Annotated in this window: 44 protein-coding genes and 1 pseudogene; 23 read left to right on the top strand and 22 right to left on the bottom strand. The window is 57.3% G+C overall.

What is annotated here, in order from left to right; all coding sequences use genetic code 11:
* The coding region (locus SO156_RS35880) for a LysR family transcriptional regulator (RefSeq protein ID WP_498538080.1) at positions 1–605 on the bottom strand (605 nt) is incomplete at its 3' end.
* A gap of 931 nt (positions 606–1536) precedes the next feature.
* Here SO156_RS35880 and SO156_RS35875 point away from each other — a divergent pair.
* The 15 genes and pseudogenes from SO156_RS35875 (at position 1537) to SO156_RS35805 (ending at position 17571) form a co-directional block, all read left to right on the top strand.
* Positions 1537–2709, top strand: a complete 1173-nt coding sequence (locus tag SO156_RS35875; protein WP_498538079.1) for a cobalamin-independent methionine synthase II family protein — start codon at positions 1537–1539, stop codon at positions 2707–2709.
* Positions 2710–2739: 30 nt separating this feature from the next.
* Positions 2740–3576: a phosphodiesterase gene (locus SO156_RS35870; RefSeq protein WP_498538078.1), complete on the top strand. Its 837-nt coding sequence runs from the start codon at positions 2740–2742 to the stop codon at positions 3574–3576.
* 114 nt (positions 3577–3690) lie between these two features.
* Entirely contained in the window at positions 3691–4926 is a 1236-nt protein-coding gene (locus SO156_RS35865; RefSeq protein WP_498538077.1) for an ABC transporter substrate-binding protein, read from the top strand.
* A 115-nt stretch (positions 4927–5041) separates the two neighbouring features.
* Positions 5042–6277 carry an urea ABC transporter substrate-binding protein gene (locus SO156_RS35860; protein WP_498538076.1) on the top strand — a complete coding sequence of 412 codons (1236 nt, stop codon included), beginning with the start codon at positions 5042–5044 and terminating at the stop codon, positions 6275–6277.
* Positions 6278–6363: 86 nt separating this feature from the next.
* Positions 6364–7227, top strand: a complete 864-nt coding sequence (locus SO156_RS35855; RefSeq protein WP_498538075.1) for an ABC transporter permease subunit — start codon at positions 6364–6366, stop codon at positions 7225–7227.
* A gap of 4 nt (positions 7228–7231) precedes the next feature.
* Entirely contained in the window at positions 7232–8248 is a 1017-nt protein-coding gene (locus SO156_RS35850; RefSeq protein ID WP_498538074.1) for a branched-chain amino acid ABC transporter permease, read from the top strand.
* Positions 8245–8991 carry an ATP-binding cassette domain-containing protein gene (locus tag SO156_RS35845; RefSeq protein ID WP_498538073.1) on the top strand — a complete coding sequence of 249 codons (747 nt, stop codon included), beginning with the start codon at positions 8245–8247 and terminating at the stop codon, positions 8989–8991. Before SO156_RS35850 ends, SO156_RS35845 begins: the two co-directional genes overlap by 4 nt.
* Positions 8978–9667 (top strand): ABC transporter ATP-binding protein, encoded by a 690-nt coding sequence (locus SO156_RS35840; RefSeq protein WP_498538072.1) that lies wholly within the window; start codon positions 8978–8980, stop codon positions 9665–9667. The genes SO156_RS35845 and SO156_RS35840 overlap by 14 nt, the downstream gene beginning before the upstream one ends.
* An 87-nt stretch (positions 9668–9754) precedes the next feature.
* On the top strand, positions 9755–10405 hold the full coding sequence (locus SO156_RS35835; protein WP_498538071.1) for an LbetaH domain-containing protein: 651 nt from the start codon (positions 9755–9757) through the stop codon (positions 10403–10405).
* 1445 nt (positions 10406–11850) lie between these two features.
* A pseudogene (locus SO156_RS35830) lies at positions 11851–12032 on the top strand (hypothetical protein); the annotation flags it as partial.
* A gap of 56 nt (positions 12033–12088) precedes the next feature.
* Positions 12089–12649 (top strand): GNAT family N-acetyltransferase, encoded by a 561-nt coding sequence (locus SO156_RS35825; protein WP_498538070.1) that lies wholly within the window; start codon positions 12089–12091, stop codon positions 12647–12649.
* An 841-nt stretch (positions 12650–13490) separates the two neighbouring features.
* Positions 13491–13772, top strand: coding sequence for a hypothetical protein (locus SO156_RS35820; protein ID WP_498538069.1), 282 nt, complete (start codon positions 13491–13493; stop codon positions 13770–13772).
* Positions 13750–14130, top strand: a complete 381-nt coding sequence (locus SO156_RS35815; protein ID WP_498538068.1) for a hypothetical protein — start codon at positions 13750–13752, stop codon at positions 14128–14130. Before SO156_RS35820 ends, SO156_RS35815 begins: the two co-directional genes overlap by 23 nt.
* A 5-nt stretch (positions 14131–14135) precedes the next feature.
* Positions 14136–15056, top strand: a complete 921-nt coding sequence (locus SO156_RS35810; protein WP_498538067.1) for a GH25 family lysozyme — start codon at positions 14136–14138, stop codon at positions 15054–15056.
* A 139-nt stretch (positions 15057–15195) separates the two neighbouring features.
* Positions 15196–17571 (top strand): T6SS phospholipase effector Tle1-like catalytic domain-containing protein, encoded by a 2376-nt coding sequence (locus SO156_RS35805; RefSeq protein WP_498538066.1) that lies wholly within the window; start codon positions 15196–15198, stop codon positions 17569–17571.
* Between the two features lie 1431 nt (positions 17572–19002).
* Here SO156_RS35805 and SO156_RS35800 read toward each other — a convergent pair.
* Together SO156_RS35800 and SO156_RS35795 are read right to left on the bottom strand one after the other, a co-directional pair.
* Positions 19003–19935 carry an NEL-type E3 ubiquitin ligase domain-containing protein gene (locus SO156_RS35800; RefSeq protein WP_498538065.1) on the bottom strand — a complete coding sequence of 311 codons (933 nt, stop codon included), beginning with the start codon at positions 19933–19935 and terminating at the stop codon, positions 19003–19005.
* A gap of 191 nt (positions 19936–20126) precedes the next feature.
* A complete protein-coding gene (locus SO156_RS35795; protein WP_498538064.1) occupies positions 20127–20294 on the bottom strand; it encodes a hypothetical protein in 168 nt (55 codons plus the stop codon).
* A 1485-nt stretch (positions 20295–21779) separates the two neighbouring features.
* Between SO156_RS35795 and SO156_RS35790 the strand changes: the two genes are divergently transcribed.
* Positions 21780–22529 carry a response regulator transcription factor gene (locus tag SO156_RS35790; protein ID WP_498538063.1) on the top strand — a complete coding sequence of 250 codons (750 nt, stop codon included), beginning with the start codon at positions 21780–21782 and terminating at the stop codon, positions 22527–22529.
* A gap of 696 nt (positions 22530–23225) precedes the next feature.
* On the top strand, positions 23226–23420 hold the full coding sequence (locus tag SO156_RS35785; RefSeq protein ID WP_498538062.1) for a hypothetical protein: 195 nt from the start codon (positions 23226–23228) through the stop codon (positions 23418–23420).
* Positions 23421–23729: 309 nt separating this feature from the next.
* Here SO156_RS35785 and SO156_RS35780 read toward each other — a convergent pair whose 3' ends face one another.
* Positions 23730–24413: a helix-turn-helix domain-containing protein gene (locus SO156_RS35780; RefSeq protein ID WP_498538061.1), complete on the bottom strand. Its 684-nt coding sequence runs from the start codon at positions 24411–24413 to the stop codon at positions 23730–23732.
* Between the two features lie 896 nt (positions 24414–25309).
* Between SO156_RS35780 and SO156_RS35775 the strand changes: the two genes are divergently transcribed.
* Complete coding sequence (locus tag SO156_RS35775; protein ID WP_498538060.1) at positions 25310–25582, top strand: hypothetical protein; 273 nt, start codon at positions 25310–25312, stop codon at positions 25580–25582.
* Positions 25583–25871: 289 nt separating this feature from the next.
* Here the strand turns inward: SO156_RS35775 and SO156_RS35770 are convergent, their stop codons facing one another.
* The 4 genes from SO156_RS35770 to SO156_RS35755 all read right to left on the bottom strand — a co-directional run bounded on the left by SO156_RS35770 (position 25872) and on the right by SO156_RS35755 (position 31377).
* On the bottom strand, positions 25872–26786 hold the full coding sequence (locus tag SO156_RS35770; RefSeq protein WP_498538059.1) for a hypothetical protein: 915 nt from the start codon (positions 26784–26786) through the stop codon (positions 25872–25874).
* A gap of 357 nt (positions 26787–27143) precedes the next feature.
* Complete coding sequence (locus SO156_RS35765; protein ID WP_498538058.1) at positions 27144–27575, bottom strand: hypothetical protein; 432 nt, start codon at positions 27573–27575, stop codon at positions 27144–27146.
* A gap of 9 nt (positions 27576–27584) precedes the next feature.
* Positions 27585–27776 (bottom strand): hypothetical protein, encoded by a 192-nt coding sequence (locus SO156_RS35760; protein WP_498538057.1) that lies wholly within the window; start codon positions 27774–27776, stop codon positions 27585–27587.
* 166 nt (positions 27777–27942) lie between these two features.
* Positions 27943–31377, bottom strand: a complete 3435-nt coding sequence (locus SO156_RS35755) for a class I SAM-dependent DNA methyltransferase (protein WP_498538056.1) — start codon at positions 31375–31377, stop codon at positions 27943–27945.
* Between the two features lie 1775 nt (positions 31378–33152).
* Between SO156_RS35755 and SO156_RS35750 the strand changes: the two genes are divergently transcribed.
* Positions 33153–34124 (top strand): LysR substrate-binding domain-containing protein, encoded by a 972-nt coding sequence (locus SO156_RS35750; protein ID WP_498538055.1) that lies wholly within the window; start codon positions 33153–33155, stop codon positions 34122–34124.
* Between the two features lie 30 nt (positions 34125–34154).
* Here the strand turns inward: SO156_RS35750 and SO156_RS35745 are convergent, their stop codons facing one another.
* From SO156_RS35745 to SO156_RS35735, 3 genes are all read right to left on the bottom strand, one after another.
* Positions 34155–34502 (bottom strand): DUF3088 family protein, encoded by a 348-nt coding sequence (locus SO156_RS35745; RefSeq protein WP_498538054.1) that lies wholly within the window; start codon positions 34500–34502, stop codon positions 34155–34157.
* A 44-nt stretch (positions 34503–34546) separates the two neighbouring features.
* Positions 34547–34774, bottom strand: a complete 228-nt coding sequence (locus SO156_RS35740) for a hypothetical protein (RefSeq protein ID WP_498538053.1) — start codon at positions 34772–34774, stop codon at positions 34547–34549.
* 142 nt (positions 34775–34916) lie between these two features.
* Positions 34917–35099 (bottom strand): hypothetical protein, encoded by a 183-nt coding sequence (locus tag SO156_RS35735; protein WP_498538052.1) that lies wholly within the window; start codon positions 35097–35099, stop codon positions 34917–34919.
* 479 nt (positions 35100–35578) lie between these two features.
* Here SO156_RS35735 and SO156_RS35730 point away from each other — a divergent pair, with 479 nt between their 5' ends.
* Positions 35579–35869 (top strand): hypothetical protein, encoded by a 291-nt coding sequence (locus SO156_RS35730; protein WP_498538051.1) that lies wholly within the window; start codon positions 35579–35581, stop codon positions 35867–35869.
* A 144-nt stretch (positions 35870–36013) separates the two neighbouring features.
* On the opposite strand, the gene SO156_RS35725 is transcribed toward SO156_RS35730, so the two are convergent.
* From SO156_RS35725 to SO156_RS35705, 5 genes are read right to left on the bottom strand one after another with little or no spacing between them, the layout of a single operon-like run.
* The gene (locus tag SO156_RS35725) at positions 36014–36355 is read right to left on the bottom strand and encodes a ubiquitination-like system serine protease family protein (protein WP_498538050.1); all 342 of its coding nucleotides are present in this window, start codon (positions 36353–36355) and stop codon (positions 36014–36016) included.
* Positions 36352–37734 (bottom strand): ThiF family adenylyltransferase, encoded by a 1383-nt coding sequence (locus SO156_RS35720; RefSeq protein WP_498538049.1) that lies wholly within the window; start codon positions 37732–37734, stop codon positions 36352–36354. The genes SO156_RS35725 and SO156_RS35720 overlap by 4 nt, the downstream gene beginning before the upstream one ends.
* Positions 37734–38129 (bottom strand): E2/UBC family protein, encoded by a 396-nt coding sequence (locus SO156_RS35715; protein WP_498538048.1) that lies wholly within the window; start codon positions 38127–38129, stop codon positions 37734–37736. The genes SO156_RS35720 and SO156_RS35715 overlap by 1 nt, the downstream gene beginning before the upstream one ends.
* Positions 38122–38388 carry a hypothetical protein gene (locus SO156_RS35710; protein WP_498538047.1) on the bottom strand — a complete coding sequence of 89 codons (267 nt, stop codon included), beginning with the start codon at positions 38386–38388 and terminating at the stop codon, positions 38122–38124. Before SO156_RS35710 ends, SO156_RS35715 begins: the two co-directional genes overlap by 8 nt.
* A gap of 33 nt (positions 38389–38421) precedes the next feature.
* The gene (locus tag SO156_RS35705; protein ID WP_498538081.1) at positions 38422–38730 is read right to left on the bottom strand and encodes a DUF3892 domain-containing protein; all 309 of its coding nucleotides are present in this window, start codon (positions 38728–38730) and stop codon (positions 38422–38424) included.
* 256 nt (positions 38731–38986) lie between these two features.
* Between SO156_RS35705 and SO156_RS35700 the strand changes: the two genes are divergently transcribed.
* Positions 38987–39553, top strand: a complete 567-nt coding sequence (locus SO156_RS35700; RefSeq protein ID WP_498538046.1) for a DUF4760 domain-containing protein — start codon at positions 38987–38989, stop codon at positions 39551–39553.
* Between the two features lie 212 nt (positions 39554–39765).
* Here SO156_RS35700 and SO156_RS35695 read toward each other — a convergent pair whose 3' ends face one another.
* The 3 genes from SO156_RS35695 to SO156_RS35685 all read right to left on the bottom strand — a co-directional run bounded on the left by SO156_RS35695 (position 39766) and on the right by SO156_RS35685 (position 41860).
* Positions 39766–40323 carry a hypothetical protein gene (locus SO156_RS35695; protein WP_498538045.1) on the bottom strand — a complete coding sequence of 186 codons (558 nt, stop codon included), beginning with the start codon at positions 40321–40323 and terminating at the stop codon, positions 39766–39768.
* A 56-nt stretch (positions 40324–40379) separates the two neighbouring features.
* Positions 40380–41120 carry a hypothetical protein gene (locus SO156_RS35690; RefSeq protein WP_498538044.1) on the bottom strand — a complete coding sequence of 247 codons (741 nt, stop codon included), beginning with the start codon at positions 41118–41120 and terminating at the stop codon, positions 40380–40382.
* 338 nt (positions 41121–41458) lie between these two features.
* Entirely contained in the window at positions 41459–41860 is a 402-nt protein-coding gene (locus SO156_RS35685; protein WP_498538043.1) for a hypothetical protein, read from the bottom strand.
* A 14-nt stretch (positions 41861–41874) separates the two neighbouring features.
* On the opposite strand from SO156_RS35685, the gene SO156_RS35680 reads away from it, so the two are divergent.
* Entirely contained in the window at positions 41875–42132 is a 258-nt protein-coding gene (locus tag SO156_RS35680) for a ParB N-terminal domain-containing protein (RefSeq protein WP_498538042.1), read from the top strand.
* Between the two features lie 37 nt (positions 42133–42169).
* On the opposite strand, the gene SO156_RS35675 is transcribed toward SO156_RS35680, so the two are convergent.
* The 3 genes from SO156_RS35675 to groES all read right to left on the bottom strand — a co-directional run bounded on the left by SO156_RS35675 (position 42170) and on the right by groES (position 45181).
* Positions 42170–42571 carry a hypothetical protein gene (locus SO156_RS35675; protein WP_498538041.1) on the bottom strand — a complete coding sequence of 134 codons (402 nt, stop codon included), beginning with the start codon at positions 42569–42571 and terminating at the stop codon, positions 42170–42172.
* Between the two features lie 555 nt (positions 42572–43126).
* A complete protein-coding gene (gene groL, locus SO156_RS35670) occupies positions 43127–44776 on the bottom strand; it encodes a chaperonin GroEL (protein ID WP_498538040.1) in 1650 nt (549 codons plus the stop codon).
* Positions 44777–44866: 90 nt separating this feature from the next.
* Entirely contained in the window at positions 44867–45181 is a 315-nt protein-coding gene (groES, locus tag SO156_RS35665; protein WP_498538039.1) for a co-chaperone GroES, read from the bottom strand.
* A 613-nt stretch (positions 45182–45794) separates the two neighbouring features.
* Here groES and SO156_RS35660 point away from each other — a divergent pair.
* Positions 45795–46001, top strand: coding sequence for a cold-shock protein (locus tag SO156_RS35660; RefSeq protein WP_498538038.1), 207 nt, complete (start codon positions 45795–45797; stop codon positions 45999–46001).
* The last annotated feature ends 615 nt before the right edge of the window (positions 46002–46616 follow it).

Genomic DNA, 46616 nt, shown 5'->3' with positions numbered 1-46616 from the left:
TCTCGTAGCGTCAGAGAACCATCTTCGGTTAGAATGATTCTTTCTTGTGCAAGCTCAGCCAGGCTGAGTGTCGGTCTGCAGGCGAGTCGATGCTCGCGCCGCACGAGCGCCATAAGCCGAGTTTTGCTTAGCTCCACGTGGAATAGGCTGGCAATGTCATCAGGCTCAGTGATGATAGCAATATCGACGTCGCGCGCTTCAAGTCGTTGCTTAGCGAGCTCCCAGGGCACTAATGAGAACGTGATCCTCACTGCAGGAAAACGCCGGTTGAATTCGGAAATAATCGGCATCGCTGGACACGGTGCGTTCGCGATCACAGTTAGATGCCCGGCCGACAGGTCACTGTAAGCGCTGATCTTCTCCGCGACGAGCTGCTCCAGAACCCGAACGCGATCAGATAATGCAAACAGTTCCTGAGCCGGCTTTGTTGGCACGAGCCCGCTGCGATGGCGAATGAAGAGCGTCGTCCCCATATGTTGCTCAAGCTTGGCAAGGTGCTGGGTGACGGCCGATTGGGTGACACCGAGGACAGCTGCAGCTTCTGAAACGCTTCTCCGCCTAAAGACCTCTGTAAAAGCCGCAATCTGGTGAGAACTGATTTTCATGCTGTAAAAGCCTGCTCCTCCCATTGCGGTGGCTTTGCATTGCCAAGCGGGTTCAAGGTCTTTTCGCGTGCCGTCCGCTGTCTCGCGCAAAGCCAACGACCGTTGTGCCGCTCACGCTCGCCGTTGACGTCGCGAGTGCACCCCAATTGATCGAGACACCTAAAGGCGGTCTCAGGGCCACCTGTACAGTTGATTGAGGCGCGCATCCTCGGCCTCGTGCTTTCTGGTGCATTCCCTGATCACCACTTTGTCTGGGCCGACAGTAGAAGCTACGTATCCCCGGGAGGCAGAAGGATTGCTCCATGTCGTCTTCCCTTACCGGGCTTCAGCATCACGAAAGCTCGCCGTACAGTTCTTCCCTGGTACTTGGGAATGAACATCACACGGTATATAAAATGTCAAACTTCCGCGACTTGTGGTGGCAGACTGGTGTCCTCGCTCGTTAGTTTAGAGTGCCGGCAAACCACAGACCTCTGCTTGGCGATGCACCCTCTGCGGGAAGAAACATCTTTAAACTGTGCCAGTTGCGCACCACTTTGGCACGGAGCGCACCAATAATTAAATTTGTTCGTTGGATGCGTTTCTCAGCGAGAGCGGGCTGCGGTCCGGGATATTAACTGCAGGCGCCAGGCTCGACGCGCAGAATAAAAGCGGCAGCGGCACATTGTGAGCCGATTTCGACGCCAGCTTATTTAACAGAGGCAATACTCCTTCTATTAGCAAGGCTAATATCAAGACATTTCCGCGTCAACAACGCTTGCTACGTCTCTTATCCGGAAACAGGCTGTAGACGGCTGTCCGCTCAGGGCTCCTCAGAGAGAGCGCACAGCTCATGCCCAATGAAATCACGAGAAGGACGCGATCCTCTTTTCGCCGAAGCGGCGGATAGGGGCCGCCAGCGGACTTCGCTACAAATTAACAGGAGAGATGAATGAAAATCAGTACCGATCGAATTCTCACGACACATGTCGGCAGTTTGCCGCGACCGCCCGCATTGGAGGAGATGCTCCTGGCGAAAGAGAAGGGTGGACTGGACGCCGAGCGCGATCCGTTGCTGGCGACCAGCATTAGTTCAGCGGTCGTCGACATCGTGAAAAAGCAGGCGAGTATTGACCTGACTGTTGTTGATGATGGCGAGATGAGCAAATACGCCTATTCGACCTATGCACGTGAGCGCATGACGGGTTTGACGGGCATTGATCAGCCGCTTGCGTTGTCTGAACTGGCCGAGTTCTCGAATTTCGCAAAGCGGGTCAATTTGGATATCAAAACTCCGGCCTGCGTTGGACCTCTGGAGTACCAGGGAGAGGTGGCGGTGGCCACAGACATCGCCAACCTGAAGGCAGCGCTCGACACGGTTTCGGTCGAAGAGGCTTTTATGAATGCCTCCTCTCCGGGCATCATGGCCCACTATATGCCGAACAAATATTATCCATCGCAGGAAGCCTATCTCTATGCTTTGGCTGACGCGATGAAGGAGGAATATGACGCCATTGCTGCATCGGGCATGCTTCTGCAGATCGACTGCCCTGATCTTGCGCTTGGACGCCATTTCCGGGCGAAACCGATGGATGTCGCCGAATTTCGTAAGGAGATTGCTCTTCACGTCGACGTTCTCAATCATGCCCTGCGCGATATTCCCGCTGATCGGATGCGAATGCATCTATGTTGGGGCAATTACGAGTCGCCCCACCATCACGACATCGATCTTCACGAGATCTTCGATATCATCATCAAGGCGCGGCCAATGGCTCTTCTGCTGGAGGCAGCAAATCCACGTCACTCGCATGAATGGAGCCTTTTCAAGGAGACACATCTTCCCGACGACAAGATCCTCGTGCCCGGCGTCATCGATACCTGCACGAACTACATTGAACATCCCGAGGTCGTCGCTCAGCGGATCGAGCAATACGCCAATCTGGTCGGACGGGAGCGAGTGATTGCCGGCACGGATTGTGGATTCGCCAGCTTTGCGACATTTCACACTGTCGACCCGGATATTGCTTGGCGCAAACTCGAGTCACTGACACAAGGCGCCGACATTGCATCCCGCCGGCTATGGAGCGCGAACTCGAGACGCTCCGGCCAAGCCATTGCCTCATGAATGCTTAAGCCTAGCTCGCAAACAGCGCATATGAAAATCATCCAAATCACCGACCTTCACTTGGTTCCGACAGGCGATCGCCTCTTCGACAACGATCCAGGCGAGCGCTTGCGCGCCTGCTTGGCCGATGTGGCTGAGCATCATGCGGATGCCGAGCTTTGCGTCATCACGGGCGATCTTGCCCATCATGGCGAGAGGAGCGCCTATGTCCGCCTGCGCGAGGCACTTAGGATCTTGCCTATGCCTGTGCGGCTTCTCATGGGTAACCACGATGATCGCGCCAATTTCTGCAGCGTATTTACCGAGGCTGCCATCGACGATTTCGGCTTCGTCCAGTCGACGCTCGACACGCCTGCGGGACGTTTTCTGTTCCTCGATACGAAACGATCCGACAGCCATGCGGGCCTCTACTGTGAGTCACGCCGGACGTGGTTGCGCGCGCGCCTGGAAGAGGCACAGGGCAGGCCAATGTATCTCTTCATGCATCACCCTCCGCTATCCGTTCACTTCCGGCCCGCCGACGACATCATGCTCGACGATGGGGCAGCGTTCGGACGACTTCTCGACGGGCATCCCATCCGTCATCTCTTCTTCGGGCATGTGCATCGCCCAATCACCGGGAGTTGGCAAAACATTCCCTTTTCCACTTTGCGGGGGCTCAATCATCAATTGTGGCTCGACTTTAGTCATGAGCGAGGAATTCCCTGCAGTATGGAGCCGCCGGCCTATGCGATCGCTTTCCTGAACACCGACGCCGTGGTCATCCATACCCATGACTTTCTCGATGCAAGCGCAAAATATCTGTACGAGCCGGACCTACCCGTCGAGCGTCAGGTCGTTCCAATAGCACGGCCATCTCAACTCTGAATCCGAGGTGGGGTCTCGTCCCCGCAGACGATCCGTCACCCCTGCCCCCTAGCCCCGGCGGAGTGGTCGTTCGCACCTATTGGGCTTCTTTTCAGGACTCCAAGGAGCATGCTCATGAATTTGTCACGTCGCGCGTTTCTGCGTACTTCCGTCGCGGTCTCCACCGCGTCCGTGGCCGGCTCATTTGCCGGCCCCGCCTCCGCGGCAACGGACACCGTGACAATCGCCTCACTCTACGATCTGTCCGGACCGTTCGACGTCTACGGCGCTCCGTCGAACATGTGCACGGAATTCGCGGTCAAGGAGTTGAACAAGGCGGGCGGTCTTCTGGGTAAGCAAGTCGTCCTCAAGGCCTACGACTGCCAGTCGGATATCAACAAAGGTCCGCAATACGCGCAGCAGGCGGCGCTGCGGGACCGAGCCGTCATGGCCGTGGGGGCCCTGACTGGAGCTGCCCGAGAGGCGACGCGACCGGTTCTGCGAAAATACAAGGTGCCTTACTTTTATGGTTCGATTTATGAAGGTGGCGCCTGCGAGCAGAACATCTTTTGCTGCAACACCGAAGGAAACCAGCAGGTCGTTCCGCTGCTCGAGTGGTCGTTCAAGACCCTTGGCAAGAAGCTTTATTACATCGCCTCGGACTACAACGCGCCGCGCACGTTCGGAGCCTGGAATCACGTGATGGCGAAGCGCGAAGGCGGCGAGGTGCTTGCCGACGATTATTATCCGCTCGACGTTACGGACTTCACTGCGGCAATCGCCAAAATCCAGGCGGCAAAACCAGATTTCATCCATTCCTGTCTGGTCGGCGGCCCGTCAATGTCGTTCTACCGGCAATGGGCCGCAGCGGGCATGCTAAAGAAGATACCAATCGTCTCCATCATTTTCGGGGGCGGGCAAGAGCACGAGATTCTAGCACCTGAAGAGACGAACGGCATCTACGCTGCCTATAACTATTTCCAGGAGCTCGATACGCCGCGCAACAAGGCCTTCCTGGCACGTTTTTCCGACGCGATGGGTCAAAACCATCCTTACATTAATGGCGAGGCGATCGGTGGCTACAACACCGTCATGTTGTGGGCCGCGGCCGTCATGCGCGCGAACAGCTTTGATCACGACGCGGTCATGAAGGCTTGGGAAAGCGGGATCAGCTGGGAAGGGCCTGGCGGAAAAATGGTCACTGACGGGGCTACGCATCACACCGCCCAAGACGTGCGCATCATCAGGGTCGAAAATCGCGTCTGGAGTCTGATTGCAACCAAAGAGCAGATCCAGCCAGATAGCTACGGCGGAAGGTGCGATGTCTTTGCTCATCCGAACCAGACGGAATTCTTGATGCCGCAAATGTAGGTGAGCGAGGTTGCGGCGCCGCCCCGTGGAACGGCGCCGCGGCCGCATTTGCCTTTCGTTTCATCGCTCGAGCGGAAAGAGCTTGGCTCTTCTTTCGAGCACGAGGAGAATTCTCATGAAATTGTCCCGTCGCACATTTCTTGCCTCTTCCGCAGCCCTTTCCGCTTCATCTATAGCCGGCTCATTTGCCGGTCGCGCTTGGGCCGCATCAGACAGCGTTGCTATAGCCTCGTTGCACGACTTGTCGGGACCTCTTGATATTTATGGCGTGCCGTCGAATTTGTGCATGAAGGTAGCCGTCGAGGAGATCAATGCCGCCGGCGGTCTGCTCGGCAAGAAGGTCGAGCTCAAGGTTTATGACGGCCAGTCCGATATCAACAAGTACCCGCAATATGCGCAGAAGGCGGCGCTGAATGATCGGGTCGTCATGGTGCAAGGTGCGCTTAGCGGCGCTGCGCGCGAAGCCACGCGCCCCGTCTTACGCAAGTACAAGATACCGTTCATCTATGGCTCCTTTTACGAAGGCGGTCTTTGCGAGAAGAACACTTTCTGCGTCAACACCGGTGGCAACCAGCAGGTTGTTCCGCTGCTTGAATGGTCATTCAAAAATCTCGGCAAGAAGCTCTACTATATAGCTTCCGACTATAACGCGCCCCGCAATTTCGGCATTTGGAACCACGTGATGGCCAAGCGTGACGGTGGTGAGGTGTTGGCCGACGACTACTATCCTCTGGATGTAACGGATTTCACCGCGGCCATTGCAAAAATCCAGGCCGCAAAACCGGATATCGTGCATTCCTGCCTCGTAGGCGGCCCGGCTATGTCCTTCTATCGCCAATGGGCAGCCGCCGGCATGCTGAAGAAGATTCCGATCATCTCGATCGTGTTTGCCGCCGGCAATGAGCACGAGGTCCTGGCACCGGAAGAAACCGACGGCGTGATCGTTGCCTACAACTACTTCCAGGAACTCGATACACCGAAGAACAAGGAGTTTCTGGCCAAGGTCGAAGCGGTAGCCGGCAAGAACCACCCCTATATCAACGGCGAAGTCTTCGGCGGCTATAGCGGGGTCATGCTCTGGGCTGAAGCCGTCAAACGTGCCGAAAGCTTCGAGCGGGAAGCGGTTCTGGCGGCCCTCGAAACCGGCATCCGGTGGGAAGGTCCGGCCGGGATCATGACCACGGATGGCCCCACCCACAACACGACGCAAGACGTTCACATTATCAAGGTCAAGAACCGCGTCTGGAGCCTGATCGAGAAGAAAGAGCAAATTCCGCCGGACACTTATGGCGGCAAGTGCAATGTCTTCACCAATCCGAACCAGACTGATTTCCTGATGCCTCAGATCTAGGTGGCTGGGGCACGCGCGCGCCGCATCCTATGCGGCTGCCGTTGCTTCGCCTCGCTTGCTTCCTTTTCGCAGGGTCGGGATAGACCATGGACCAATACATCATACTGTGCTTTGCGGTGGCCAACTCCATTGCCCTTCTTGCTCTGATCAGCTTGGGGCTTGCCGTCATTTTCGGCATGATGCGGGTCATCAACTTTGCTCATGGCGAGTTCATTATGCTTGGTGGCTACGCCACTGTGATCGCCAATCATGCCGGCCTCAATCTTTGGCTTTCGATGCTGATTGTCGCCCCAATGGTCGTCGGGATGATCGGCGCCATAGTAGAGCGCCTCATCATTCGCCGGCTCTACGGCCATCTGGTGACGACGATGCTGGCAACCTGGGGGCTTAGCCTGTTCTTGATTGGCGCGGTGACCGCGATCTTCGGCAATACAACGATGGGTGTGAGCGCGCCGCTCGGAAATATTCCGATCGGAGCCTATTCCATCGGCGCCTACCAACTGCTCTTGATCGCAATCACAGCCCTGCTGGTCGTGTGTTCTCTCCTGGTGTTGCATTGGACAAAATACGGACTGATCGCGCGTGCGGCGATGCAGAATTCCGAGATGGCGACCACGCTCGGGATCGATTGTGACCGCGTGTATGCGGCCACTTTCATCATCGGCGCCGCAATCAGCGGCTTGGCCGGCGCGTTACTTGCGCCGATATCCGGCGTTCTTCCTCACATGGGTGCGGCCTATGTTGCACGTGCCTTCGTCACAGTGATCAGCGGCGGCGGAGCCCTGATTACGGGGTTTCTGTCGGCCGCAACGATCCTCGGGCCGGTTGAGGCTTTGCTTTCCTATTTCGAAACGCCGGTCGTTGGCCAGTCCTCGCTGCTGCTTTTGGCCGTGATCATCCTGCGCCTGTTCCCGACGGGCATCTCCAGCTTATGGACCGGAGGTCGATAACGTCATGTTGCACCTAATCAAACATGCCTTGTTTCCAGTCGCTCTCGTGCTCTTCGCGGCTTTTGGGCCGTTCGTTCTGGAGCCATTCGATCTTGTCAATCTATCTGCCTTTTCGGCCATGGCGATCGCAGCGCTCGGTCTCGCCTTCGTCTGGGGGATGCTCGGGATCCTCAACCTCGGACATTCGGTCTTCTTCGGTCTCGGTGCCTACGCTTATGCAATCGCAGTCTCCAATTTCGGCGACAGCACACTTGCTGTGTTGATCGGGACCGTGTTGCCGGTCGCATTCTCCCTCGTCCTTGGCTACTTTCTGTTCTTCAGCCGCCTGACCGACGTCTATCTCGGCGTCATTACGCTCTGCGTGACGCTGATTTTTTATTCCTTCATGACGTCGACTGCCGATCCCTCATTTCACATCGGTCCAGTGCCACTCGGCGGCTTCAATGGGATCACCGCTGTACCGTCGCTCAATATGCCTGGTGATCCGGAGGCTTTTCTATCCACGGAAGCGACGTTCTCAATCTGTCTTTTGACACTCGCCGGCGCTTATGTGCTGCTTTCGTTCCTGCGTTCGAGCGATGCCGGGCGCATCATGACGGCGATCCGCGAAAGCGAGTTGCGAAGCGAGCTCCTTGGTTACGACATCCGCTTCTACAAGCTCGTTGGCTTTGCTGTGAGTGCTGCCATTGCGGGGCTCGGGGGAGCGCTCTACACGGCGGTGATGGGTTTCGTCAGCCCGAACGTCTTCGATCTACCGCAAGCCTCGCAGTTCGTTCTGTGGGTGATCGCCGGCGGGCTCGGGACCTTTGTCGGACCCGTGGTGGCAAGCTTCGGCTTCCAGCTTCTCAGTAGCCAGCTCGGCGCCAACCAGGTTTTTAACACGGAGTTAATTTTCGGCGCGACGATCATCCTGTTCGTGCTGCTCGCCCCTCAAGGCTTACTGCCGATGATCGTTAGGCTGTCACGGCTGAGGTTCCGGGCCCGTTCCGGCATCTTGCGGCGGAAGGAGAAGCCGGCATGAGCGGTTCGCCCATTCTCGCAACGAGAGCTCTCGTCAAGCGGTTCGGCGGCGTTGCCGCGGTTGATGGCGTCGACCTCGTCGTGACCGCCGGCGAAATCCGCTGCCTTATAGGCCCGAACGGCGCTGGCAAGAGCACGCTCTTCAAATGCCTCACCCATCAGCACCAGCCAACGAGCGGCGATGTCCTGTTCGAAGGCCGGGATCTGCAGGGCCTGCCCACCCATCGCATTGCGCGCCTGGGTATCGCCATCAAGAACCAAATTCCCAGCATCTACGCCAACCTTGACGTCAGGGAGAATATCCGCCTTGCCGCCCTGCGCAGGAGTCTGCCAAAGCGCGAGCTGGACAGGGTCGTCGAGCTGGCGCTGGAGGAGATTGGCTTTGATGACCGGCGCGCAAAGCAGCCGGCAGTGACCCTTTCGCATGCGCATCGCCAGTGGTGCGAACTCGGCATGCTGCTCGCGAGCGATCCCCGTCTGGCGCTCCTCGACGAGCCAACTGCCGGCATGACGCGCGATGAAATGTTGAGGACCGTCGATATCATCAAACGTCTCAACGCCCGTGCCACGGTGATCGTGGTCGAGCACGACCTTGAGTTCATCGCCCGTCTCGCACAACGGGTGACTGTTTTGCACAGGGGAAAAGTGCTGGTTGAGGACACCATGGACAAGATCGAGACAAATGAGACCGTCCGAGACATCTATCTCGGCCGCAAGAAGGAGGTCATTCATGCTGAAAGGTGAACGGTTGGTCTCCGGCTACGGTAAGACACAGGTTTTGCGCAGCTTAAGCTTCGATCTAGGCGCTCATGAGATTCTAGGGATCATCGGCATCAACGGTATGGGCAAGACCACCTTGCTCAAGACAGTCATGGGGCTGTTGCCGGTCGAAGGTGGCCGGATCGTACTGGACGGTGTCGCCATTGAAGGACTTCCTACCCATCAACGCAGTCGTCTCGGCTTCAGTTACACGCCGCAAGGCGGAGCGGGTTTTCCTGGCCTTACCGTCAAGGAGAACCTGCTGCTTGCGGGCATGATGCCCAGCGCCAGCAGAGTAAAGCCGATTGCCGAGGTATTGCGTCTCTTTCCGAGGCTAGAAAAGCTTCTTAATCGCCCCAGCGGTGCGCTGAGTGGAGGCGAGCGGCAGTTGCTGGCCTTGGCGCGCGCTATGATTCGCGCGCCGCGGCTTCTTCTGCTCGATGAACTGACAGAGGGCATTCAGCCTTCGGTGACCGACGAAATCGCCGAATGCCTGTTGTCTATTCACCGACTAGAAAAGACGGCCATGATCATTGCCGATCAGGATCTCAGTTTCGTAGCCTCGCTGGTCGGCCGAGCGCTGGTAGTCCAGAAGGGACAGATCGTTGCGGAGCGGAATCCGACTGAACTCCTCGCCGATAGCGTCTTCGAGACGGACTGAAGGCATGCCGGCGCCGGGCCTGCGTCCCGCGATGCCAGTGTCAATCCGTTCAAGATGAATACCCACCTTTCAATTTGCGGAGCCACCATGGCCATCAGAACCCTTTCAACTCAGCCGACCGTCCATCCCGCCGCGCAGTTACACGATACAAAGCTCGGCGCATATTGCGAGGTCGGAGCGCGCACGATCCTGCGAGAAGTGACGATGGGCAGTTATTCCTACGTCGAAAACGATTCCCAGATCAGTTATACGACGATCGGAAAATTCTGCTCGATTGCGGCAATGACCCGCATCAACCCTGGCAACCATCCGATGCAGCGCGCGAGCCAGTCGCATTTCACCTATCGAGCGAGCGCTTATTTTCTCGGCGAGAGTGACGACGCAGACTTCTTCGACTGGCGCAGAAAACATCAGGTCAACATCGGTCACGATGTCTGGATCGGTCATGGCGCAATCGTACTTCCTGGCCGCAACATCGGTACTGGTGCCGTGGTTGCAGGCGGCGCAGTCGTTACCAAGGACGTGCCGGCCTACACAATCGTCGCAGGCAATCCGGCCCGCCCCGTCAGGCGACGGTTTGCGGACGATATCGCTGGGCGACTCACCAAGCTTGCTTGGTGGGACTGGGATCACGAAGGTCTGCACGCTGCGCTGGCAGATTTTCGCAAGCTGACCATTGAAGACTTTCTGAGCAAATACGAAGCGGGAAATCCTGCCGGGCTGGACTCCTCGCGTTGACCGCTTCGAGGGAACTGGTTTTTGATGGTCAGAGGCATGGGCTCGTTCCCCGAGGCGGCTGCGCAATGGCTCACCGAGGCGCTTCCGTCCCGACTGCGCCGGCAACGATTGCAACATCCGCATCTCCCTCTTGGCGCGGGCATAAGCACAGTTCTCCAGTCGGTCACTCCCAAAGCCAAACGCCGGGGATACTTGGCAGAATTCGAGGCTAACAGGCTGGCTCACGAAGCAGACGGAGCTCGTTGGAAATCGTCGATCGCATTCAATGGCCTCGTGCGGTGGCTCTCTGCTGAGCTTTGCATTGTCGACGGCTCGGTGACCTTACGAAAGAATTGCTACCATCATTAAGAAAGAGGCTGACGTGTCATCCGATCGGCTCTACGAAACAAGGATTCCAGATTCATTTTGTCACGGCGCACGCACCTTTTAAAGAACGCGTCGTTGCCCTTGTGGCCCACTTTGGAGGTGTGGGTGTAAGTAGATACGTTCAGCTTCTTCAGAGTCCCATGTTGCGGGCTTTTGCGAGATTGGTCGAAGCGGCAATCACCCGTCCAGCTTGAACGGCAATAAATGTACCGCCGGCCGAAACATTGAAGTAGCCGCTAGAGTTTACTCCCCAACTCGACTGGAAACGTAACCGGACACTCTGAACCGGCCCCCGCAGAGATCTGTATCAAGCCAAGAACGGCCACCGCCGCAATTGGTGGTACAAAATGCATTTCTGTCTCCACAATTTGAAGGCGATCTCAACCGCCGACCTGACCCTTTGTTTACGCACCTCAAAGAACCTCGTCGCGCTCACTCGCGACCGGAACTCCAGTTGAAGTCGAGATACGGCGGCATACTGCAGACCGGCGACGCATTTCTCCCTCAAGGGACTTCAGCGCGCCGGAAATCGCTGACTTTGCCTCGCTCGGTTCGTGAACCTGGGCTGAATGCCAGGCCATGAACTGCCAGCCATTGAACTAATTATCCCTAGACTGCTTAGGATCTAGATCAAAAACCGCGAGATTGACCGTTCGTGTAAATGCTACAACCGTCATACTGAGAGTCCCTGAACGCTGCTAGACGTGCCAGCGACACTGAATTCTGTGTTGAGAGTTTTTGTTCGGGTTGATTTTTGATTCAGGAGCCGGCTGATGTTTGTTCGCATCACCGCAGACCACGCGCCTCGCCCAAATTCTCAAACACTTCCGCTTGGCGAGCGACTCAAGCCCAGTTGGGCGCAGCCGCGCATAAGCCAACGAGTGTCAAATGCAAGTGCGCGCGTTGGGTTATCAGCGACTTGCATGGTTTCGTCACCAACTGGTGCGTGTTGGTCGTTTTTCTGCGCGCAAATATCAACGCGTCTACTCGAAAAATACAAAAGGCTGATTATCTCCGCTCTGTCAAAAAGAGTTTGTCTTGGACTCGCGCATACGAAGATTGTCTGAGAGGATTTAGTCATTGGACGACGATGTCAGAACGACCTTCGCGCTGCCCTGCTTTCGCAGGTCGCCATCGGCTTTGTGCTGATCTATTGGACATCCGGCGTCCTAAACTTCGCTAAGGCGCGATGCTGCTGTTCGCGGCGCGGATCTTCGTCAGTCTGGTCGAGCGTGGAACATCCTTTGCGTTCGCGCCGGTTGCGATGCCCGCCGATGCACCAGGTGCATGTTGCTTGAGCTTGGAGGAGGAGCACATATGGTGACCACGCGCGAAGTGTCTGTCGATGACGCCCCAACGGTGACCCACATGGTTGCTGCCCTAGTCGCCGAACTCGGCGCCGGCCAGGTACTGGCCGAACCAGATACCCAGCTTGTGGCTAAACTTCTTGCCATGAAGGAGCGTATCTATGGGTTTCTAGCTTTCGCGGAGGACCGCCCGGTCGGCGTCATTATGTTGTCGGAAAGTGCAGCCCTTTTCGCGCGCGGGACCTACGCCACTATCACCGAACTCTACGTGGTGCCGGACCAGCGATCGTCTGGGGTTGCGATGCGCCTCATTGAGGCTGCCGTAGGCTTGGGGGCGGCAAAAGGCTGGGGCCAGCTTGAATTGGCGGCGCCCAGGCAGCCGATGTGGAGCCGCAATTCCAGCTTGGCATTGTACTTCAAGGCTGGTTTTGCAGAGATCGGCCCACGTCTAAAGCTGCCACTGCAATGCCTCAGTACCCCGCGTGCGCAAGGCGCTCCTAAGGGGCGATCGCGATTAGACTCTCGGCGGCAACGCGCACTATCCCGCTCTAGCCGGATTCAACGGCTGTAAGGCTTGCATTGGAATCCGGGGCACTCTTTCGGCCAATTGGACTACGCAGTACTACTGGCGCTGGCTGGCTCCTCCGCTTTTCGAGCAGCCTAGTGGGCATCGTTGCATAGGCGAAAGCCACGACAGCGAGACAGCTACCGTGGTCACGTAGCGATAGGATGCGCGAGAGAGTCACGCAATTCGATCCGATTTTCAAACCATGGCTGCCTCTTAGCGATTTAGCTGGCCTTCGAGAAATACTCTCGCGGCGAGCGAACAATACGGCTCCGGTGCCCGATCGCCCTGCCCATCGATGCTACGCATGATCCGCGGCAGGCCCGGCAAGCCTATGATGTCATCTTGCCCTCACCAAATGGATGGCTAAAGACGGCCGCGGACATCTTTTGAGAGGATACTTCAAGTCTTTAACTAGACCTGTTTCATATCTTTCGTTGCGCTTTCGTAGACAATGCTTCGGTTCAAGCGCGAGCTAAAGACTTTCTTCGCGGGTGTTGAGTGACAGCGCTACCGCGAGCTTTACAATCTTGTCGATCAACTTTCGGCTGTGGATATGTTCGGGCGCCCCGCGTTTGGGAGTTGCTGCAGGAGGTAGACCCTCAAATACTTTACGTATTGCATTTGGCTTGCTTATTCCTTCACGTGGGGGCGCGTGTGAGATGATTGACTTGCAGTCACGGGCGTATCTCGCCCGCTGTCTCCCAGCTCGAAATGCTGCCCAACGGCGCAGGGGCCTCGAAGGCGCGCTTATTGGTTGCAGGCGATATCTGACAGTCTTGACAACTGCTGCCGTGGGCCTCGCTGGATGCAACTGGATTGGTTCTCTCTCGAGCCCGAGCGGGTCATGCCAATCGCTAACCAGGTTGTCGAGATGAAGGCGCATGCGAACAGCTACGCCGAGGCATTCAGAGGTCTGCCAGAGGACCAGACGGTCGCGCGCAACAACATTATCGATCGCCGCGCGCGTGGATGCAACACCGTCGAGAGCAGCGGCCGCCGAAGCGAGCCCTATAGCCTGAGGAGGATCATCAATCAGTTCAGTCACCCCTTTTGTTTGAACCCGCGCGTCGACTTTAGCTCAATTTCAGAAAGAGAGTTGGACCATGAATGCGGTTCAGTGGCTTGAAGTAGTCAGTCTCGGCATCGTGTTGGGAGCACTCGGCCAAGGCGCCCGCACGATCGTCGGGATCAAGAAGCTCAATGATTATTCCGACGATGCTAGCTCGACGGCCGCACTCATCAACGGGGTGCGGCTCCTGATTTCCTTTGGCATTGGTGGCGTGGCCGGCGCCTTTGCCGCAATCACCCTCATCACGGACATCAGCAAGGCTATTTCTCCCGAGCAGCTGTTTACGATCGCGGCAGCCGGCTACACCGGTGCCGATTTCATCGAAGGTTTCATAACGCGGATTTCAGGCAACCAGCCGGATGCTCCCGCAGTGAAGCACATTGCCACTAATTCTTCCGATGACGCCGTAGGATAAATGCCATGGGATCAGCTGTTGAATTGTCTATTAACGGCCAAGCCACCGCAAATGTCAGGGTCAATCTGAGGCAGGGCTCGCCAAGCCTCCAATCCCCGGTTCTGCGAAAGCTGAATGCCGGGACAACAATTTCGATCGAAGGGCTTGTCATTGGCGATGCCGTCCAGGGCAACGCGCATTGGTACCGGACGGCGGACAGTGCCTATGCGTGGGCCGGCGCTTTCTCTTCCATCCAGCGGATCGACCTGTCGCCCTCCTCCTCTCCTAGCGAAGCGGCTGTGGGTACAGGGCTAGACCGCGTTCCGCTGGTGGTCGACATCTTTCACGGAGACAGTGTTGTCAGCTTCGATCAGGCATTCGCCGCGGGCCTGCGTGGGGTCATTCACAAGGCGACCACTGGCGCGTCCGGCAGGGACGATGCGTACAAGCGTCGGCGTGATCTTGCAAATCGTGCAGGGCTGCTTTGGGGTGCAACGCATTGGGGTACGGCCCATGCACCGATAAGCGATCAGGTGAGCAACTTCCTTGACTGGGCTGATCCCGACAAGGACACGCTCGTTGCCCTTGATTATGAGCGCGACGATGGAAACCAGATGACACTAGAGGGAGCACGTGAGTTCCTGGAGCTTGTCAACAACGAGCTCGGACGGAAAGCGGTGCTCTACAGCGGAGACACGCTAAAGACCGCACTTGGCAACAGGAGCGATCCGTTTTTCGGCTCGCACAGGCTTTGGCTGGCGCAATATGGCAACCATCCAACCGTGCAGCGGAGCTGGCAAACGTATTGGCTGTGGCAGTACACCGACGGCGACAAAGGGCCCGGGCGCAAGACTGTACCGGGAATTCCCGGAGACCGGCGCAACCGCCTCGACTGCGACCAGTTTGCAGGTAGCGTCGATGATCTGAAGGCCCAGTGGGCGGGGTAGCTGTACTCGCGGCGGGGGCGTGCAACTGTTTGTGTGCGCCCCCGTCGCATCGTCAATGAGCAGCCGGGCTGCAAGGCGAGAGTTCAAACAAAATTCAATTCTTCAATCTGCATTTGCTCCTGCGGTGAGGAAAGCCAACATGCCGAGACGAATCGTCCTCCTTTCCGACGGCACGGGCAATTCGGCCGCCCAGGTCTGGCGCACGAATGTCTGGCGCTTATTCTGCGCACTTGACCTCTCGAACGACGATCAGGTCGCCTTCTACGATGATGGCGTCGGCACCTCTTCATTCAAGCCGCTTGCGCTGTTAGGCGGCGCATTCGGCATCGGACTTCGCCGCAACGTGCGCGAGCTCTACAAGTTTGCTTGCCGCAATCACCGCGGCAAGGATGACCAAATCTTTGGTTTCGGCTTTTCGCGCGGCGCCTTCACGATCAGGGTCTTGACGGGGCTGATCCTGGACCAGGGGCTGATCGATGCGAGTAGCATCTCGGAAGAGGAGCTCGATCGGCAGGCCCGTCAGGCCTATCGCGACTACCAGCGCAAGCACTTTCATACCAACTGGTATTTGCTCTATCAGGGATTCCGAAAGCTCATCGGTCGGCCTATCCTCGCATCGGATTCAGAGGTCCCAGCTCGCCGACATGCCGTTGAGATCCGTTTTCTCGGCCTGTGGGACACGGTGGCGGCTTACGGGTTGCCGATCGACGAGATGACGCGTGGAGTGAGCCAATGGATCTGGCCGCTCGAGCTCCCCAATCACACGCTTGGCAACGAGGTGAAACGCGCCTGCCACGCACTTTCACTCGATGATGAGCGGACGACCTTTCATCCCATTCTCTGGAACGAGCGCGATCCGAAATGGATGGCGCCAGCAGAGACGGAAAAACCGGGCTTTACCGCCAGCGAGCGGATCGTGCAGGTCTGGTTCGGCGGCGTCCATGCGAATGTGGGCGGAGGTTATCCCGACGACTCGCTGGCCCAAATCCCTCTTTGCTGGATCATGGAGGAGGCTCGAGCGTGTGGCCTCAAATTCAAGACCGAGAACCCGGCTGCGTTGGCCGAGGTGAGACAGGCGCAGGACAAGGACGGCAGGCTCTACGATCCACGCTCGGGTTTTGGCGCCTACTATCGTTATGGCCCTCGTCGGCTTTCATGGCTATGCGACCAGCGGTTTTCCAGAACTACGGGGGACGAGGTTTACATCGAAAGACCCAAGATCCACGAGACCGCGCTACGTCGTATCAAGAATAACGCGCATGTCTATGCGCCGATCGGGATTCCGCACGAATACGATATCGTGATGGCTAAGCCGGTCCCGCATCCGGAGAATGCCGACTACTGCACGTTCGAAGTCAAGAGACTTCCAACCAAGCCGGGAAACGGCGTCTACGAGACCGCTAGCCAGGCCGCTGCGCGCGTCAGCGCAGAGCGAAAAGGGGTTTGGCCGAGAGTGTACTTACGCGCTGCCCTGTACTTCTCAACTCTCGCGGCGACGGCCTTTGCGATCATTTTTCCGCTGGCTGGACGCGGCAATTCGATCAATGCAGATGCGAACCCGCTTGGCATCGTTTCGGACATCATTCGGACGGCCAGCGGCTTCGTTCCAGGCTGGGCCTCCGGCTGGCTTAGCTCCTACGCGGATTACCCCTTCACATTCTGCGTATTGGCGCTCGTGCTGACCGCCCTGCTGTATGGAAGCAGTCGTGTCGCTTCCAGCGTTACCGGACAGATGCAGGGGCTCTGGAAGAAGGCTTTTGACGAAAAACTGACTCCCGTGTCGGTCAAGCCGGAGCGCAATCCGAAGAGCGGCCTGCTGTTTGTGCAATCGATCTGGAAATACTACGTTGGCCCAGCAATTTCCGCGGCGATCTTAGCCTATCTGACAGTCACGGTTGCCGCGAAGTTTCTCTTCACGGCAGTCGACCAGGCGGGCCTCATTTGCGAAAGATCTGCAGCGCCCACAGACATTCCTGACGGCGGCGTCCTGATCTCGTTCGATGCCAGCAAAGTATGTCATGCCACCGGCTACAAGATCGGACGGCTGGACAGGTACTTCATATGGACCACACCAGACCTTGACGAGCTCAAAAAGCAACACCCGAACTATAAGGATGATCACGCGGCCTGTACGCAGCCGGGTGTCCCTCTGCGCGATGCAGGTGTCACGACGGATGGCCGTGGCTACAGCACCTTCGGCGATCCGGCGGATGCGACACGGCTTAGTTGGTATCAAATGGCTCTACACGTGCTCAAGCTGCCGCTACGACGCTACTATGGCGAGCCGTGGTTCCAGCCGATCGCACGCTACGGCCAATTCGGTGATCAGGTCGATTTCCTCGAGCCGGACCCGAATCCGACTTTCAGAAAGATCTCCGAGTACGTATCTCCGAAGGTTCCGGGAGAGCTCATCTTCTATGTCAATGAAGCGGTTCTGCCGGCGCCGCAGAGCTTTCAGTGGTTCTACAACAATCACCATGGCTGCATCTCGTTCTTCGTCAAGCCATCAAAGTAGGACGCAGCGCCTCGGATCAATGACGATTTCAAAGGTCTCCCTGCGCCGCCATGGGCGCTCGATAAGCTGATGTCGAACTTCTTGGAAAGCTCGCTGCCAGTCTGGAGGACAATAAGTATTTCCGAAGTTTTGAGCGGCTCATGAAATTGCTTTACGGCCTGACGTTCGTCTAGCAGGCTGAGGTCCGTCTCCTATCCAGCGACGGCCGAACAAAACTCAAGCCTTGGCTCTCCGACTCGTGAATCGTTGAGCGCGCGCAGCTGGTTCGCGGTCACGGCCCTGCCGGCCGACAAGTATTTGGCCATCGTAGTGATTAGGCGTAGAGCAGAAGAGTTGGGATGATGACTTAATTCTGCACTTGTCGCCGACTTTTGTAAGCTAACGTGCCAGGAAACGATGCCCCGGCGGCCCGAATCCTTTGCAGAAACGTGTTTGACCTGACGACTGAGCGTCTGGCGCTGCCTCCTAGTATCTCGCAGGCGCGCTTGACATCATCGGCGGCGGCAGCAGCAACGTCTACATCCGATCTAACGCCCGAAATGTTGTCTCACACGTGCTTGGTACCGACAGCTGGCCGTTGGTAGGGCATGTTGCGATCGGAAGTTCGATTTTGGCCGAATGAGGCGTCATCCGAAGCACTTTCGGCACCTCGATCGACCAAAGGCTCAAACCTTCGTATGTATGGACATGAGGCACTGCGCGGTTAACTTACGAATCGATACTGCTGCAACCAATCGATTCTCTTTCCCGATGTAGCCATGCGCCCAGACAGGCATTCTGACTACTCAATTTGCTGGCATCTTTCCGGTCGCTATATGATCCACGAGCTGCGTGCTGACGGCCGTTCGGAGCTTTTGATCGGAAGTTTTGATTCTGCCGATGCCGCTGAGAAATGGATTTTGGGTAGATGCACCAAGTGTTCCGGAGCGGCTGAGATCGTCAAATCTCCTTCGTCGGCGATACCGAGCGGGCGGGCAATAGTCCATGAGAGAAACGAGTGGGTGTCCCGAGCAGATGAATTCGAGACCAGTCTCTAGTCTTTCCTCGAAGCGTCGTGGTGTATGACCTGACAGCGATAGACTTCGCCGGCAATGATTTAAGCGTCCTACACCGCAATAGTCGACGAGAGGCGGGGAAGAGTCTCCAGCTCTGAGGAACACGATCGCATCAGGATGAGCGAACTTGCCAAGGTGCCATATGATGCGGCATTTTCTGCTGAAGCTCGATTTCTACGGCTATATCGATCAGATCCGAGTCGCCTCGAGCGAGAGGCCATCGCCGTCAATGACAGGGGCATCGGCGTTGGTGGATACCCATGTCGTCAGCCGCGCCGGCGCTTCGTCTGGACGCACGATACGTCTCGGCAGGGATTCATCGACAAGCGGATGTCAGCACAACGAGAGCCGGTCCCGTTGTTCCGAACATCGACCGCTACGATCCGCCCGCCCCGACCGGCCCGTCCGCCTTTGCGGTCTGCGCAGGCGTTGCCGGCCGAAGCGTGAGGCCGTGGTCGCCGAGCACTTGACGCGTCAGCGCGCCCTTGATCTCGCGGGCGATCTCGTCGCGAATCTCGGCTCCGATCTGCCGCTCGGCGTCGGCGTTGGCGACGAGGTGATGATCGGCGAGCCGTTCCGCCAGTCGACCCTTGAATTCATCATCCATCGCATCGACGAGCCGATCCTGCATCTCTGCATGAGCTTCGGGTGAGATGCGGCGCAGCACCGTCTCCCAGGGCTGCCAGCTCGTTGCAAGATAGTCGGCGAATCCCACCGCCTCCTTGTTTCGCACCGAGGTCTCGGCGGTGACAAGGTCGTGTTCGGTAACGTAGGACGCGCCGTAGAAGCGCATGTGCGGGGCGATGTGCCTGAGGTCCAGCCGTTCGCGCAGTTTGACTTGATATGCGAGATAGACCTCTATCTCGTCGACCAACCGGAGCGAGTTGACCTTGTCGCGGGCAATCCTCTCTAGCTCGCCCAAACGGAACATGAGCCGGCCTTGTTCGAGAAGCTTGTCGAGCCGCTCGTCGTAGGCTCCCTCCTCGACATCAGCGTTCAGCCGTGCGTTCTGCATTCCGTTCCAAGCCAAAGTAATGCGATCCTGGCAGCTCTCGCTCGCTCCGACGGCCGACTGGAAGTACTGGGCGCGCAATCCCGGCCTGGTCGCTGCCTGACGCAGATCGTCTGCCACCGCCTGCCGGAACTCGCGATTGCCATAGTTCACAGTGTCCAATAGCCTGTCGAGGAAGCGAGCGTATTCTTGCGCACCCGGCTCTCGGCTGAAGGCCTGCCAGGCAGCCCCTGCCTCCGGCTCGTCAGGTAGCCAAGCCGCGACCGCCTCGCACAGAGGCCGCGCTTGACCTTGCATCGCCCCGTCACTCATGGATTTCGCTGATGGAGTACTCAACCAGTGTCGTCGTAACAGCACTCTCAGCGTAGGAGACATGGTCAGGGCATCATCGCTGCCATCCTCATTGAGCTCCACTGGTCGTCCCTAGAAGCCTCTTCTATGACCCTTTGGTCCTCATCCATTCCTAGAAGCTGTCGCGATCGAGGGCCTTAAGGGACTACGTCCAGATAGGCGGCAGCGATCTCGGGCCAGTACATGGCTAATGCAAGCGAGAGAAGGAACCCGGTCGCGCTGAACAAGAGGACAAGCGCCAGCGCCTCCGTCTCGATATCCACCTTCATGCGCCTGAAACCAATCTCGCGATAATACATGAACATGACATGTTCAAACCATTGGCTTCTCTGCCCGAGCAATCGAGAAGACAAAGAAGACGCTGATAGTCGACTGCGATAATACGGAACGGGGGGGAGCCATGCTGTTCGATTACGGCGTGGTCTCTCGCTGACATTTGGATCGATAGCGTTGTTCCAGGAGCCGCCTCAGCCACGCCCCGAGATCAGCTGAACGCCGGAGGCGTGCTTTCCAAAGAACCTGAGCAAGGTCCTCGAATTGCATATCGTGATGGTCGTGCATCATAATGCCCCGTGTCTAACTCCTCGCGCTCTGCCGCGGATTACTAACTCGATGTACTGATCGGTCGGAGCGACACCAATCCTGCCCGCAAGAGACGTGCCCCTCCAGCCCAACTCAATCCTGCAGCAGGTTACCGGCTTTCAAAGCTTAGGGCTCCCGATTCAACTGCTTTCACTTCCGAAATTCTGCGTGTGATTGCGAGACTGCGCAGCTTTTTGACACGATCGTCCGCCCATTGAACGGCGCGAGCAGGGCGCGAGAGGCGCTAAGCGTCCGCACGATTTAGCTGGCATTACACAGACCTGAACCAGACGCCACATTTACGCCGGGGTATTTGGGCCCACACTGAGGGGGACGATCGCAAAACGTGTTACTCTCCGCCAGTGGTTCTCAAGCGGCGATGAAATTCGAACGAAAAGAATGCTGGGCATTCGCCCACCAATAGGTAGTGGTTGGACGTCATCCCCCTGACGCTCGATAACCGCTTCTGGCACTTCGCGATATATTGTATCCCTGCACGACCTCAGTCGCTTTGTGACATGGTCATCATCGCATCGCGCCGCCAAGCTTTTGGTACACGGCCTAACATTCTCGTGATTCAGCCATCGGCCGTGTTCGCGGGATGAAGCGTAGTGGACGCCCCCGCTGGATATGCTTGCCCAATCACGGTGCGCGCGCTAACGCGGCGAACGGCGTCGATCAGATAGGCCTCACGGATGTTCGTCCTTCTCAACATGACAGTCGGTGAGATCTCTTTTCTTCCACATGCGGCGGAGTGAATTGGACCATCCAATCTGGCGATAAGAGAAAAGCTTTCCCCAAAAAGCACTCACACGGATCTTGGGACGAGACCGCCTCTCAGCAGCTATCTCTATTTCCACAACTAGCGCAACCAGTTTTGGTTCGCGGATGTCCGCATGCAGTGTCCGTTCTTCGCCAGTTCGGATTTTGAGTTCGAAGGCCAGCCTGTTTCGATGAGCTCAAAGCCTCTTTGCGAAGGCGCGAGCAGGGGCTAGAGTTGGCAGCATTGCTTTTACCGAGCACGAAGGCGCACGTGAGTAGATTGCCGACCCATCAAAGCGCCGGCCACAGGAACGAAATCCAATAGCTATAATTTGGCCCGCAGCATTGTCACGCAGCTGAACCAGAATGATTGCCTGATTTTTCGCGCGGAACCGGCGCCGCTCCCTTCCCGCGACAAAATAAATTGATCGAGGAGATTTTTAATCATGAGTACGAGCCCGGCAACGATTTATGTGGTTGATGATGATGAGAAAATCAGGAGTGCTCTCGGAAGTCTCTGCGAGGATGCCGGACTTCAGGTGAGACTGTTCGGCTCGATTGACGAATTCATGACGGAGGATCTCTCTGATGGCCCGTCATGTCTGGTGCTGGACGTTCGCTTCCCCGGCACGTCACCGACCGGTTTGGAGTTGCAGAAAACACTCGCCGATTCAGGAATCTTGATTCCGATCGTATTTATCAGCGGCGTTTCGGATATTCGGGTTTCCGTGGAAGCGATGAAACGCGGGGCGGTGGACTTTCTGCCCAAGCCTTTCCGCGAGCAGGAATTTTATGATGCGGTGCGGCTTGGCGTTGAACGCGACCGAAGTCGGCTGGAGCGCGAGCACGTCGCGCGCGAAGCCCGACTACGTGTCGAGGGTCTCACGGCACGGGAGCGTGACATCTTACCGTTGGTGGCAGACGGATTGCTCGCCAAGCAGATCGCGATCAGGCTGAATGTCAGCGAGGTGACGGTGAAGGTCAATCGTGCTCGGATGATGAAAAAGCTGGAACTTCGTACCCCCGTAGAAATCGTGCGGCTCGTTGACAGCATCAGAACCGATACTGCGACGATACGTCCAAGCCTCGTGCGATCAAATATAACTCACTTTCAGGCCAGATCGAAAGCGGGACCTCTCGAGAGCAGTCCCCTCTCCTCGCAAAGGTATGCGGCGAGCCTCTTCAGGAAAACGTAACATCCTCCGGGAGCCTGGTCGGCATTCTTGCTCAACAGCTCCTGGGCGGCGCTCTTATCGATGCGTCACTGCACTCATTCTGTGAACTCCAGCTCAAACCGATTCATCTCCGTCGACCGGGTATGGAGTTGAGCGACCTTCCCGATAATGTGGCCAAGCGCGGCGAAGCAAATTTGACGAGTTGCGCTGGGCGCAATGTTGCCGCACCAGATCACTTATTGCGGAGAGAGGTCGCCTCTCGCCACCTGTGGAGCGGCGGTCCGTCGACCCACTTTGGCGCGCGGCGTCAACACTGCGATCTGATGCGGAGAGCCCGGCATTCCACCAAGCGTAAGCCGGGGGGTGGGCGCCCGTTCCTCGGCGTTGGCCGGGTCCAACGTCGCAAGCTGGTGGGGCGTGATCGGCATCGGCAAACCCGTGATTGCGTAAACGGGTAGCTCCGCGGCTGTGGTGCCGCCACACGCCAGCAAAACCGCTGCGGCAGCAAATAAAAATCGCTTTGACATTGCAGTCTCCATTCTTCAAATATTAGAGTTCATCAAATGCAGCGTCATTTCCAATCGTTTCATTCTAGGCGACGAAGCCGCGAGCCGCGCCTCCCAAATGGGAGGCATAGGCACACAATTGTCGAGGCGCGGTCCACTCCCCGAAGACCGATGGAGGCACCCTGACGATGCATGTCAGCTCGGAGGGGGCATGTTCGACATTTATGTGAACGATAAACGTGATTTGCTGGTCGTCACGCAGGGTTCGTCATTGCCGCTAAGTGGCGCGTTGGGGAAGTGGCCGAGGAGGAAAAGGCGAGTCGCCAGCATTAGCGATGAGATCAGGTTGGCCATAGTGGAGCAGGGCTATTACATGCGCAAGCTAAGCGATTTGAGGAAGCATTAGGGCAAGTTTTGGCGACCCCTTCCCGCCGTCGATCCATCAGCTGCGACAGCGGAATTATGCGACCACGGCTAGCGTGACTGCGATCGTGTGCAGAGACCTATCCAATGGGAAATCAGGAACGTCGCACTTCGCACAATAGGACCATCATTTCGGTCTCGCCGCGGGAGCAGGCGCAGAATTAACGGAAGATACAGCTGCCGCCAGCCACGATCAGGAATCGTTCGACAACTGAGGCTGCAGTGATGCCCGCCCTTTAGCTGGCTGTGAGCAGGGAGAGCGACATTTGCGAAGAAGAAGTCGCCCGGCGAATTAACTTTGCAAATCAAAGCTCGCAAGCCGCCGACGGTCGCGGATCACGATCTCGCGCTGATTTCTCCCGACAAAATCGAGGATTCCCCGTCTGTGTAGATGGGACACGGCGCGCGAAACGGTTTCGAGCGTCAGGCCAAGGTAGTCGGCGATATCGCGGCGGGACATCGGGAGGGACAATGCGCCGGCCGCAGCGGATCGCTCGTCCATTTCAAGCAAAAAGGCCGCCACCTTTTCCAGCGAGGTTTTTCGTCCAAGCAGCAGCATATGGTCTTCGGCGTGTTGTAGACTTTGAGTGGTCATCCTGAGCAGATTGTGAAAAACGACCGCATCATTCTCGGCTGCGTCTTCAAGGCTGGTGCGCCTGATTATTCGAACCGTAGTCTCCACGACCGCTTCTGCGGTGAACCGATGGTTCTCACCGTTCTCTAGTCCGAAGATATCGCTGACCAGATGAAACGCGCCAATTTGGCGTCGACCATCCGAGAGCAGTTTGTAGGTTCGGACCGCACCTTTGGTAACCTGATAGACGTACGCGGCGGGTTCTTTCTCGCCGTAAATCTCCTTCCCCTTCCTGTAGGTGAACTCACTCAAGTTGACGCTCCGATCGGAGCTGCTTGTAATCCCGAGGTCGGAAAGCGAGTTGGGGCGGGACGTTCTGACTTTGTTGGTGCGCACGAACATGGGGCACTCCTGCGGAAAGCCAAACGCGATTTGGCGCGTGGAGTGAAAGAACACCCCTTGCGCCAAAGAATGCATCTGATCGACCAGGACCGTAGCCAATCACTGTCCCTAAGATCAATGCGGTTGGTGCCATGAAAGCTATCGTTCGTGGTACGTCTCAAATAAGTAAAACCTGAGGACTCACACTAAGCACCCTCACCTCTTCTTCATGAGTTAGGTTCAGCGCAAAGCCGCGCTGAAGCCGAGACCGGGGATGTAAGTGCAAGGACGGACGCTGCCCGAGGGTATCTCCCGGTCTGCAAAAGCGTAAGCGCGGAAGACCGGGGAAAAGCGGCCGAGCATCGCGCCCTTGCAGGCACCAGGGGTAGCGCCCCTTTAATTCTATCGTGCGAGGGATCGTGACTGAAGGCTGGGACGCTTGGCCGGCGCGCTCGCGCATAGAGCCCGGTCGGCTCTTTCGACGCGCCTCCACGTCCCGACGGTCGAAGAGATCAGGGTCCAACCCCTTTGCATGAGCGTCAGCGCGTGTGACGGAAGCAGAGTTGAAGGCAGCATCGCGAGGACAAAGTGCGTGTTTTACGGAAACAAGGAGGAAAAGCTGCGTCGCGGCACAGAGAATGGCCGCAGAGAGACGAACAGTGATGCAAAATGCGGATAGCGTTGTGCAGTCCCGATTTCTGGAATCGGTAGCTATGGGCGTACCGTCTGCTCGTTCGCTAGGCCCTGCGCTCAAAGCAAGCAGCGAGGGTTTCCGGTGTGCACTCACTTTAGTGATACGTGAAGCAACGCAGGCAATGTGGGCGCTTGTGCTCGTTGTTAACCTAAGGTAGCATTGCCCATACTTATACTGCGATTGACCAATCAATTTTCAGCATCGTTTGTGCCTGGAGAGCGATATGAGGCCGCTGTTCACAGCGCTTTCGTTCTTTGCTCTGTTTGTCATCCAAATTTCGGAAGGTGACGCTCTGGGCTTTCAGCCAGATCAAATCCCACTACAGCACCTTCAAGTTGACACTATCTTCGACCCGATCCAGGAACCGCTCGGCGAAGGGCGTTACCAGGATGTTCGACGCTTCCTTCTGATCGAGCAGGTGGCCTCGCAAATTCAGGTGCAGCAGGTAGCATTCCATCCAAGTCTCGGGCCGATCTGCAGGCGCCGTGTCAGGTGATCCGGCACTATCATAAATGGGGAGGAGACCACTCCTGTGCCCGTCTCGATCGGAGCGCTGTGGGCTGTGCGGCATTTGGTAATCATGTTGATGCTCGCAGCATCCGTTGCCTATGGCGCAGAGGAAGGAGGAATGGAACGAACGCTTAGGCTCCCCCCATTCCCTTGCCCCAGGGCCATCGCGCGGATCGAGGTGCAAGTGGGAACCTATAGCGCCCGGTCAGCGTGTCCGTGTCACCACGCGAACTGGTGAGCTACTCGGCGCTATCTCACCTTTCGGCCCGGGCTGCCTAAAGCTCGGCGGCTCTGCCAGATCCAGGCTGCGGATTATCGAAAGAATAATGGCCGGGACGCTGGTGGTCGCAGCCGTCATACGATGTGAGTCGAGCTTCGCCCTGCCCGTCATGTCTATCGATAAGCTCGACAATGGGGCCGGCGCTTTGTGTGTTTCGGCAAGGAGAAGCTCGTTGCGTGTCTGCTTGACAACCAATGTCGACAAGCGGACATGGTCGTGCATCCCTGAGCGGCTGAAACTCTCGAGTATTTGCCGGCATGCCTCCTGGATTGCCGACGGTGACCTCGCCATTGCCGAGCAGCACACGTGGATGTGCTCCGATATCAACGGGTGTTGAAGGGCCAAACCCTCTTGCCCTCAGCCACGTCGGGTCGATTAGGTCCGCGATCTCTTCCCAACCAATCGCCTCCTTCACCCGCTGACAGGCCGAAAGGTGGACAAGGGTTTTCTCCAGCCACCGAGCGTGGTCGCCGGCACTTGGTAAATCGTGCCGAGGATCTAGAGAGCGCTCGACGGTGCTCGCGATCTGACGCGCTTCCGTCAATTTCGCGAGTTCATCGTCCGAGATTTCGGAAAGTGCTGGATTCGTCGAATTGGCGAAACGATCGAGTAAGGTCAGCAGCTCTCGGACCTGGGCCAGCTTTCGTTTCCGCTGAAGCGCCCGGTTCAGAGCGTCCGAAACATCCTGATTGCCAGGCGGCCCGACGTAATCGGGCGAATGGCGTTCGCGACCGTCTTCCGAACCGAAGCTCTGCCAGTCCCCGCTTCGGTCCCGCACACGGGCGAGCAACAACAAGTCACCATCCGACTGACGGCCGATCCATCCGTCACCGAATTTCGCCTTACCAAACCGCTCTTCACGGTCGGTGCTCGAGCAATGAAGCTCGGGTACACCTGTGTAGCTCTGCAATGTCGCCTCCCATACCAGGCGGCCCATACGTGAAGTCTGCGAGGCAACCGAGTATGGGATCGACTTATCGGCTGGCCGGCCTAGCCCCGGGCGAATCAAACCTTACCCCGATCGCGTCGGAAAAAGCGGGGCCTTTTTGCCATTCTGCACAGGTGAGGGCGGTCGCCCGACCATGAGAAGGATCCCACCGATCTGCGGGAGAAGGGCCATCATAACGAGCCGGAACATGGCGAAATCCTCGGCAACCGGCTTAAGCACGCCACCCGAGACCGCCTGGGCTTGAGGATCAGCGGTTTGGTCGACCGAGCGCATGGCCGCTTCAATCGCCCGCCGCTGCTCGACGACGGCGGCCTCTCGCTATCCCCCCTTGCACTCCCGATCGCGGGCAGTCACGGCATCGGCCAAGGCCGCTTGGGCGGCCGTCACGGCCGGCGTGACGCGTGACGCGCGCGCAAGAGTCACGTCGCTGATGTTGGTGGACGTAAAACCGACGCCCGCCGTGAGGGCGAAGGCGAACGTCACCAGCCACGCCGCCCAGCCAACCAGTGCCCGGGTGCGCAGGCGGGACTGCCACAGCGCGCCTGCGCAGGGGGGCATGATGAGCGCAACGAGATCAGCAGCGACGCCGACGGCCAGGAACAGCCATCCGGCGACGTCGCTCGAGCCGAGCGACCGAGCGAACCATCCATTCATGGCGAGACCGACCATGGCCAGCCTCACCGCGGCGATCGACAGAAGGATCGGAGCCAGCGATCGCCGTGACGGCATGACCACCGAAGGAGAAGTCACGGGCGTTTGCTATTCAGCACCGCTGGGCGCTTGCGGAGGGCCAGCATTCGCCTGTGCACCACCCGGCGTATTGGCCGTCTTCTTGCGGGCTCGATAGGCTTTGGCGCGCTCGGCCTGCGACTTGGGCTTGGAAGGCGCCAAAGCCTGCCGCAGCGGGATGATCGAAGCACCCGCATCGGATTCGGAAATGCTGGACTGCATCATTTGCCTCGTTTTGCGATGCAGGCGCAGCGCGGCGCGCTACCTGCGATCAACTACCGAACGAGGCGTATCGGTCGGAAATTCGTGTCGCTATTTGTCGAATGTCGGGATTTGTCGGAATTTCCGACCCCGCGCCCAATTAAAGCCACCGGCGCCGGGCTAATGCTCATGCAGATTGTGCTATGAAGCTCATCCCGTTGTCGAAGGATCTCGCGTCTCCCAGTCGACTGAACGACTGAAGAATGTCCCTGACGTCTAGCAATATTCGGTCGCCCTCTTTGAAGGCTCCGGCATCCGCAGTTAAAGGCTTCGCGCTCCGACGCAGCAACTGTAGGATTTGGCCCGCTTGTTTTCTGGGTTCCTGAGAAAAAGCCTGTTTGGCTCGCGCGACCTTCGCGACCGAGATTTCCTGAACCTTGTCCGCCCGGTGGGCGAGTGCACCAAGTTTGTCGATCTGATATGAGGGTCGAACCCAACGAATCAATCCGCGGGCCTCTTCCTTCGTTCGCTCTTCATTGAGTGCAACCAAATGGGCTAAGATGTCATTGTCGACGATGTCCGCCTTCCAACCGTAAGCCTCACAAACAGTCGCATCAATCTGATCATGCAGATCCTTCAGGATGAGCACGTGACCGCGCTCCTTGATGTCTTTGCTCTTCTCGACCAGCGGAAGACCGCCCCTGATCTCTTCGAGAACGTTATAAAGCGCTGTCAGCGTGAGGTCCGCATTATCCGCGAGCGTATCTTTTCGCAGAGCATCAAGTTCTTCCGAGAGTTTAGCGACGCGTCGCTTGACCACGGCGGGGGTGTCTGGAAACGGGAACGGATCAAAGCATCTGGATTTCGAGTATCGCGGATCATTGCCGACCCCTAACCAGCCTCCGGCGCGCAACGCCCAGACACTGTGAATCCGTGAAGACAACACCCCCAAATGATAAGCATCGTCGCTCCCGACTGCGATCAGCATGTTGTCGGGAAGGATCGAGGCATCGAGGAATTGAAAGACTCGATGCTTTGCCGTCTCGACGGTGGCGATATAACGCCTCAAGCCCGCCAAGGCCGGCCTGAGTTCCTGTCGCGGCTTTCCAAATAGCCACCAGCGATTCAGATATTCGGCGGCATCTTTCGTCCCGGACTTATCAAAAGCAAGTTTTCGCTGTGGCTTCACATGCTGCAGTAGATGCTCGTAAACCTCCGGATATCGCTTTCGACCCTCGTTCGCATTGAGCCCAAACAAGTCGATGACCAGCCGATCGCGGGAGCGACCGGTGAGATCCCGACCGTTGCGGTACTCTCGAATATGCGCCTTGAGTCCATCACGACGCCCCAAACCTAGAAGCTTCGCTGTAGCGCGATCAACGATGAATCCGTCGCCATGGAGCTTGACTCCGGGCGAGCACAGCGCGTCGTTCGCCAATAACGGCTTGACGCGTGTCAAATCAGCTCCAATCGTTAGATCTGCATTGATCAGCCCTTTCCGTTCGATAAACGAGATGATGGGCTCGTCGGTATCGATACGGTCTTCCTTGATCACCTCGCGCAGAACGCCCTCGCGCGCACCAAATTCAGCTACGGTCATGGCTATACGTACGGCAGCGGAATCCGAGTTGGCCTTTGTCCACGGATGATCCGGAATCGCAAGCACGATCGAGATCGACCGATCGGTCTTAAGACGCTGCTCGACGACGCGGCGTTGAAAGACCTGCGTGACCGAATTGGTAGTGACGAAGCCGAAGCGGCGGAGCCGAGTTTCCTTACGCGCCAAAACTTCAGCCGCACGGTCCCACCAGTACATGACATAGTCGGCGGATGAATTTACGTGCGAGTAGACTCGCCATAGTGCTTCCGCATAGTCAGCTCCAAGTCGGTCACGAAGGTCCTTTCCGCCAATGAATGGCGGATTGCCCACGATGAAATCCACGTCAGGCCAGGGCGGTATTCGGACATTCGCGCCCAAATAGGTCGACTTCTTCGCGCTAGTTGCCGACCGGCGCGATGGCACCGTCGGGAAACCGTTCCAAGTCAGCAGCGCATTGCGTTCCACGATATGGTCGCTGTTTCCGAGCACCGGCTCGGCTGGACGATCGGGCCGAGTACGAAGGTGCCACTGCAGATAGCCAATCCAAAGTACCAATTCCGCAATTTCGATGGCTCGCTTATTGACCTCCATTCCCAGGAACTGATCGGGCTTAACTGATACACCCGAATATTTCGCGAGAGCGTTCTCTCCGTCCAAATCTTGTAGTTGCTTCAGGACCTCACCCTCAAGCTGCTTCATCAAGCGTAGCGCCACGTAGAGGAAGTTGCCCGTTCCACAAGCGGGATCGAGCACGCGAACGCTGGACAATCGCTGTAGAAAGTCTCCAACTTCTCGAATAGCATTCGACTTCGACCCTGATCGCAGCGCTCTTTCCGCGGACGCTTGCGCGGCGATCCAATCCTCGGTCAACGGCTCTATGACGGTGGCATTGACCAGGCGTTCGACGTGCGCCCTTGGCGTGTAATGAGCCCCAAGCCGTTTTCGTTCTTCGTCGTTTAGGGCCTGCTCAAAGAGCGAGCCAAATATGGCAGGCTCCAGATCCTGCCAATCAGCCTCTGCAGCGCTCCGGAGCAAGACGATTTCTGCTTTTAGGAGCGGGAGAGCCTTCGCTTTTTTGAAAAGTTTGCCGTTGAACCGAAGCAACTTCTCGCCGACAGCCGGCGAATAATCGCCGACGTCCATGTGTTTCCACAGATCATTCATCTCATGGGGAAACCGATCAGGATGCGCCACGCAGTCCGACAAAATCTCCTTGAAGCTGTCTTTCCGGATCAGTTGGACATCCTCAACGAACATCGTGAAAAGGCAGCGCATTAGGAAAACGGCCACTTCGGTCTGAGCAAATCCACGGGCTTCGAGCGCCTTCGAGATCTCGGCGAGCGTGCCGGCAATTTCTCGCGTGACCTTGGCGGTCTGTGCGGCTGGATCCAGCGAGAGCGGCTCTACCCAGATACGACGCAGATGCTCGCGGACGCTGGCATCACTCAGGTCAGCAAGGTCGATACGGAATCGGCGAGCATCGGGAAACTGAGTATAGTGACGACCATGACCGGAGAAATCGGCATAGACCTCGATAGTTCTGCCGACGTCGCATGTCAGCAAAAACGGAGGGTAAGAGTGGTCCTCCGGCAGAGCCTGCGCATAGCCTTCGGCCTGGCGTCGAGCATTGATCATCAGATGATCTATTGCATCAACGTGCTCAGGCTGCGATTTCAAGTCCGAGAATAGGTCGGCCTGTCCTTCGACCACCCGTTTTGGTCCTTTGAGGCGGCTTTGTTTCGCTTCGAGAATGAAGCAATCGCGTTTGTACAGATCAATCCGACCGCGCTCGGTAGTTCCGTCGGGCCGTTTGCGCTCGACGACGCGCTCAAAGACGTAATCGTTAAATGCGTGTGTTGCTGACGCGGGATTGGGTATCGGGGCGTCGATCACCTCGCACAGCTCGCGCAGGAACATCGAATAGTTTGAACGCTCTTGCCCACCCTCTTGGCCGGCCCAGCGTTCAATGAACGACTTCGGCGTTAAAGCCGGCCCACGCGAAACATTACTCGACTTTGACACGACGCGACCCCCGCGGCACTTTTGCGCCTTCGGGTTGCAGTCTAGCGAATCACATGTGATTTCGGCGCGGGCACAAGGCTAACCCGGCACAAACCTTTTCTGAATGGTTAACGGCTCCAGTCCGGGAGTGGGGAAATTCCCCAGTCGAGGCTCTTCGGTTGCTGCGCTCGAGCCCACGCATCACGCGGCATGGTCTGCGGATTATTTTTTTGCCTTCAGTCCCATCTCGACCAGCCGGCGGATTGCCTCTGATCGGCCGGGTGCATCGTCCTGCTTGGCAGCCCAACCATCGACCTTTTCCAAAAACTCGTCAGACAGGCGAATGGCTCTCACGGGATCCTTGCCCGTAGCAGGTCTGCCGGCCCCGGGCCGGCTACCGCCCCTTGAATTAGGTATTGCCTCTTTCATAATTGGGTATTACAACATTCAAACTTGATGAAATCAAGCGGTCGGACGCGCTGCAGCGAACAGAACGCCCGACCTAACCCCAGCCGAAGGAATCTACCCAATGGCCAAGGCTGGTAACCGATCTACCCACATCCCACTCCTGCTTCCATGACATCTCCAATGCCGCCGTCGCCTTCTTGCTTCGGCAGATCTTGGCAGTGCTGAAAGGCACGGTCGACTCTCCGAGGCGGACGACGTCTGCCCCCACAGCGTGGCGCGGTACCCGAAACGGGGACGTGATCCTTCCTAACCGCAAGATCGAACTGCGCGCGAAGTCCGCTGCAAAACGCATCGCGGCGGCCTGATTATTTTCAGTCAGGCCGGATTTTGATCGCTCGCCGTCACTGCTGCGCTGCGGGCTTCCCTTCATTCAGGTCGAACTCGGAGACGGAGCATGTCCAGCACTAACCACCGCCATCGCGCGGACCAAACAAATTTGTCACCCTCACGGACGAGCGACGGCGTTTCTGCGGTCGCCACTACAGTCCTCGCAGTTGATCACCATGACGATGGTCGCAGCGACAATATTTGCGAAGGCGCGAAGGAATCGTCTCCCGCGCCGTCGGCGCGCATATCGCGTAGGAGCCTTATCATGAACAGCATCGTATCTGCCGCCGCCGTTGCAACTGCCACCGCTATCCCCACAGAAACGTCCCCCGCCGCGACCACTATGCGCTAGCCTCCAATACGCCATGCACCGAGGCGGCTTTATTCCGAGCAAGTTCGACGGACGGCTGATCGAAGCAGATAGAGTCCAGACCATTGGTTATTTCGACGTCACACGTTGTGTCAGTTGAATTCGTTCGGGCGCCCGTAAGGCGATATCACCGAACAACCGATCGGCGGGCAAGATGCACCTCCGGATCTTGACTGCTGCTGGAGGAATTCGCACCGCTTTATGAAGGCGTTCGAACACAGGCCGCCAATTACCGCGTCGTCACGCAGTATGGCTAGCCGGCCGTATCTCGTCGATCGCCGACGTTTCTCCGAGCCTCGTTGGCACAGGAATTGCTATTCCAACCTAAACTTCGTTCCATCTTTCTGGAGAGATCGCGCAGTAATGTCACGCCGCTGAGCGGGCGTTTCTCAACGCGACCGGACCTCAGAGGCTGCAAGATCCGAAGGGCCTGTGGCGCCTCAATCGAGATTTGGTCGAAAGCGCGGAGCCAGGCCGGTGAGTTCGGCGTGACGGGCAGGCGCCGAAAGAGGTCTCAGCGTCAGGGTTCAGCCAGCCAGCAATAACGGTTGTCGGTGCTGGAGAACATCGAGGCACATTGCATGGAAAAACAACAACCATCGCAGCTAGAAGCGAGAAAGAAATAAGTCAGATGCGCAAGCTACCGATTCTAAAAAGTCTTCATCTGTTTGAGGCGGTGAGCGAGTTTCCAAGCTTCTCAAAGGCGGCTGAGCGACTAAACATAACGACCGGAGCGGTAAGTTATCAGATGCGCCTCCTTGAGGATTGGTTCGGGAGGCGACTGTTCGTTCGCCATAACTCGGGCGTGCGGCTGACATCCGACGGCGAACAATTGAAGCGCAGCTGTGCGAGCGCGTTCACAATGCTCGAGAAAGAATGCTACGAACTACGAAGGCGCGATGCAGGACAATCAGTGGTAGTGGGGTGCTCAACCACATTTTTATCGCACAGTCTCTTGCCCCGCATTGGTGCGTTCCGTCAACTCCGTTCGGACATTGATTTTGTCTTTGAGACCGCTTCGGATCTAGACTCGCTGTCGGTTGGCGCGGTGGATGTATTGTTCGTTTCCGGCCCGTTGAAGCGACCGCTTCCCGTCCGTGATGTGCACGTATCGAACGAGATGATTGGCCCTGTGTGTGCGCCCGCTACGCTCGAGGCGATTAAAAGCCCGGAAAACATTCTGTCTATTCCTCTGCTGCACGAGTCCGCCAGGTTGGATGCTTGGAACGAATGGGCCAGCGCAGCTGCAATATGCTTGCGGGGCTCGCGCCATGTCGTGTTCGATACATTTTCCCTGGCTGTCGAGGCGGCAAAAAGTGGGCTTGGAGCCGCAATATCCTCGCGAATTCTCGTGAGAAGCAACCTTGAGAAAGGCGAGCTTGTGGCTCCGTTTGGCTTTGTGCCGGTCAATCGCTCAATCTACATGTTTGTCAATGAACACGCGCGAACTTTGGAGGCCGTTAAAGAGTTTCGGAGCTGGGTACTGTCAGAAATACTCAGCCGGGATGATCCGCAATCGGATTTTCAAGGCGAAACTCGTGAGGTCAAGCAGGCCAGTCAAGTGAAGTTCCCCGCTGGGTCACTGCTGGCATCAGCCCGTTGATGGTCATCACGGGCTTACAAGGCATACACTTCACGGATGAGCAGTCGGAAATCCATGGCGCACTGCTAAAAGATAAAGGATTGCAAACGGATCGTCGACATAGGCAAACCCGTTCGCGTACTTCGCGTTCGCCGGCGCAAGGCTTCCCTTCTCGAAAATGAGAACGGCCGCGGACTGATGATCCTGGCTGAGTCTCTCGATGAGTGCGGCTCGTGGCTTGGCCGACGCATTTCGACGAACGTCAAGCCTTGCAGCGCAGCTTGGAAACGCGGACAAGACCCCTTCCAGCAGCGAGCATTGCCAGCAATAGAATTGCTGTCCGGGAAATGCCGGATCTGAAAAGGGTCGTTCTAAAAGGAACAGCTGATCCCATGGCATAGTGTTGATCCCGGATCTATCGATCGACAGGAGACGCCAATTGATCACGCCCCTGATCTGACCACGGCGAAGGTCGCAACGGCAAAAGCAAGAAAGGCGCTCGCCGTACATATCAGCACGATCATACCGAAGGGGAGCCGATCACCCAAAAGCGAGAAAACAATGCCATTTCCCGCGACGCCGCTATAGGTAACATTGAAATAGCCCGGAAAGGCGACCGGCTCGATCTGGAGCCACCGACGAAACCATGTGCGTGTGAGCGGCAGCTGCAAATACTTGGCCGAGGCGAAGCATCGCGCTGCTTGACGCGATCACCACAGGCAGGCCAGCATCGAGTGACATGACTGCAAGGCATGCGGCGAGCAGCACTGCGGCCCCGGCGATGGTTCGACGAGGCGCATCAGTACGGCGGCCTCACTCGTCCTCTTTAGGAAAAGGCTTATAGGTCTGTTGGCCCGCGAAACTCGAAGGTCGGGGGTTGTTCTTGAGCAGATGGCGTGCCCTTTCGAGGGCGGCCTGCACCTCGACAACGTGCTTGGTTTCGGCGTCCTTGTTGATGTTGGTATTCCGTAAGATGCGGAATAGGGGAAGAACCATGCTTCGGCTCGCTGTGTCATGAGGATGGGAGCGCGGACTGGTCTCCGCCGCCGCGTCCGTCCGCAGGCATCATGTCGATCTAGCGACAATCGGACTGATAATTCAACACGGAATAATCCGGCGGACGCAACTCGCGCCGAAATTCGGCGTCCCGCGACTCATTCGCGATGAATTCCGGCTCCTCAGCCTGATCTCAAAGGAAAAAGAGATGATGGATGCTCCGCTCAGGCCTATAACCAAAGAGGTGCCGGGTTTCCGAGTTGAACTCGGCAGTGACTCACTTCCGTCAGGATTTCGTAAGCCCGCCGTGAAATGATTGATTGTCGTCAGTCAGCCCCTGCACAGGATTGGCGACTCAGAGGCCCGGCCGGATTCGCCTCCAATGCCGGGCCTCCTCGCTTCGCGGAGTGCCTTTGATATTGCGTACCAGCGCGCTTCGCTGAAGCTTTGATCTTGCCGTTATCCTCGCCTTCCGCACCGTGATAGATGATGACGAAGGCTCCTATCTCGTCTACAGCCTGAAGATGAAAGCCGATCACGAAGCAAATGTCGTCACCATGAGCGACGCTGACACCGAAAGTGCAGCCATGAGTTTTTTAAAAGTCGGTTTTGCCAACATCGGCCAATCCGGCGGCATTGCCGCAGAGCACTTCCAGGCCCACGCCGTACCCATCATTCCGCGCCGACCGCCGACGCGGGGTCTGCAGCTACCGAGGTCGGGATCCTTATTCGCTGTTTTCGGCTGGCCTGGTAATGGCTTTGAGCACTGACCCGCCGGCAGTTTGGGAAAAGGCGGCGATGTCCAATTGAGTATCGGCTTCGAACCTGGCCCGGTTTCGTCTTGATGGCTCTGTGTAAATCTCTTGCGGGACGGCTATCCGACGGTGAGGTTATGACGATGACCCCTGGAGCCGCTAAACCCAGTCTACCTTATTATTGTTGATGAAGAAATGACTGCCGCAGCGTTCAGCCGGGACCCAGATTGACGGGCGCAATGTCGCCTGACCGTTCGTCACGAGCACAGTCCAACATGGTGACCGCGACTTCATAAGGTTCACGTCAATTGTCTCTCCGCATCCACACGGGCATTTCAAAACGGCCCACTTTGGATTCTCGCCAACCAGGTATAACGTGGAGCCCAGAAAGCGCGGCAGCTCGGAGCGGCTGGCTACCGTGACGACAGGGCCGACATAAGTACGCTTGCTTGGCCCCCACAGCCAATTCCAGATCCATATGATCCAGTCGACGAGTCTCATTCAGGCCGCCATGTCGTGTCGAGGAACGGCTTTACGTCGCCCCGGCCCCAGAACTTGGAATCTCCGCAGTAACAATGCGGGCTAGGGTCGATCCTGTTCGTTCGCAGCTTGGTATCATCAATGAGATGCAGCACTTCCGTGCTCTCCCTGTCCGCGCCTAAACAGCCAGTCAGCCTGTGCAGAAATTCCGTTACAGCACTTGATGCGATAGCCGTCGTGAACGGCACTACGGCGGGCGCGGGATCCGCCAGTTGATCAATGTACCCTTCTTGCTCCAATTCACGCGCCTCTTCGGGATTGTGTGCCCGAATCGATTCGGCTCGTACCCGATCCGGCCTTAGTCGTCCCCGGCAATTCAGACAGGCCGCTCCTGGCATCAGCGTCGTGACACGTCCCTGAATGCTTTGAATGAGACCGTCTTCGGAGTCGACTTTTACCCCCATGTCAAACACCGGAAGGAGGTAATAAATTGCGAGGCGCGTGAGCAGCGACCGCCCCAGCTCATCGTCCGTGCATCCGAATATCTCATCGCATTCGCGGAATTGCCCCAAGACGGATTCGTATGAAATGGGCTGTGGAATGCCCTTAACAATCGTTCCCAGGCCAACATCCGCCGCCAGGCGCTCGGCGATTTTCACTTTCTCAATTGTGGCATCGATCACCCGAGAGCCATAGACGCGATTGACGTTTGAACTCTCGAATTTCTCTCCGTCCGCTATGACAATGGTGCCCACGCCCAATCTTACGAGCTGCTCCATGACACAGGAGCCTGTCCCGCCCACCCCGATCACACCGACACGCAATCTGGCGAGTAGCCGCTGGATATCGCGCCCGAATGCGCGAACCTGACGATCGAAAAATTCGAGACGCTCGGCCTCAGCCGCGTCCGGAAACCAGAACCGATGCCTGCTCCCAACAATCCTTACACGCTCCAGATCCGCGCTTGTGCCGTCGGGCAGCCATACGCGGCCACTTGATATTCCTGATGGCGTAAAAACCAGCGAACCGTGAACGCCCGCAGTGCGTATGCGGACGTAAGCGGTTTGGAAAAGCTTCGCTTCCTCAATGTCATCCTGGCGCGAGTGCCGGGGAACGCCGTTCGGATGTGAATGAACGAAGACGAGGCAGGCCTTCGCGTCATTCGCTCGTTTCATCGCCCGGACATACGACAAAGGAGCGATCTTCATGTGCGCAGACGATTGTTCGAGGATATCCTCGTCACCCACGGCAATCACTTCTTGCACCAGAAGGCGAAACTCCCCCTGCGTCTTAGACATTCGGCAGATGAGGAAAGCGGCCTGCTCGACGTCTGGCTTCGTTGCTAGATGGGTCTCTACCTCGCGATAGTGCCGTTCCGCAAAAGTTACAGAATAACGCATCAGATGCCCTTGGCGATTTCGGTTTTCACGGCAGCCAGATAAGAGCGGAGGTTATCGACACCTGCACGCCACGTTCCTTGAAAGTGACGTGACCAGCGCTGCCAGTTGCGGTCGCCGTACACGTGATGGGCATCGCCTCTTGTTGGCCATTCACCGGATGCCCGCTTTACGTCTGGAAACGTCCAAAACATGTCCGGATTGGCGTTCGGGTACCCAGCTGGCAGGATGATCAGAAGGTCCGCGGTTTGCGGGATATAGGCCGAGGGAAACGTGAAGTCGCGCAGGATCAAGTGGATCTCTGCGCCCAGCTTGGCAACGTCGAATGCGTAATCCTTCTCCAACAGGAATTCACGATCGATCTCGGGCAGAAGCTCTTGCGGATCGCCCTCAGCCACGAACACTTCCAGGATTGAGGCTGCTTTGGGCAGAGTAGAAGTGATCACCGTTTTTCAGCTCTACCGGGCTGGAACCGTTGGGAATGCGCTGGTCATCGCCTTTGCCGGGGGTCTCGCGCCAGAGATCATAGCCGGCCTTGACTTTTCCTAGCACGTACAACGCAGCCCCACTGGTGGGGTCGGGCGACTTGTGCTCCTCCTTGTCGATGATGATCGACACATCCTTTTCTTTTGGATGATCTTTAGAGCTTTCGGACATGTCTTTTGTCTTTCCTTCTCAAAACTTCAACTACTAAACGTTGGGCGACATAAACTCACTTCCGGCTATCGCGAACATTCGCTCGGTCTGAAGAAACTTATTGCCGGCGGCGCTGACACGGACACCGAGCCAGGCAGTCGCATTTCCTTCTTGCGTGTAGAAGCCATGTTTCTTGTTTTCGATAAAGCGTACGACGTTTTCCGTGGCGTCCTTCCACCTGCCAGATCCGTCGGGATTCGGACCACCAACGTGAGTGATGTGTTCGTGCGCACAGTTGCGGTGCGGCTTGTTCACGCAATCAATACGATAGTTTATCGATTCATTCCTCTTGGCGCATCGCATTATGCAGCATGGGCGAGGCCTGTCTGCGGCCATTTTGTACGATCAGACGCAGATTCTGTTCGCCGTTTCTCGAAAAACCGCACTTTCCTTGCGACATCTACGTCGATTGCTGCCGAGACCACCGCCGGCGAGCACAGGAGGCGACGAAGGTTTTCTTGCTTGCACGCTCCCTGAGGTTGCCGATTGGATGGGTGTCGGCGCTGAGGGCGGCCAATGCTATACGCAGTTTCGGCGACCGTAGTGATAGGTACCCATCATGCGTAGAGCAATTCGGGACCTCAGTCCTCTAATTCTGTTTACGCTTTGGCTCTTCGGAGTCCTGCCGCTGATTTATCTCAACGAATATCCCAAGCTCCCGCTTGGGGAGTTAACCGTGATAGCTAACGGTGCAAAACGCGCGACGATCGATTTTTTCTTGAAGTCCTCAATGGACAAAGAATGCTTGAACACCTACGAAGTTTTCAAAGTAGAGATTAAGCAGTTCAAAAAGCCAGGCTTTGACTTCGGCAAATACGAGACGACGGACGCCTACAAGAGCGTTCGTATCTGGCTCAATATTTGCGAGTTGATAGCTGTCGGAATCAATCGTCAAGTCTTTGATGACCGCGTGGCATTCGACTGCTGGGGCGATTTGTTGCCTTGGTGTTATAGCGCGGCCGGGCCCTTCATCAACTGGTATCGAGCGAAGGAAGGGAGTGAGCTATCGAATATCGACCTACAGGCAGTATCCGATCGATGGCGAGAAGAGACCATTCGAGAAAACTACGCCAACAAAGCAAAACAGCGTGCAATTCAAACAGCTCACACTCCACTTTCGTCCTAAAAATAGCCACTATCTCAGATGAGCGATAGGTGGCCGGCATTGGCCCTTTCTAGCTATTCTGGCGCTGAGCGGACGTCAGTCAATTGATCGCCTGGACGCACCGGGCGAAGTCCCGGCGGCCTTCACTCACGATCGCTCGCGCAAACCGCACGACGCTGTCAAGTCAATCCGTTGCACGAGAAGGGGAGACCGCGTCGGAAGGCAAGCTTTCCTTATATCCACTCTGCGTTCTCAATGACCTCCGCCGAACGTACGCAGATAGCGACATGTGATCGGTCAAACAACCATGAGCGTCTGTGGATGGGGCTCCCCTCAACAAAGGCGGCGCGTATCGACTTCACGGCGTGGCCATCCTTCTCCAGTACGGCTGCAAAGGCAGTCACGTAATGATCGTCCTCATAGTTGGCATAAAGCTCTTCCTTCTCTTTCTCGTTCAGCCCTCGAAAGAGCGCTTCGGGGCCAAGCTGACCACGCGGTGGTGTCCCGAACTTGTGCTGGTTATCCTTGAAGAGCTTCCAGTAGCCGACGTCGGTCAAATCGACGCAGTCTCTCAAGTTGATCGTCGCCTTTAGAACGGCGGGTCTTTGACCGCGGCGTTGACCGATTTCACTCGCCCACAGCTTGGCAGCCTCAGGCGCATCCTGGAACAGATAGAAACCCACCCCCAGCCATTTTGGGCGGCGGTTAAGTCGACGTTTGGTGATAATCCCGTCTCTTTCGATATCGAGACGTCCTTGTTCTGTCGTGCCGTGAAAACCAATGACCTTCATGACGTAAAAATGGACGGCGCTTGCGCGCCGTCCTCCTTCCTACAAAATGAATCTTTCTATTGCTTGCCCTTCGCGGGCGCTCCTGAGAGCTCGAACATCTTCGACCATCTGGAACTGCCGAGCGCTTCTTCGGTCTTGCGCTTATCTGCCTCGATAAGATCATGGATGTTCTTGCTGGCTTCGCTTGCGGTTTTCGCAAACGATTCCGGATTGACACGTTCGTAAATGGGTTTCGAGTTCATTGCGGGCTCCTGTGCGAGCCCGGAGCGAAGATCATGAGCTCCCTTGTGAGGAGGTGCTGAGACCTCCTCCGGAGCCGGAGAAAACGCAACTTGAGTTAGCTTGCCATTATAGATCCTACGCTCGCTATCGTAAATCCGAAGTTGCACCACGGTCGTGATGACGGAAAAAGACAGAAGAAAGTAATCGGTACTTGTAAGCTGCGGATCTTTTGCAAAGGATGCACTGGCGACCCAGATGACGACGAGCGCGAGCGGTAAAAAAAGAAAGCTGAAGAAGACGTTCTTCGCGACTTCCCGGGCGCGATCGTATCGCTTGAATTCGGCTTGTGTCAGCGGCTGAGCTATCACAATTCCCAGCGCGTGCTTCTTCAGCAAAAGATAAAGCAGGTGCAGCTCATAGCCCAATCCACGATACTGTTGTTTAACTGGGTATCGAGCAAGCGAAACGGTTTTTGCTGCGAGGGTCAGCTGAACAATCGACGACAGCACGATCGCGACGAATGCAAGCTGCGCTCCGAGGGTCGCGCGACCCACGTTCAAAAGAGATCCCAGCATGGTAAGAATTTCGTCGAAGACGAAGATCCTCCGAAACAGAGCCCAATACACGCTAAGTCAATAAAAATGGTTCGCACACGGAATAGGTTCCCTTTGTAACGTCAAAATCCCGTGATTCCAAGAGAATTTGGCGGTCGACACCCCCAACGACCCTTCATTTTGACCGAAGCCCGGCGCATCGGTTTGCCCTACCGGGCTCTTCGCGTTGAGCGCTCCCGGGCCTCCGTACCGGCGGCTGAAAGCCTGCACCCTTCGCAACCAGCTCAAGCGGATTCTCGAACCGCCGTCGCGGTTCGAGAATCCGTTCTCCTACTGGCCAAGTTTTCTGATTTACGGTTTTAGAACGGATGGTGCAGCGCCGGACGGGATGTCGCCTTCGAACCGCAGCCCCCTGCTCGCGCGGCGGCTTGCGGAAACCTGCGAAGAATAGGACCCGGGCCGGCTCCGCTGCCGTTTCCCCGGCCTTCCGCGCTGCGCGTGTGCAGGCCGGGTGATCCAGCGTCGCCCTTGCGTGCGCCACCCTCGCTCTTCGAGGGCTCGGCAAGACGGTTCAGCGCGGAAGTCTGCGCTGAACCGCCAAACCGAGAAGGAGAATGAAGATTGACCAAGAAGACCCAACCGAAGACTGGCAGCGGATCGTTGCTGCCGCTGATCAAGCTGAACAAGTCGCCCAAGAACGTGCGCAAGGTGCCGCGCACCGAGGCGGACATCGAGGCGCTGGCGGCCAGCATCGGCGCCAACGGAAAACCTTGTCGTGGAGCCGGACACCAAGGACGGCGAGCCGACCGGCCACTACCTTGTCAACTTCGGCGAGGGCCGCAGGCTGGCACTGCTATTGCCGGCCAAGCGGAAGGAGATCAGGAAGGACGAGCCCGTCCGCTGCATCCTTGGCGTGGCTGAACGGGCCGAGGAAGTGAGCCTCGCGGGGAATGTCATCCGCGTCCGCAAAAGGAAGCCGGATGGAGGATTTGGCCCGCCTACGTACTATCATTGCATTTCGTCGGTACGGTAGTCGCACAAAAAGATTCTGGGCCGTCGTGACAGGAACCTTATTGCGTTGCCTTCAGGACCTCACGAAGCGTCGCTGCGAGGCGCTCATATTGCTCGGGCTTCGTCTCTTTGAGAGTAGCAAGGTCAGCCGCGATGTTGTTGAGGCGTCGCGCTGCAGCTCGTGCCTTGATCTCATTGATATCGAGATGGATCTTGGCAAATTCTTCGAAAGCCGGCGCATCTTGCTTCGCCTTGGGCAAGTCGGCGATAAGAATGGCAAGAGCGTCCATGACGCGGCCTAGCTGGCGACCGTAGCTCTGCGCGGCAACAATCTCTCGTTCGGTATCAGGCGCGCTTGAATTCTGCTCTGTGATGTTGGTTACGCTACCAAACACCCAACCAGGCAGTATGGGCTGCACGAAATTCCGAGGTGCCGCAAAGAAATCGAGAGGATTGGGCATGCTGCCCTTCATCCAGGATGGCCAATCCCATCTGGGCGGAGTCGCAGACTGAGAGTCGCTGCTCATGACGTAGCTTCCTTCCGGCGATGCCGACAGGGAACGATGTTCGCTGTGCTCGCAAGCCCAATGTAGGCCGCGCGATCATCTCTCATTGTGAAGGATTTCACATCCAACGCTTTAATGACCAGCTACGTTCAATATCGCCGGCTGGTCCTGACTGTCGTGCGTCGGCATGCAACATTTCATCCATGTGACCGCGATCGGGCGTGACAGAAGCAGGAATCGCCTTAAAAAGTGCTCCACCTATCGAAATCCGCGGTGCCCCAAATAAGTGGCGCAGTTGGCGCGCAATAGCATCGGCAGTGACGTGCGAACGATCAGAGCGCCCATCCTTGTTCGGCATCTGTCGCCGAGCCGGGAATGGTTTCGTTTGATTGTGTCCCTTGATAACGTGGCAAAAGGCCAGGGGCGACGCGTTGTGAGTCCGTCCCAAGTAGAAAACCCCGGCATGGGCGCCGAGGTTTTCACATTTCATGGTTCGGTGTGACGGCTAGATCAGAAGTCCATGCCGCCCATACCACCCATGCCGCCGCCAGGAGGCATGGCGGGACCGGCAGCTGCCTTCTTCGGCAGCTCGGCGACCATGGCCTCGGTGGTGATCAAGAGCGCAGCCACGGAGGAGGCGTTCTGGACTGCAGTTCTCACGACCTTGGTCGGGTCGATGATGCCCTTGGTGACGAGGTTGCCGTATTCGCCGGTCTGCGAGTCGAAGCCGTAGGCGTACTGATCCTTCTCGAGGATCTTGCCGACGATCACCGAGCCGTCTTCACCGGCATTGATCGCGATCTGGCGGGCGGGCCAGGACAGCGCCTTGCGCACGATCTCGACGCCGGTCTTCTGGTCGTCGTTCTTGGTGCGCAGACCCTTGAGCGCTTCGGTGGCGCGAAGCAGGGCGACGCCGCCGCCCGGGACAATGCCTTCCTCGACCGCGGCGCGGGTCGCATGCATCGCGTCATCAACGCGGTCCTTGCGCTCCTTGACCTCGACCTCGGTCGCGCCGCCGACGCGGATCACCGCGACGCCGCCCGCGAGCTTGGCGAGACGCTCCTGGAGCTTCTCACGGTCGTAGTCCGAGGTGGTCTCCTCGATCTGCGCCTTGATCTGGGCCACGCGTGCCTCGATGTCGGCCTTCTTGCCGGCGCCGTTGACGATCGTGGTGTTCTCCTTGTCAATCATCACCTTCTTGGCGCGACCGAGCATGTTGAGCGTGACGTTCTCGAGCTTGATGCCGAGATCTTCCGAGATCGCCTGGCCGCCGGTCAGGATCGCGATGTCCTGCAGCATGGCCTTGCGGCGATCGCCGAAGCCCGGAGCCTTGACGGCCGCGACCTTCAGGCCGCCGCGCAGGCGGTTCACGACCAGGGTCGCGAGCGCCTCGCCTTCGACGTCCTCGGCGACGATGACCAGCGGCTTACCGCTCTGCACCACGGCCTCGAGCAGCGGCAGCAGCTCGTTCAGCGAGGAGAGCTTCTTCTCGTTGATGAGGATGTAGGCGTCGTCCATCTCGACGCGCATCTTGTCAGCGTTGGTGACGAAGTAGGGCGAGATGTAGCCGCGATCGAACTGCATACCCTCGACGACGTCGAGCTCGGTCTCGAGCGACTTGGCTTCCTCGACGGTGATGACACCCTCGTTGCCGACCTTCTTCATGGCGTCTGCGAGGAATTTGCCGATCTCCGCGTCGCCGTTGGCCGAGATGGTGCCGACCTGAGCGATCTCCTCGTTGGAGGTGATCTTCTTCGAGTTCTTCTCGAGGTCCGCAACGACGGCCTCGACGGCGAGATCGATACCGCGTTTGAGGTCCATCGGGTTCATGCCGGCGGCAACCGCCTTGCCGCCCTCGCGGACGATCGCAGCCGCGAGCACGGTCGCGGTGGTGGTGCCGTCGCCGGCCGCGTCAGCGGACTTGGAGGCGACTTCGCGGACCATCTGGGCGCCCATGTTCTCGAACTTGTCGTCGAGCTCGATCTCCTTGGCGACGGTGACGCCGTCCTTGGTGATGCGGGGAGCGCCGAACGACTTGTCGAGGACGACGTTGCGGCCCTTCGGACCGAGCGTGACCTTCACGGCGTTGGCGAGAACATCGACACCGCGCAGCATGCGGTCGCGGGCGTCGACGCCGAATTTCACTTCTTTGGCTGACATATTGATTTCCTGAGTTGTCTTGGTCTCATCTCACCCTTGGCGTGGCGCCCGGCAGGCGCTCCTCAGGGGTGAGCGGTGCGAGCGGTTGAATTAGGCGGCCTTCTTGTTGGAAGCGGTAGCTTCGAGCACGCCCATGATGTCGCTTTCCTTCATGATCAACAGCTCCTGGCCGTCGATCTTGACCTCGGTGCCCGACCACTTGCCGAACAGCACGCGGTCGCCGATCTGGACGTCGATCGGGATCAGCTTGCCGCTCTCGTCGCGGCCACCGGGGCCGACGGCGATTACTTCGCCCTGGGAGGGCTTTTCCTTGGCCGTATCGGGAATGATGATGCCGCCAGCGGTCTTCTCTTCTGCGTCGATGCGCTTGACCACGACGCGGTCGTGAAGCGGACGGAATTTCATGCAGTCCTCCTAAGCATTTGCATTAGATAGAGATTTTGGGTTGTTAGCAATCGATGCCCACGAGTGCTACGCAGGCGAGATGGAGATAGGACAGGTTTTTTACGGGAGCAAGGGGCTCGTGGCAGAAAAGTGGGATACTTAGCCACCTGATCTGCTAGTTGCGTTTACGATCATTAGCAGGCCTTAACACCAGCCTCGGACCACCTAGCCCAAACCGCGGCTGAGGCACTGAATGTCAGCAGGTTCTTAAACTCGTCGGCCTGAGGTGAGTTGGTCGTGTGCAACACATTTAGCTCGTGGGTAAAGCATCGACCGGGTGGCTTCTCAGCTGAGGTCAAGCCCCTCCCGATATGCACGACGCAAATGGAAGTCGGCATGACGTCGCGCCGGCCATCACTGGTGCGCTCGAAGTAGTTCGCGTGCACGAACGTCCTGGCAAAGTAGCTCGATCATTCCGATGTACCGATCGATTTGCGCCAACGTGCGCGAACAGTATGGATGCCTCTCTATGATAGCGGCGTGTTGGAACGAGAAAGCTTCGCGCCGCTCGTTACACTTGAAGTCCGCCTTCGCCCTCGGCTAAATTGACTGGCTTCAACTTGGAGATACTGCATTGGCACTCGGTACTGTGAAGTGGTTCAACCCGACCAAAGGATACGGCTTTATCCAACCAGACGACGGAGGTCCCGACATCTTCGTGCACATTAGTGCCGTTGAAAAGGCGGGCCACACCGGCCTGGCGGAGGGCTCCCGAATTAGCTACGAGCCGAAGGCCGGTCGCTCCGGGAAACTTTCCGCTGAAAATCTCCGAGTTGGTTAGGCTCGTCGGTGGGCCGGCGGTGAACCGATCGACGGTGTCCGAACTCTCGCTCAAAACGATAGCAATCCGGCCTCTCAGCGCGCACACGCGGCGCTGCTAAGCTCCCTGTCGAGCAACCTCATTGCGTTGTCGAGACGACGCCTAGCTAGGAAGGTCGCACGGCTAGCATTTCGGGCGCTTTTTCGGATTGCGGTTGGCGACAGCCTCGTGGATTGAGGGGGATCTGATGTCAGCGCGTTGGGTCTCTCAGTTGAGGTTGCGAACGCATCGCAGGACGCGAGCGCCTCGTCTCTAGGTGGGAGGCTGGATTGGGCTGTTGTGCCCGGCAAGATGCTCGCGATTCAAAATCCCAAGCCGAGGTCTTGCGCCATGCGCCATGCGCCCTCACCATGAGCGTCCGGCACTAATCGCGAATAGCTCTAACGGACGGTTCAATTGTAAGGCGGTAGGCGATTAGCCTGGTGCCGTCGAAAATCTCTAGCGGGCTATTGTAGATTGAACAGCAGTACTCGCTTTTTTTCTCCGCGCGCAGACCACAGTTCGAGACGACGAAAACCAGCGCCGCACTTAGAACAAGTCACGTCGCTTTTTTTCATGTGCGTGTCTCACGCTCCA

The organism is Bradyrhizobium sp. UFLA05-125, from assembly GCF_059803515.1.
The sequence above is the reverse complement of the archived record's forward strand: the minus strand, read 5'-3'. Positions and strand labels throughout refer to the sequence as shown.

Bases quoted from the DNA above. Each gene is read 5' to 3' on its own strand.
- SO156_RS35835 (WP_498538071.1), top strand. From the start codon at position 9,755: ATGGCCATCAGAACCCTTTCAACTCAGCCGACCGTCCATCCCGCCGCG.
- SO156_RS35800 (WP_498538065.1), bottom strand. From the start codon at position 19,935: ATGCAAGGTCAAGCGCGGCCTCTGTGCGAGGCGGTCGCGGCTTGGCTA.
- SO156_RS35805 (WP_498538066.1), top strand. From the start codon at position 15,196: ATGCCGAGACGAATCGTCCTCCTTTCCGACGGCACGGGCAATTCGGCC.
- SO156_RS35695 (WP_498538045.1), bottom strand. From the start codon at position 40,323: ATGAAGGTCATTGGTTTTCACGGCACGACAGAACAAGGACGTCTCGAT.
- SO156_RS35675 (WP_498538041.1), bottom strand. From the start codon at position 42,571: ATGCCCAATCCTCTCGATTTCTTTGCGGCACCTCGGAATTTCGTGCAG.
- SO156_RS35750 (WP_498538055.1), top strand. From the start codon at position 33,153: ATGCGCAAGCTACCGATTCTAAAAAGTCTTCATCTGTTTGAGGCGGTG.
- SO156_RS35735 (WP_498538052.1), bottom strand. From the start codon at position 35,099: ATGGTTCTTCCCCTATTCCGCATCTTACGGAATACCAACATCAACAAG.
- SO156_RS35720 (WP_498538049.1), bottom strand. From the start codon at position 37,734: ATGCGTTATTCTGTAACTTTTGCGGAACGGCACTATCGCGAGGTAGAG.
- SO156_RS35860 (WP_498538076.1), top strand. From the start codon at position 5,042: ATGAAATTGTCCCGTCGCACATTTCTTGCCTCTTCCGCAGCCCTTTCC.
- SO156_RS35855 (WP_498538075.1), top strand. From the start codon at position 6,364: ATGGACCAATACATCATACTGTGCTTTGCGGTGGCCAACTCCATTGCC.
- SO156_RS35790 (WP_498538063.1), top strand. From the start codon at position 21,780: ATGAGTACGAGCCCGGCAACGATTTATGTGGTTGATGATGATGAGAAA.
- SO156_RS35775 (WP_498538060.1), top strand. From the start codon at position 25,310: ATGAGGCCGCTGTTCACAGCGCTTTCGTTCTTTGCTCTGTTTGTCATC.
- SO156_RS35870 (WP_498538078.1), top strand. From the start codon at position 2,740: ATGAAAATCATCCAAATCACCGACCTTCACTTGGTTCCGACAGGCGAT.
- SO156_RS35810 (WP_498538067.1), top strand. From the start codon at position 14,136: ATGGGATCAGCTGTTGAATTGTCTATTAACGGCCAAGCCACCGCAAAT.
- SO156_RS35780 (WP_498538061.1), bottom strand. From the start codon at position 24,413: ATGTTCGTGCGCACCAACAAAGTCAGAACGTCCCGCCCCAACTCGCTT.
- SO156_RS35690 (WP_498538044.1), bottom strand. From the start codon at position 41,120: ATGCTGGGATCTCTTTTGAACGTGGGTCGCGCGACCCTCGGAGCGCAG.
- SO156_RS35875 (WP_498538079.1), top strand. From the start codon at position 1,537: ATGAAAATCAGTACCGATCGAATTCTCACGACACATGTCGGCAGTTTG.
- groES (WP_498538039.1), bottom strand. From the start codon at position 45,181: ATGAAATTCCGTCCGCTTCACGACCGCGTCGTGGTCAAGCGCATCGAC.
- SO156_RS35700 (WP_498538046.1), top strand. From the start codon at position 38,987: ATGCGTAGAGCAATTCGGGACCTCAGTCCTCTAATTCTGTTTACGCTT.
- SO156_RS35745 (WP_498538054.1), bottom strand. From the start codon at position 34,502: ATGCCATGGGATCAGCTGTTCCTTTTAGAACGACCCTTTTCAGATCCG.
- SO156_RS35865 (WP_498538077.1), top strand. From the start codon at position 3,691: ATGAATTTGTCACGTCGCGCGTTTCTGCGTACTTCCGTCGCGGTCTCC.
- SO156_RS35710 (WP_498538047.1), bottom strand. From the start codon at position 38,388: ATGTCCGAAAGCTCTAAAGATCATCCAAAAGAAAAGGATGTGTCGATC.
- SO156_RS35850 (WP_498538074.1), top strand. From the start codon at position 7,232: ATGTTGCACCTAATCAAACATGCCTTGTTTCCAGTCGCTCTCGTGCTC.
- SO156_RS35815 (WP_498538068.1), top strand. From the start codon at position 13,750: ATGAATGCGGTTCAGTGGCTTGAAGTAGTCAGTCTCGGCATCGTGTTG.
- SO156_RS35820 (WP_498538069.1), top strand. From the start codon at position 13,491: ATGCCAATCGCTAACCAGGTTGTCGAGATGAAGGCGCATGCGAACAGC.
- SO156_RS35760 (WP_498538057.1), bottom strand. From the start codon at position 27,776: ATGCAGTCCAGCATTTCCGAATCCGATGCGGGTGCTTCGATCATCCCG.
- SO156_RS35825 (WP_498538070.1), top strand. From the start codon at position 12,089: ATGGTGACCACGCGCGAAGTGTCTGTCGATGACGCCCCAACGGTGACC.
- SO156_RS35725 (WP_498538050.1), bottom strand. From the start codon at position 36,355: ATGAGACTCGTCGACTGGATCATATGGATCTGGAATTGGCTGTGGGGG.
- SO156_RS35840 (WP_498538072.1), top strand. From the start codon at position 8,978: ATGCTGAAAGGTGAACGGTTGGTCTCCGGCTACGGTAAGACACAGGTT.
- SO156_RS35785 (WP_498538062.1), top strand. From the start codon at position 23,226: ATGTTCGACATTTATGTGAACGATAAACGTGATTTGCTGGTCGTCACG.
- SO156_RS35705 (WP_498538081.1), bottom strand. From the start codon at position 38,730: ATGCGATGCGCCAAGAGGAATGAATCGATAAACTATCGTATTGATTGC.
- groL (WP_498538040.1), bottom strand. From the start codon at position 44,776: ATGTCAGCCAAAGAAGTGAAATTCGGCGTCGACGCCCGCGACCGCATG.
- SO156_RS35795 (WP_498538064.1), bottom strand. From the start codon at position 20,294: ATGTTCATGTATTATCGCGAGATTGGTTTCAGGCGCATGAAGGTGGAT.
- SO156_RS35845 (WP_498538073.1), top strand. From the start codon at position 8,245: ATGAGCGGTTCGCCCATTCTCGCAACGAGAGCTCTCGTCAAGCGGTTC.